Source organism: Larkinella punicea (assembly GCF_003334855.1).
Classification (GTDB): Bacteria; Bacteroidota; Bacteroidia; order Cytophagales; family Spirosomataceae; genus Larkinella; species Larkinella punicea.
The window spans coordinates 1-57671 of the sequence record NZ_QOWE01000004.1 but is presented as its reverse complement, the minus strand read 5'-3'; the positions used below and the strand labels follow the sequence as shown (position 1 = coordinate 57671).

The 57671-nt window shown below is 53.0% G+C and carries 41 protein-coding genes (1 of these 41 running past the window's edge); 22 read left to right on the top strand and 19 right to left on the bottom strand.

Going from position 1 to position 57671, the window contains the following annotated elements:
• A protein-coding gene (locus tag DUE52_RS05505; protein WP_114404982.1) for an SPFH domain-containing protein crosses the window boundary here: on the bottom strand, positions 1-735 show its 5' portion. It extends 183 nt beyond the left edge of the window; only the first 735 of its 918 coding nucleotides appear in the window; it begins with the start codon at positions 733-735; its stop codon lies off the left edge, out of view.
• Positions 736-1021: 286 nt separating this feature from the next.
• Here DUE52_RS05505 and DUE52_RS05500 point away from each other — a divergent pair, with 286 nt between their 5' ends.
• The 3 genes from DUE52_RS05500 to DUE52_RS05490 all read left to right on the top strand — a co-directional run bounded on the left by DUE52_RS05500 (position 1022) and on the right by DUE52_RS05490 (position 3849).
• Complete coding sequence (locus DUE52_RS05500; RefSeq protein WP_165840868.1) at positions 1022-1888, top strand: LytR/AlgR family response regulator transcription factor; 867 nt, start codon at positions 1022-1024, stop codon at positions 1886-1888.
• 146 nt (positions 1889-2034) lie between these two features.
• The gene (locus DUE52_RS05495) at positions 2035-2616 is read left to right on the top strand and encodes a hypothetical protein (RefSeq protein WP_114404980.1); all 582 of its coding nucleotides are present in this window, start codon (positions 2035-2037) and stop codon (positions 2614-2616) included.
• Positions 2617-2706: 90 nt separating this feature from the next.
• A complete protein-coding gene (locus DUE52_RS05490) occupies positions 2707-3849 on the top strand; it encodes a serine hydrolase domain-containing protein (RefSeq protein WP_114404979.1) in 1143 nt (380 codons plus the stop codon).
• 27 nt (positions 3850-3876) lie between these two features.
• On the opposite strand, the gene DUE52_RS05485 is transcribed toward DUE52_RS05490, so the two are convergent.
• On the bottom strand, positions 3877-5031 hold the full coding sequence (locus tag DUE52_RS05485) for an acyl-CoA dehydrogenase family protein (RefSeq protein WP_114404978.1): 1155 nt from the start codon (positions 5029-5031) through the stop codon (positions 3877-3879).
• A 316-nt stretch (positions 5032-5347) separates the two neighbouring features.
• Here DUE52_RS05485 and DUE52_RS05480 point away from each other — a divergent pair, with 316 nt between their 5' ends.
• The 4 genes from DUE52_RS05480 (at position 5348) to DUE52_RS05465 (ending at position 12368) form a co-directional block, all read left to right on the top strand.
• A complete protein-coding gene (locus tag DUE52_RS05480) occupies positions 5348-6679 on the top strand; it encodes a UDP-glucose dehydrogenase family protein (protein ID WP_114404977.1) in 1332 nt (443 codons plus the stop codon).
• 34 nt (positions 6680-6713) lie between these two features.
• On the top strand, positions 6714-7694 hold the full coding sequence (locus tag DUE52_RS05475; RefSeq protein ID WP_114404976.1) for a UDP-glucuronic acid decarboxylase family protein: 981 nt from the start codon (positions 6714-6716) through the stop codon (positions 7692-7694).
• Positions 7695-7914: 220 nt separating this feature from the next.
• Positions 7915-10776 (top strand): SusC/RagA family TonB-linked outer membrane protein, encoded by a 2862-nt coding sequence (locus tag DUE52_RS05470; protein ID WP_114404975.1) that lies wholly within the window; start codon positions 7915-7917, stop codon positions 10774-10776.
• A gap of 92 nt (positions 10777-10868) precedes the next feature.
• The gene (locus DUE52_RS05465) at positions 10869-12368 is read left to right on the top strand and encodes a RagB/SusD family nutrient uptake outer membrane protein (RefSeq protein ID WP_114404974.1); all 1500 of its coding nucleotides are present in this window, start codon (positions 10869-10871) and stop codon (positions 12366-12368) included.
• Positions 12369-12521: 153 nt separating this feature from the next.
• Here DUE52_RS05465 and DUE52_RS05460 read toward each other — a convergent pair whose 3' ends face one another.
• Complete coding sequence (locus DUE52_RS05460; RefSeq protein WP_114404973.1) at positions 12522-15326, bottom strand: glycoside hydrolase family 78 protein; 2805 nt, start codon at positions 15324-15326, stop codon at positions 12522-12524.
• Positions 15327-15588: 262 nt separating this feature from the next.
• On the opposite strand from DUE52_RS05460, the gene DUE52_RS05455 reads away from it, so the two are divergent.
• Complete coding sequence (locus DUE52_RS05455) at positions 15589-17292, top strand: glycoside hydrolase family 26 protein (RefSeq protein ID WP_133299770.1); 1704 nt, start codon at positions 15589-15591, stop codon at positions 17290-17292.
• Here the strand turns inward: DUE52_RS05455 and DUE52_RS05450 are convergent.
• A complete protein-coding gene (locus tag DUE52_RS05450) occupies positions 17259-21095 on the bottom strand; it encodes a glycosyltransferase (RefSeq protein WP_114404971.1) in 3837 nt (1278 codons plus the stop codon). The genes DUE52_RS05455 and DUE52_RS05450 overlap by 34 nt on opposite strands.
• On the bottom strand, positions 21092-22423 hold the full coding sequence (locus DUE52_RS05445; RefSeq protein WP_229312074.1) for a glycoside hydrolase family 2 TIM barrel-domain containing protein: 1332 nt from the start codon (positions 22421-22423) through the stop codon (positions 21092-21094). The genes DUE52_RS05450 and DUE52_RS05445 overlap by 4 nt, the downstream gene beginning before the upstream one ends.
• Positions 22424-22455: 32 nt before the next feature.
• On the opposite strand from DUE52_RS05445, the gene DUE52_RS05440 reads away from it, so the two are divergent.
• The 5 genes from DUE52_RS05440 (at position 22456) to DUE52_RS05420 (ending at position 34136) form a co-directional block, all read left to right on the top strand.
• Positions 22456-22638, top strand: a complete 183-nt coding sequence (locus DUE52_RS05440; RefSeq protein WP_133299769.1) for a hypothetical protein — start codon at positions 22456-22458, stop codon at positions 22636-22638.
• 276 nt (positions 22639-22914) lie between these two features.
• A complete protein-coding gene (locus DUE52_RS05435; RefSeq protein ID WP_114404968.1) occupies positions 22915-24492 on the top strand; it encodes a lytic transglycosylase domain-containing protein in 1578 nt (525 codons plus the stop codon).
• Between the two features lie 160 nt (positions 24493-24652).
• Positions 24653-25246, top strand: a complete 594-nt coding sequence (ruvA, locus tag DUE52_RS05430) for a Holliday junction branch migration protein RuvA (RefSeq protein WP_114404967.1) — start codon at positions 24653-24655, stop codon at positions 25244-25246.
• A 239-nt stretch (positions 25247-25485) separates the two neighbouring features.
• Positions 25486-32901, top strand: coding sequence for a T9SS outer membrane translocon Sov/SprA (gene sov, locus DUE52_RS05425; protein WP_114405231.1), 7416 nt, complete (start codon positions 25486-25488; stop codon positions 32899-32901).
• A gap of 83 nt (positions 32902-32984) precedes the next feature.
• A complete protein-coding gene (locus DUE52_RS05420) occupies positions 32985-34136 on the top strand; it encodes a BamA/TamA family outer membrane protein (RefSeq protein WP_229312073.1) in 1152 nt (383 codons plus the stop codon).
• Here DUE52_RS05420 and DUE52_RS05415 read toward each other — a convergent pair whose 3' ends face one another.
• From DUE52_RS05415 to DUE52_RS05395, 5 genes are all read right to left on the bottom strand, one after another.
• Positions 34137-34463, bottom strand: a complete 327-nt coding sequence (locus DUE52_RS05415) for a DUF2752 domain-containing protein (RefSeq protein WP_114404966.1) — start codon at positions 34461-34463, stop codon at positions 34137-34139.
• Positions 34464-34503: 40 nt separating this feature from the next.
• Positions 34504-35040, bottom strand: coding sequence for a CD225/dispanin family protein (locus DUE52_RS05410; protein WP_114404965.1), 537 nt, complete (start codon positions 35038-35040; stop codon positions 34504-34506).
• A gap of 101 nt (positions 35041-35141) precedes the next feature.
• Entirely contained in the window at positions 35142-35834 is a 693-nt protein-coding gene (locus DUE52_RS05405) for a uracil-DNA glycosylase family protein (protein ID WP_114404964.1), read from the bottom strand.
• A 1-nt stretch (position 35835) separates the two neighbouring features.
• Complete coding sequence (locus tag DUE52_RS05400) at positions 35836-36681, bottom strand: serine hydrolase (protein ID WP_114404963.1); 846 nt, start codon at positions 36679-36681, stop codon at positions 35836-35838.
• A 16-nt stretch (positions 36682-36697) separates the two neighbouring features.
• Complete coding sequence (locus DUE52_RS05395) at positions 36698-37654, bottom strand: 2-hydroxyacid dehydrogenase (protein ID WP_114404962.1); 957 nt, start codon at positions 37652-37654, stop codon at positions 36698-36700.
• Positions 37655-37811: 157 nt separating this feature from the next.
• Between DUE52_RS05395 and pdxA the strand changes: the two genes are divergently transcribed.
• Positions 37812-38972, top strand: coding sequence for a 4-hydroxythreonine-4-phosphate dehydrogenase PdxA (pdxA, locus tag DUE52_RS05390; protein WP_114404961.1), 1161 nt, complete (start codon positions 37812-37814; stop codon positions 38970-38972).
• Between the two features lie 6 nt (positions 38973-38978).
• Positions 38979-39869: a YicC/YloC family endoribonuclease gene (locus DUE52_RS05385; RefSeq protein ID WP_114404960.1), complete on the top strand. Its 891-nt coding sequence runs from the start codon at positions 38979-38981 to the stop codon at positions 39867-39869.
• A 67-nt stretch (positions 39870-39936) separates the two neighbouring features.
• Here DUE52_RS05385 and DUE52_RS05380 read toward each other — a convergent pair whose 3' ends face one another.
• Positions 39937-40989 (bottom strand): saccharopine dehydrogenase family protein, encoded by a 1053-nt coding sequence (locus tag DUE52_RS05380; protein WP_114404959.1) that lies wholly within the window; start codon positions 40987-40989, stop codon positions 39937-39939.
• A complete protein-coding gene (locus tag DUE52_RS05375) occupies positions 40986-41189 on the bottom strand; it encodes a hypothetical protein (RefSeq protein WP_114404958.1) in 204 nt (67 codons plus the stop codon). Before DUE52_RS05375 ends, DUE52_RS05380 begins: the two co-directional genes overlap by 4 nt.
• Positions 41190-41420: 231 nt before the next feature.
• Here DUE52_RS05375 and DUE52_RS05370 point away from each other — a divergent pair, with 231 nt between their 5' ends.
• From DUE52_RS05370 to DUE52_RS05360, 3 genes are all read left to right on the top strand, one after another.
• A complete protein-coding gene (locus tag DUE52_RS05370; protein WP_114404957.1) occupies positions 41421-42011 on the top strand; it encodes a DNA-3-methyladenine glycosylase in 591 nt (196 codons plus the stop codon).
• 231 nt (positions 42012-42242) lie between these two features.
• Positions 42243-44543 carry a TonB-dependent receptor gene (locus DUE52_RS05365; protein ID WP_229312072.1) on the top strand — a complete coding sequence of 767 codons (2301 nt, stop codon included), beginning with the start codon at positions 42243-42245 and terminating at the stop codon, positions 44541-44543.
• Positions 44544-44555: 12 nt separating this feature from the next.
• Positions 44556-45716, top strand: coding sequence for a PepSY-associated TM helix domain-containing protein (locus DUE52_RS05360; protein ID WP_114404955.1), 1161 nt, complete (start codon positions 44556-44558; stop codon positions 45714-45716).
• A 122-nt stretch (positions 45717-45838) separates the two neighbouring features.
• Here the strand turns inward: DUE52_RS05360 and DUE52_RS05355 are convergent, their stop codons facing one another.
• The gene (locus DUE52_RS05355) at positions 45839-47458 is read right to left on the bottom strand and encodes a hypothetical protein (protein ID WP_133299768.1); all 1620 of its coding nucleotides are present in this window, start codon (positions 47456-47458) and stop codon (positions 45839-45841) included.
• Positions 47459-47562: 104 nt separating this feature from the next.
• Positions 47563-48222, bottom strand: coding sequence for a hypothetical protein (locus tag DUE52_RS05350; RefSeq protein ID WP_114404953.1), 660 nt, complete (start codon positions 48220-48222; stop codon positions 47563-47565).
• 263 nt (positions 48223-48485) lie between these two features.
• Between DUE52_RS05350 and amaB the strand changes: the two genes are divergently transcribed.
• Positions 48486-50018: an L-piperidine-6-carboxylate dehydrogenase gene (gene amaB, locus DUE52_RS05345; RefSeq protein ID WP_114404952.1), complete on the top strand. Its 1533-nt coding sequence runs from the start codon at positions 48486-48488 to the stop codon at positions 50016-50018.
• 74 nt (positions 50019-50092) lie between these two features.
• Here amaB and DUE52_RS05340 read toward each other — a convergent pair whose 3' ends face one another.
• The gene (locus tag DUE52_RS05340) at positions 50093-51058 is read right to left on the bottom strand and encodes an aldose 1-epimerase (protein WP_114404951.1); all 966 of its coding nucleotides are present in this window, start codon (positions 51056-51058) and stop codon (positions 50093-50095) included.
• A 268-nt stretch (positions 51059-51326) separates the two neighbouring features.
• On the opposite strand from DUE52_RS05340, the gene DUE52_RS05335 reads away from it, so the two are divergent.
• Together DUE52_RS05335 and DUE52_RS05330 are read left to right on the top strand one after the other, a co-directional pair.
• The gene (locus DUE52_RS05335; protein WP_114404950.1) at positions 51327-52427 is read left to right on the top strand and encodes an acyloxyacyl hydrolase; all 1101 of its coding nucleotides are present in this window, start codon (positions 51327-51329) and stop codon (positions 52425-52427) included.
• A 164-nt stretch (positions 52428-52591) separates the two neighbouring features.
• A complete protein-coding gene (locus tag DUE52_RS05330; RefSeq protein ID WP_133299767.1) occupies positions 52592-53425 on the top strand; it encodes a hypothetical protein in 834 nt (277 codons plus the stop codon).
• A gap of 12 nt (positions 53426-53437) precedes the next feature.
• Here DUE52_RS05330 and DUE52_RS05325 read toward each other — a convergent pair whose 3' ends face one another.
• The 4 genes from DUE52_RS05325 to DUE52_RS05310 all read right to left on the bottom strand — a co-directional run bounded on the left by DUE52_RS05325 (position 53438) and on the right by DUE52_RS05310 (position 56608).
• Positions 53438-54235, bottom strand: coding sequence for a TIGR02757 family protein (locus tag DUE52_RS05325; protein ID WP_114404948.1), 798 nt, complete (start codon positions 54233-54235; stop codon positions 53438-53440).
• Positions 54236-54318: 83 nt separating this feature from the next.
• Positions 54319-54540 carry a hypothetical protein gene (locus DUE52_RS05320; RefSeq protein ID WP_114404947.1) on the bottom strand — a complete coding sequence of 74 codons (222 nt, stop codon included), beginning with the start codon at positions 54538-54540 and terminating at the stop codon, positions 54319-54321.
• Positions 54541-54680: 140 nt separating this feature from the next.
• Positions 54681-55748 carry a LysM peptidoglycan-binding domain-containing protein gene (locus tag DUE52_RS05315; RefSeq protein ID WP_229312071.1) on the bottom strand — a complete coding sequence of 356 codons (1068 nt, stop codon included), beginning with the start codon at positions 55746-55748 and terminating at the stop codon, positions 54681-54683.
• Entirely contained in the window at positions 55745-56608 is an 864-nt protein-coding gene (locus tag DUE52_RS05310; RefSeq protein ID WP_114404946.1) for a hypothetical protein, read from the bottom strand. The genes DUE52_RS05315 and DUE52_RS05310 overlap by 4 nt, the downstream gene beginning before the upstream one ends.
• A gap of 94 nt (positions 56609-56702) precedes the next feature.
• Between DUE52_RS05310 and kdsB the strand changes: the two genes are divergently transcribed.
• A complete protein-coding gene (gene kdsB, locus DUE52_RS05305) occupies positions 56703-57431 on the top strand; it encodes a 3-deoxy-manno-octulosonate cytidylyltransferase (protein WP_114404945.1) in 729 nt (242 codons plus the stop codon).
• Positions 57432-57671: the final 240 nt, after the last annotated feature.

Here is a 57671-nt window from a genome sequence, read left to right as displayed (position 1 = left end):
AGCCGCCACTTTCCGGATGCTTTCGGCGGTGGCATCGGCGATGGATTTGATGGCTTCCGCTTCGCCCGACGCTTCGTTGATTTGCCGAAGCCGCACCCCTTCCGATTCGAGCACAACCTTCTGTTTTTGCCCCTCGGCAATGTTGATGGCCGATTGCTTTTCGCCCTCCGATTGCAGAATCACCGCCCGTTTTTCGCGTTCGGCCTGCATCTGCTTCTCCATCGCGTTCAAAACGGACTGGGGGGGCGTAATGTTCTTGATTTCGTAGCGCAACACTTTGACACCCCAGCCAATGGCGGCTTCGTCGATGGCCCGAACCACCGCCTGATTCAGCGTCGTCCGTTCTTCAAACGTCTTGTCCAGCTCGATTTTGCCCATTTCACTCCGCATCGTGGTCTGCGACAACTGAATGACGGCAAACCGGTAATCGGCAATTCCGTACGACGCTTTCTGCGGATCGACAATCTGAATAAAAATGACGCCATCGACGCGCACCTGCACGTTGTCGCGGGTGATACAGATTTGTTCGGGAATATCGAGGGCGGTTTCTTTTAAACTGTGCTTGTAAGCAACCCGGTCGAAAAAAGGAATGATAAACGTAATGCCCGGCTGCAGAACCGCCAGAAATTTACCCAGTCGTTCCACCACATAGGCGGTTTGTTGCGGCACGACCTTCACCGTCATGAAAACCACTAAAAGGGCCAGAACAACAAGGGTTAAAAAAACATATCCCATAAGAGAGTTAAGGTTAAGTGAATAAAAGAGGATAGAAGTGAGACGTAAGACAAGAGATACAAGACAGGAGTGGCTCTATTCTCTGGTCTCACGTCTTTTGTCTTGACTAAATCTCGGAAAAATAGACGCATATCTCCAAGCACTGTGATGATAGGCAGAAAAAACCGTAAATGAAAGGTTGTGGGGCTGGATGGAAAAATTAGATTAATTTGCGGTAGTAATCAGCCGCTGGATGGGCGCGGTTCCGTTGGCAACGGGAAGTCTGTCAAGTCCACCTGTAATCCAAATGTCTGTTATTCACTACCCCGACCGCTGGGTTCGCCTGATCGGCATTCCGATCTGGGCGGTGCTGTTCCGGTTCATCGGCGATCCGGCTCCCCTCGGCGATTTGTTCCTGAATCCGCTTTTTTACCTTGATGTGGCCGTCATCATGGGGGTGAATGTCATTCTCTGGGAGTTCAACCGCTGGCTGATCCGAAAAATGGATGTACGGTATTCCTGGGCGACCCAACCGCTGCAACGGCTGGTGACTCAGGGCGGTCTGGCGTTGGCTTCGACGGGTTTTATCATCGCCGTTTTTAGCCTGATCTACAATAAGTTTATCCTGAAAAGGCCCCCGCCGTTCGACCTGTCGATCACCATTTCCAACGATGTTCCGATTGGACTCCTTTTCATCGTCATTCTGCACATGGCCTACACCATGTACTGGATGCGGACCTACCACCGCCAGACCGTTGCCGAATTGCGCCAGCAACTCGCCGGTGTACGGACCGAACCGGCACTCCAGCCCGAACCCGCAGAAAACCGCAATCCAGCCCTGAAAACCTTGTTGGTGAACCAGGGGAAAGGGTTCGTTCCGGTTTCAATGGAGCAGATTGCCTACATTTTTATTACCAACGAAACCAGCATCGTCAAAACCGTCGATAGCCAGTCGTTCACCGTCGATGCCACGCTGGAACAACTCAGTGAGCGGTTGCCCGTCGATGTTTTTTTTCGGCTCAACCGCCAGTTCATTACCCACCGAAGCGCCATCCGGAAGGTCGAAAATGACGGTTCCGGGCGGTTGGTGCTGCATCTTCACCCCAGTCACTCCGAAGAGGTGGCCGTCAGCCGTCGGCGTGTGTCCGAATTTCGGCAGTGGATGGGATCGTAACCCCAAAATCTCCGCGCTTTTATCCACCATTCGCGTTTTCATTTCGGCCATTCAGCCCGGAACAACGACCGGTGGGCGGTCAAAAACCGCCTTGGCATCATTTTTAGGGCCAATTTTGCAGTCAACAACAACTGCTGAACAATGCCATGAAAACAGTACAAGTCTACCTGGTCATGCTGCTGCTGGCCGTCACGACGGTGAAGGCGCAGAAGCCAACCGCAACCCGAAACGGTTTTCCAATTACCCTCAGTCTTTTCTCGGAATCCATTAGTTTGCCAACCTTGAAACACATTCAGACGGGTGGTATTGGAATCAAAATCGGAACCGAGCTATATTACCGCAACCGCCCCGGTTCGCAACTCATCCAGACCCTGAACATAGGCTATTACCGCCATCCGCGGGTGCAAACCGGTTTGTTTGTCAACTCAGAATTCGGTTTCCGGAAGTACTTCGGGGGGCTCTATGCCGATGCATTTCTGGGGGGAGGAGCCTTGCTGGTGCGACCGGTTTCACCTTCCTACACACAGGATTCGAACACGGGTGAGTACCGCAAAGCCCCGGCGACGCAACTCAAATTCATGCCAACGGTGAACGCCGGTCTGGGGTATCGTTTCCACCACCGAACGACGGTATTTGCCCGCTACGAACTCTTTGGCGAAATGCCGTTCCGTGAAATTTTACTACCCCACCAGGCCCTGCATCTGGGCACAAGGTTTCTGTTCAACTAGAAAAAAGACGATAGAAGTGAGAGAAGAGACCTAAAAAAATCAGTCTCACTTCTCTTGTCTCACCTCTTACTTCTCACTAAACAACAACTAATGAAAAAGCAATTGATTTTCAGTGCATTCGCGGCACTGCTGCTCCTGGCGTGCGAAACCGAACCCGTTCTCAAACCGACTACTGAACCCGGTTCGACAGACGAATATGCCAATCATCCTAAAAACCAGCTTTACCGGAAAGAACTGGCGGATTTTCGCCGGAAGTGGAACATCCCCGGTTCCCTCATGTTGCTGAAACGTGCCGACGAGCCCGTTTGGATTGGTGCCGTTGGTAAATCCAATCTGGAACACCAGACCGACCTTCGCATCACCGATCAATTCCGAACCGGCAGCATCACCAAAGCGTTGGTGGCGACGGTGGTCATGAAAATGAAGGAAGAAGGGCAACTGCGTCTGGAAGACAACCTGGCTGCGCTGTTGCCCGAGGTGAACGGCAACATTCCGGATGCGGAGCACATCACGGTTCAGCACCTGATGGCCCACACCAGCGGTTTGGTTGATCCGACGAACGACGACCTTCAGTATCAGCTCGATCTGTTGAACAATCCGCACCGTCGGGTTCAGCAATCGACCGACGAAATTCTGCAACGGTATGTTTATGGCCGGGTACTGGTTTTTCAGCCGGGCGATCGTTTTCAGTATTCGAATACCAATTTCTGGTTATTGGGTAAAGTGATCGAAAAAATCCGGGGAAAGAGCCTGCAGGCGGTTTTGGAGGAGGTGATTTTGACGCCTTTTGGTCTCACCCACACCTACCTCGACCGGCGCGACGACCGCAACGTGATCCGGGGCTACAACGATTTTTATGCCAACGGAAAACTCATGGATGTGACGGCCATCGACCGCGCCGATGCCGACGGTCAGGCCAACGGCGGTCTGATTTCAACCGCCGGCGATTTGCTGAAATTCAGCGACGCGTTCTTTGCCGGGAAAATCATCCGTCCGGCGTCGGTGCAGGAAATGATGACGGTTCAGCCCGTCCGCAAGGGTACGAATGAATACGGTTTGGGCCTGGAATCGTATTCTTCGGCCGAGCTGGGTACGGGTTGGGGGCACAACGGGACGCTGCTGGGTGTTGACGCCAACTGGTTTTATTTTCCCGATAAAAAGGGCCTGTATGTCATTTTTAACAACAACGGCGGAGGTTCGGATAAATCGTTTGTGGAGAAATTCCTGAAATAGAAAGGGCGGGAAGCGTTCCCGCCCTTTCTATTTCAGGATCAGTCGTGAAATGACCAGCCGCTGAATTTCGCTGGTTCCTTCGCCGATGGTGCAAAGCTTGGCGTCGCGGTAGTATTTCTCGACCGGAAAATCTTTCGTATAGCCGTAGCCGCCAAAAATCTGCACGGCTTCGTCGGCGGCTTTCACGGCCACTTCCGACGCGTAGAGTTTGGCCATCGCCGATTCCTTCGTGACCGGCTTTCCGGCGTCCTTCAAATCGGCGGCCTGGTAGGTGAGGAGTTTGGCGGCTTCGATGGTGGTGGCTAAATCGGCGAGTTTGAACGCAATGGCCTGAAACCGGGCAATCGCCTGGCCAAACTGTTCCCGTTCCTGGGCGTATTTCAGGGCGTGTTCGTAGGCACCCAGCGCAATGCCGAGGCTCAGGGCCGCAATCGAAATCCGCCCGCCGTCCAGAATTTTCAGCGATTGCACAAAACCGTCGCCCACCGCACCGAGCCGCTGGCTGTCAGGAATGCGGCAATCCTGAAACAGCATTTCCGCCGTTTCGGATGCCCGCATGCCGAGCTTGTCTTCTTTTTTACCACCCGAAAAACCGGGTGTGCCGCGTTCCACCACAAAAGCCGTGGCATTGTGGGCGGTATTGGGCTCACCCGTTCGGGCAATGACTACGGCCACATTCCCGCTTTTTCCGTGCGTGATGAAATTTTTGGAGCCATTCAGCACCCAGTCGTCCCCGTCGCGAACGGCCACAGTTCGCATGTTACCGGCATCGGAACCGGTGTTGGGTTCCGTTAGCCCCCAGGCACCAATCCACTCGCCGGTGGCCAGTTTGGGTAAATACAACTGCTTTTGCGCCGGACTGCCAAAGAGCAGAATGTGGTTCGTACAGAGGGAGTTATGTGCCGCCATCGACAGGCCGATGGCCCCGTCTACTTTGGCTAATTCAACAATCGCACCGACGTATTCCCGGTAACCCAGTCCGGAGCCGCCGTATTCTTCCGGGACCAGAATGCCCAGAAGCCCCAATTCGCCCAACTGGCGCATGGTTTCGACCGGAAAATGCTGCGACTCATCCCATTCCCGAACATATGGCAGGATCTGGCGGGTGGCAAAATCGCGGACGGTTTGGGCAATCAGTTGCGAACTGTCGTCTACTTGGTTTTCTACAATTTCTGAAGTCATGAACGAGCTATGCTGTGTGGCACTTTTACGATGATTTTAATAATAATTTACAAAAAAATATCGACAGACCCAAGCCGGTTGGCAAATCCGTCCGCAATGGATTTAGCAATTTACCGTGCGGTCTGAACGAAGGGCTAACTGACATTAAGCCAGTGCAATACCCGGAGATTATCGACCTCTGAATCACAAATTCCGGCAGGAACAGTCAGAATTGAGTAAAAAAATCTATTTTTGTGTCCTGCAAACAAGGTATACAAAAAGTACAAATCAGTTGACTTCTATCAACCTATCTTAACATAAATACAATCACTCCTCTATGAAATTAGCCGTTATTGGAACCGGGTATGTCGGACTCGTTACGGGGACTTGTTTTGCCGAAACCGGAAACCAGGTCGTCTGCGTCGACATCGACGAGCGTAAAGTTGAAAAACTGAACAACGGAATCATTCCGATTTACGAACCGGGTCTGGATGTTTTATTCAACCGGAATACGGCCGAAGGTCGTCTGAAATTTACGACCAACCTGGCCGAAGGGATTGAAGGAGCGGAAGTTATTTTCCTGGCATTGCCCACACCGCCGGGTGAAGACGGTTCGGCCGATTTGAAATATATTCTGAAAGTATCGGATGATCTGGGTCCGTTGCTGAAGCAATACGCGGTTATTGTCGACAAAAGTACCGTGCCGGTGGGAACCGCCGAAAAGGTGTGGCTTCACATTTCGCGGGGCGCGAAAATCGACTTCGACGTGGTATCGAACCCCGAATTTTTGCGGGAAGGCGTTGCCGTCGATGATTTCATGAAACCGGATCGCGTTGTGATCGGAACCAAGTCGGACAAAGCCAAAGCCGTTCTGAACAAGCTGTATGCCCCGCTCGTTCGGCAGGGAAACCCGGTGATTTTTATGGATGAGCGTTCGGCCGAAATGACCAAATATGCCGCCAACGCGTTCCTGGCCGTTAAAATCTCGTTCATGAACGAGATTGCCAACCTGTGCGAGAAAGCCGGTGCCAACGTCGACGACATTCGCCGGGGCATCGGAACCGACAGCCGGATCGGCAAGCGGTTTTTGTTCGCCGGGATTGGCTACGGCGGTAGCTGCTTTCCGAAAGACGTGCAGGCACTGGCGAAAACCGCCCAGGAATACGACTACGATTTCAAGATTCTGAAGTCGGTGATGGACGTGAACACCAAGCAGAAAAGCAAGCTGTTGCCGATCATCAAAAATCATTTCGACGGCGATCTGAAAGGAAAAACCATCGCCGTCTGGGGGCTGGCGTTCAAACCGTATACCGACGACATTCGGGAAGCACCGGCCCTGGAAAACATCCGGGCGTTGTTGAAGGAAGGTGCCAAAGTGACGGTTTACGACCCCGAAGCAATGGACAATGTGCGGAATGTTCTGGGCAATCAGATCAACTACGCCCATACGTCGTATGCTGCGCTGGACGATGCCGACGCCCTGGTGATTATGACCGAGTGGCCGTTGTTCCGCACGCCGGACTTTGGAAAAATGAACCTGCTGCTGAAAAACAAGCTGATTTTCGACGGCCGGAATGTCTACGAACTCGACCAGATGAAGGAAGTCGGGTATACCTATTACAGCATCGGGCGCGAAACCGTAACGCCGGAAGTCACGCAAAATGCGTAAACGGATCAACTAAAAAATCTGAAACTCTCACTTTATGAAACGCGTACTCATTACAGGCGGGGCTGGTTTCCTGGGGTCGCACCTCTGCGATCGGTTTATCAAAGAGGGCTACCACGTCATTGCGATGGACAACCTCATTACGGGCGACATTCGCAACATCGAACACCTGTTCCACCTGCCCAACTTCGAGTTCTATCACCACGACGTCTCGAAATTCATCCACGTTTCGGGCGATCTGGACTATATTCTCCATTTCGCATCACCCGCCAGCCCGATCGATTACCTGAAAATCCCGATCCAGACGCTGAAAGTTGGGTCGCTGGGCATTCACAATTGCCTCGGACTGGCGCGGGTTAAAAACGCCCGGGTGCTGATTGCTTCCACCTCGGAAGTATACGGTGATCCGGCGGTTCACCCGCAAAACGAGGATTACTGGGGCAATGTGAACCCCGTTGGTCCGCGTGGGGTATACGACGAAGCCAAGCGTTTTCAGGAAGCGATCACGATGGCCTATCATACCTACCACGGTCTGGAAACGCGGATTGTGCGGATTTTCAATACCTACGGACCCCGGATGCGACTCAACGATGGCCGGGTTTTGCCCGCCTTCATCGGCCAGGCCCTGCGCGGTGAAGACCTCACGGTTTTCGGCGACGGCAGCCAAACCCGTTCGTTCTGTTACGTCGATGACCTGGTTGAAGGCATCTACCGGTTGTTGCTGAGCGACTACGCCTACCCGGTCAACATCGGCAACCCCGGCGAGATCACCATCCGGGAATTTGGCGAGGAAATCATCAAGCTGACGGGAACCAAGCAGAAGCTGATCGTTAAACCGCTGCCTACCGACGACCCGAAACAACGCCGTCCGGACATTACGCGGGCGCAGCAGATTCTGGGGTGGGAACCCAAGGTTTCGCGGGAAGAGGGCTTACGGATTACGTATGATTATTTCCGCAGCCTGCCGGAAGAAGAATTGTACAAAGCCGCCTACCACCGGGAGTTTGCAAAAAAATAAACAGACAGATGTTTTTACCGTGACAACGAACTTTAGTCCGTAATAGTCAGTCCGTTTCGGATAGCCCATTTCCCTGAAAAGGGCAAAAAGTTGGTCGGTAGAAGGAGCCTGCGTAGTCGTAAAGATTACGCAGGCTTTTTTATTTTTTGGATTGGTATTATTCTTGATACGGAAGAGTTAATTAACTTTCGACATTACCTCTTCTAACCCGTTCAGGTATATGATACACCCACCGACTATCCGGTGTTTCTCAACAATATGGATAAAGATCAATTCGTTCATTATCACGCCTTTTGTCCTCACTTTAACGCTTCAGTTACCCGCCCTCGCCACCGTAGTTTTCCCATTCGATGATTCGCTTTCGACCCGAAATGGGCGTCTGACTGCCTTTCGGCACACCAGCTCGACGGATACGGTTTCGGCCAAAAACCTCCGCCGGATCGTGACCGCAAATTCCCTGCAAGCTTTGCAGGGGCAGGTGGCCGGCCTGCTGGTTCGGGCCAATTCCGGCGAACCGGGCGGGGCGGCAACGCTGCAGATTCACGGGCCGGGGCGGTTTGGCGATACCACGCCCCTCGTGGTGGTCGATGGGATGATTATCGGACAAACGGATAACCTGAACTGGCTGGCACCAAACGCCATCGAAACCGTCGAAGTCCTGAAAGACGCTACCTCGATGGGGCTGTATGGCATGAGGGGTTCCAACGGTGTTATTCTGATTACCACCAAAAAAGGCGAAACCGGCCAGCCCCGCGTCACCGTCGATTTGTACACCGGCGTTCAGCAAACGACCCGGCAACCCCAACTTCTCAACACCCGCCAGTACATCAGTTACATCAACGACAGCCGCTCGAACGGCGGCTTGATTCCGGCGTTTAAACTGACCAACCAGGTGTCGCTCGATACGCTGCTGGGCACCAGTACCGACTGGCTTGGCGCGTTGTTTCGGCCGGCACCGGTTCGGAGTGCCTATGTGTCGGTAGCGGGAGGCAAGGAGTCGGCGCGGTACCTGATCGCTGCGGATTATTTCAAACAGGACGGCGTTATTCTCGGCTCCGATTTTGAGCGGTTATCGATGCGGCTCAACACCGATTTCGATTTGACCGACAATCTGAAAGTGGGGCAGAACCTGACCCTCAGCCAGTCGGTTCGGCACGCCAACGACGGAACCGGGGGCCGCACGCCCATTGAACAGGCGCTGAAAAGTGCGCCCTATCTGTCGATTACCAACCCGCGACGAGTTGGCGGCTACGAAGGTACCACGTATCTGGACGCCAGCAACGACGCCCTGAATCCCATCGGCTTGTCGGTTTTGACCAACGACCGGCACACGTCCCTGAATCTGATCGGTGATTTGTTCGGTGAATGGACGTTGTTCGACGGCCTGACCTACCGCGCGACGCTTGGCTTCGATCTGCGTAATTTCGACCGCGCCTATTCCATGCCCGCGTTCAACATGGGTGAGTACAACATCAACCTGACGGCTTCGCTGGCCCGGGCCAAACAGACGAATTACAACACCTTACTGCATCATCAACTGAGTTATTCGCACACGCTGGATGCCCATTCGCTGACGGTTTTGCTGGCGGGAAGTCGCCAGACCTACCGAAATGACGACATCCTGGCCTATGCGGATGATTTGCCCGGTAACGACATTCGGTCGCTGACGGCGGGTCAATCGTCGCGTAACCGGACGGTGGGCGGCACCTACGCGTTCTACCGGGTGGTGAGTATGATGGGTCAGTTGTCGTACGATTTTCAGAAAAAATACTGGTTAACGGCGGTTTTACGGCGCGATGGCTCGTCGCGTTTCGGGCCGGGTCATCGCTTTGGCGCGTTTCCGTCGTTGGGCGCGGCCTGGTACCTCAACAAAGAGCGGTTTCTGGAATCGGTGCCGTATTTGAATACCGTCAAACTGCGGGTCGGGTGGGGGAAAAGCGGCAACGACAACGTCGGGGATTTTCAATATGCGTCGCTGATTGCGCAAAACTACAATTATCCGTTCGGCCCCACCAACTCGTTTCTGGGCGTTGGGGCGTTTCCGAGCACCTTGCCCAATACCGGCATTCGCTGGGAAACGACCACGACCAGCAACGTTGGGCTGGATGTCAGTGCGCTGGAAAACAGTGTCAAACTGCGGGTCGACTATTTCCGGAAACAAACCAAGAATTTGCTGGTGGAGGTGCCATTGCCGGCATCGGTGGGGGCTGCGGCTCCGCTCACCAACGCCGGGGTGGTCGATAATTCCGGGATTGATCTGAGTCTGACGGGCGAACGCAGCAACGACTGGATCAGCTTCAGCCTGACCGGTTTTGCCAGTTGGCAGAAAAACAAGGTGGTTTCGCTGGGCGACCGGCCCGATCCGGTTTTGGGTGGATTGGTGCATGATGAAACGGTAACGGCCACGGCGGTGGGGCAGCCCGTGGGAAGTTACTACGGTTTTCAGCGGGTCGGTATTTTCCAGAACCGCGACGAAATCATCAAAAACCCCAGCCTGACCGGCACCGAACCCGGTGACATTCGCTACGCGGATCTGAACCAGGACGGCAAAATTACGGACGCGGACAAAACCTTCCTCGGCAGCCCGATTCCAACGGTTTATTACGGTTTTTCCGCGTCGGTGAGCGGGGCTGGTTTTGACCTGTCGGTCTTGCTGCAAGGGGCGTCGGGCAATCAGCTTTACAACGCCACGGCCTACTGGCTGAACGGGTATCTGGGTCGGTACAACGCCGGAACGGAAGTCCTCAGCCGCTGGACGCGCGAAAAACCGTCGACCACGCAGCCCCGCGCGGATGCGTCCGGAACCCGGAATTTTCGCCCGTCCGACCGCTTTGTGGAAGATGGCGGATATTTTCGGCTAAAGTCCCTGCAACTGGGCTACACCTTGCCTGAATCCCTGACCTCGACCTTTGGCGCCAGTCGGTTGCGGGTCTATGTGGGGGCACAAAATCTGTTTACGAAAACCAAGTATTCCGGTTTCGATCCTGAATTTGCCGGCAACCAGGCCCTGAGCGAAGGCATCGATGTCGCCCGGCAACCGCAGTCAAGAATGTTTCTGGGGGGATTACAGCTTAATTTTTAATTTGTGAATGAGCGATTGAGTGATGGAGCGGTAAAACAATACGAACGTCACAGTCACTCAATCGCTCATTCACACAATCACGCAATGCGTTTATGAAAAAGATAAGCACGCTTTTGCTGGTGGCCGGGTTGGTGGCTGGCTGCAGCGACAAGGCGCTGGACGTTCAGAATGTGAATGTGCTGACGACGGATAATTATTACAAAACGGAGGAAGATGCGCTCAAGGCCGTCAATGCGGCTTATGCGACCTTGGCGTCGCCGGATCTGTATTCCCAGATTATGCATTTGACCCAGGAACTGATGTCGGACGAAACCGAGGCCACGGTGTCGACCAGTCCGAGTCTGGTGTTGATGCGCGAAGCCGAAGCTGATGCCAGCACGGAAGTATACAATTTCCTTTGGACGGGTTGTTACCAGGGTATTTACCGGGCTAATCTGGCCATTACCCGCATTCCGGGCGTTCCGATGAACGAGGCTAAGAAGAGCCGTTTGCTGGGCGAAGCGTATTTTCTGCGGGCGATGTATTACTTCACGCTGGTGACGAATTTCGGCGATGTGCCGCTGATTCTGAAAGTGGTCGATGTGAGCAAACCCGAAGAGAAGCAACCGACCCGGATTGCGGTTTCGCAGGTGTACGCGGCCATTCTGAAAGATTTTGAGGAAGCCGAAAAACGCTTGCCCGTTTTGTATGAAGGCGACGAAATTGGCCGGGCCACGCGCGGAGCCGCCAAAGGATTCCGGGCCAAAGCCTTGCTGTACCGCGCCAACCTGACCAACAGCCAGACCGATTACGCGGCCGCTGCCCGGCTGTTCAAAGAAATCATCGATTCGAATGTTTATGATCTGGTGCCGAATTATCGGGATAACCACACGAATATAAACGAGAACAACAAAGAATCGCTCTTTGAAGTCCAGTTTTCGGCAACGGTCAATCCCGGCGCGTTCTGTGATGAATGTGGAACGGGCGGTTTGCGGCCCCTTGAAATGGGCGTTCGGGGCCGGGCCTACAACAACGTGATTCCGTCGGAGTGGTACGTCAAGCAGTTTGAAGTGGGCGACACGCGGCTACTGGCTTCGGTTTTTGGGCCACAGGGGAGCAAATTCGACGGACTGGATTATTACAAAGTGCTGGAATACACGTCCTGGTTCGACGTTTTACCGGCGGATTTTGCCGTCCGGAAATACCAGAAAGATGGCGGGAACGAGTTCGACTGGACGACGGGTTCGGACGTCAACATCCGGCTGCTGCGTTTTGCCGACGTTTTGCTGATGTTTGCCGAAGCGACCAACTCCGCGTCCGGGCCGACCGCCGAGGCCTATGCCGCCGTCAACCGCGTGCGGAAACGGGCCGGTTTGCAGGAACTCGACCCCGGTTTGTCGAAAACCGCTTTCATGGAGTGGATTGCCCACGAACGGGTGGTGGAGCTTGGGCTGGAAGGTCACCGCTGGCGGGATCTGGTTCGCTGGAAAAAAGCCTATCTGGAACTGACCTCCAAAGGCCGTCCGTTCGATGAAAAGAAGCATTACCTGTTTCCCATTCCCGCCAAAGAACGCCAGCTCAATCCGAATCTGACGCAGAATCCGGGGTGGTAAATGAACGTAAGACTTTCGCTTTTGCCCCTAAATCCCCTAAAGGACGGTCGGCCGCTGCCGGACTTTTTGCATCCGGAAGGGTAGCGTCCAAGTCCGGCAGCGGCCGACCGTCCTTTAGGGGATTTAGGGGCAAAAAGCGAAAGTCATAGTTATTTAAAGATTATTGATTTTAAACACATAACTGCCCGAGCCAATAGTCACGACGGTTTGGGTGCTTTCCGTCCGCAGCACCTTGATATCTTTCTGCTGATCAAGGGCTTTGTCGCTTTCCAGAATCGGGCTGCCGTTGGCGGTGGGGAGATACACCGTGGCGGTGGTATTGGCCGGAATGCTCACCATCAGTTCCAGTTGGGTACCATTTTTTTTCCATTCACTCCGGATCGGGCCGTAAGGCGAATGATACCGGACGCGGGTGTGGGTGATGTCTCCCACGACCTCGGGTTTGATGACGATGGCTTTGAAACCCGGCACGTTTTCGTCCTGCTGAATACCACCCAGGCCGCCGTAAAGCCATTCCATGAGGTGCCCGAGCATGAAGTGGTTGTTGGAGACAAACCGCAGGGCGGGCCAGGATTCCGTCAGGGCGGTGGCGCCATGAGCCAGTTGGTAGCCGTAGCCCGGCACATCAGCGCGGTTGTTCATGGCGTAAATGGCATCCGAAGCGCCGACCTGACCCAGGGCCAGCAGCAAATACCGGAAGCCGATATCACCCGCGGTCAGGCTGTAGTTATTGTCCCTGAGATTTTTCAATAAACTGGCTATCACGGCGGCTTGGTTGTCGGGCGTCACCAGATTCATGTAAATCGGCATCGCGTTCGATGTCTGGCTTCCCGATCCATACTGGCCTTTTTGGGCGTCGTAATACGTTTCGTTGAACGCCTTTTTGACGGCCTGAGCCAATTGCTGAAACTGATCGGCGTCGGCGGTTTTGCCCAGCAAACGGGCGGTTTTTTCCAGAATGGTCAGGTCGTAAAAGTAGGTGGCTGTGGCCGTAATGCCTTTGGGCGTCAACTGCGATTCGCCCGGTGGTTTGGGCCCCAGATCGCACCAGTCGCCCAAACCGTGGGTCAGAATGTGATTATTGGCTTTGGTGCCTAAATACGCTACGTACTTTTTCATCATGTCGTAACTCTCCACCAGAATGCGTTTATCGCCGTACCACTGGTAGGTGTACCACGGCAGAATGACCCCGGCGCTGCCCCATTCGGGCGAGTCACGAAAACCGCTGGCGAAGGCAGTATACTCGGGGGCAATGTCGGGAATGAGGCCGTTGGCCAACTGCGCCGTCTGCATATCCCGAATGATTTTTGGCAGCAGCGTCGCCAGATTGTAAGTATACCGGGCCGAGCCACTCATGAGGTGCGTCTCTTCCAGCCAGCCCAGTTTTTCGCGGTGCGGGCAATCGGTCAGGGTGCTCACCATGTTGCTTTTGATGGCCCAGTCGATGAGTCGGTCGATGCGGTTAAACAGTTCATTCGAACACGAAAAGGTTCCGACGGTTTCGGCTGAACCCCGAATGTGCAGTCCTTTGACGGCTTTCAAAACCGGAATATCGGCCGAGGGCATCGCGATCGTGCTCAGCAGGCCCTGGGCAGGAACGGCACCTTCGATTTGTAGATACCGGAAACCGTAGTAGGTGAAGCGCGGATGCCAGGTTTCGGTACCGATTCCTTTGAGGGTATACCGGTAAAAATGCGGTTGTCCGCTCGATTGCTGCGTCACCAGGCTGTCGTCGCCCAACAGCTCACCGGGCGTTATTTTGACGACGGAACCGGTTTTCCCCGTTACCGAAATCTGTGGAATACCAGACATATTCTGCCCCAGATCGATCACATAAATACCGGCTTTGGGCTGCGTGATCCGGACCGGTTTGAAGGTTTCCATGATTTTGACCGGCGGAGCGGTTTGCGACCGCAGTTGGGGCGATCCCTGTACCACGAGCGGAGTTTGCCAGCACGTGTCATCAAAACCGGCCTCCATCCAGCCCGAAATGTCTTTGGTGGCGTCCCAGTCTTCACCGCCGTAAATACTCGAATAGGTGATCGGACTTTGGGTTACTTTCCACGATTGATCGGTAACTACCTCCTGATGTGTCCCGTCTTCGTACGCCAGTTGCAGTTTGCAGATCAGTTTCGGATAGCCAAACGAGCCCACAATTTTCCGGTAGCGTTCAACGGGAATGTTATAAAAACCGTTGCCGAGAAGCACACTCATCACGTTTGCGCCTTTTCGGAGCGTGGTCGTTACGTCGTAAGTTGCATACAGGGCGTAGTGATCGTAGTTCGTCCAGCCGGGATCGATAAAATGGTCTTTTACGCGTCGCCCGTTGAGGCTCAGTTCGTAATGGCCCAGGCCGGAGATGAAAACCGTGGCCCGCTTCAGCGGTTTTTCCAGCCGGAATTCTCTCCGGAACTGGGGCAGCGAATTCTGGGCCGATTTCCGGTCTCCCAACGGTTTGGCCCCATTGGGGTCGTGGACAAACGGAACAATCCGCTGCGACGCCGACAGTTCTTCCAGCGCAATCCACTGCGCCTTGCCCCAATCGGCTTGGGTCAGCAAACCCATTTGCCAGGTGGCGGGGGTGCTCCAGCCCGACGGCTGACCGTCTTTGTCCCAAATCTGCACTTTCCAGTAGTACAACTGGCTCGCCAGGAGCAGTTTTCCTTCGTACGGCACCTGAATCGACTGATCGGAAACGCGTTTGCCCGAATCCCAGAAATTGCCCTGACCAGCCGCCAACGTCTGCGGATTGTCGGACACCAGAATCCGGTAAGCGGTTTGCTTTTGCCCCCGAACCGCCGACACCAACTGCCAGCTCAACCGGGGCTGACGGCTTTCGACACCGAGCGGATGATCCCGGGAATCGCACCGAAGCCGGGTGAGCGGAACCGGTTCGGCGGTCCAGGCATTGAAATTGATCAGGCAAAAAAAGAGGAACGGATAAAAGGGCAGTCTCATAACGCGTTCGGGGGCTTTCGCAGGCTGGAAAAGTCAGGCGACAATCGCCCGTCCATTGCCCTCAAAAGCGCTGCGGTTCAGGAAGTCTACCCACTGGTATAAAAGTTTAACCTACGGTTTTCGAAATGCGGGTCAAGACCGGGCGGCCGGCGCCGTTGCAATCCGCCGTAAAAGCCCGGTACAGATTTTGCCTGCTTTCAATAAACGGACATCGGCGAAAGCGTGTCCTGTACATCCAACGTTATTCATCGATGACCATCAAATGAGAAGAATTGTTCTTTATACACTGGGTGGAGGGCTGGCGATCGCTTTCCTGTTTTTTCTCTTCAAAACGTATTTTCCGTTTCAAAACGAAAGCCCTCCGGTGACCCTGATTAATCACGACTTTGAAGAGAGCGTGGTTGGTATATTCGATCGGAAAAATCAGCTAAAAAAGGGGCCGGTAAACTCATTTCATACCCTTTCGGTGACCCTGGACCGAACCGTTCAGGAAGCCGCTCTGCAAAAACTGGCTTCAGAACTACCGGCTGATCTGCCGATTTTAATCACCGTTCAGATGGCCGGTTCGCCGGATCAGGAGAATGGCCTTGATGATATTTTAGAAGGCCGGTTTGACGACTCTATCAAAACGTTTTGTGAGGCAATAACCCAGCATAAATCGGAGATTTATCTGCGGTGGAATCCGGAAATGGAAGTGCCGGTACGGCTTTATTCTTGGCAGTACCAGTCACCGGTTGTATACATCGATGCGTTCCGGTATTTCGCAAACCGTTGTAAAGCTGTATCGTCAAAGATTAAAATGGTCTGGGGACCAGTGGGTTATCCCGGAGCCGATGAGTACTGGCCGGGAGAAGAAGCGGTCGATTTGATCAGCATTACCCTCGATGGTAAATCCGAACAACTGGCCACGGCGTATCCCCGGGTCGCGAATCCAATTATGGCCATAAAGCGGAAAATACACCGGATGCGGTTTATGGATAAGCCCCTGCTTATTCTGGCATCCCGGAAGGAAAAGGCCGATCCATCGCTTTCGAAAACGATACAGGAAGCGATTACGGAGATCAAAAAAGAAGCACACGGTATATATGCGAATCTGCCTAAAAGACCGGCTATTGAGAATGCGGTTACGCAGGAAATGTCGAAACCGGAAATTGGCGTTTATGATCCGAAACAGTTTCTGGTTAAATCAAAATCCGTACAGGCAGAACATCTTTTTATTGATTTGGAGGCTATTCAGGACGGAAGTTTTGCCAAAGAATTTAAAGCCGTTGTGGCGCGAAATCATGATGCGATTATTAGCATGGAACCGTGGAAAGACCGGATCGTTCGAAAAGATACCAACGTGTTATTGAATACGATTTCGGGCGTTTATGATGACGAATTCAGGGCGGTTTATCAAGTCATTTCAGCGACTACGCAAACCGTTTATTTGCGATTTGCGCACGAAATGGAAATTCCCATTCAGCGATATGCGTGGCAAAGTCAGGACCCGGTTTTATACAGCAAAGCGTTCCGGTATTTCATGAATTTTGACGGAAAAAGAGCGAAAAATATCCGGCGCGTGTGGGGACCCGCCGGTGACCGGGGCTCCCTGGAATGGTGGCCCGGCGACGATGTGGTCGACTACATCAGCGTGGCGATTTATGGTCTTCCCGACAAAAACATCACCGATCCGGCCCGCCAGGAGTCATTTCAGACCATTTACAGCCGTAAACAGCATCGGATGCGATTGGTAAACAAGCCGATTTTTGTGACCGAATTTGGAGTGAAAGGCCCGGAAGATTTCCAGAAGAAATGGCTGGAAGAGGCTGCCAACGTGCTGAACGCGCACCCGGAAGTCGTTGGCGTTTGTTACTTTAATCTGGCCGATAATCCGAAAGTCTGGGGCACGATACCCGCCCCGGACTGGAGCATCAGCAAGCCGACTTTCGATCATTTTGTCCGGACTTTAGCCGACCACCGCTGAGAAAGGCTGTCCATAGGCCGGGTATGGGCCGTGACCGGAAGCGGGGTATTGAGTGTCGAGCGGACGATGTCCAGAACCGTATTTCCTTTCAGCACGTACAGATAAAGCTGGTAGCTCGACGGGTTTTCCGGGATGGTGAGCAATAAACGGGGCCCTTCGCCCACATTTTTTACCGAAGTGGGGTTTTCGAAGCGATCCATTTTTACCAATTTCCATTCCAGGCGAAAAGCAAGCGGTACTGCCTGGGACAGCGTCCATTGATCGGTGTTGCGGATGAGTGTATGGTAGGGAAGTTGCGCCCCCGGAAAAGTGCCCAGGGCGGGTTTCAGAATTTTAATGGGAGGAGGCAACGCGGGCAGGGGCGTCCCTTTCCAGGCATGGCGCAATTGCAAGAGAGACCGTTTCGTACGACCCTCATGGTCTTTTAACCCGTTGAAACTAACCCAGTCGGTCGTTTGCTCATCCTGCCAGTTTTCAATAAATAAACCGGCTGTTGTTTTTGGAAGTTTGGCGTATTCGGAAACGCTAATTTCACTGAAAAAATACGGAACCTGTAATTTAAAAAGCTGCGAATCGGCTCGCGATGGGTTCTTCAGAACCAGCCCGAAAGCGTCGATAGCCGGAATGAAATGGTGAAACCGGTTCGTAAGCTGTACCAGATTTTTCGATGCGTCCAGCTCAACGGTGACGGGTTTATCGGGATCAATCTGTTTCAGCTCGTTTACGACCGATTTGAGCCACGACAGGTATGCATGTTCCTGATAAAGCAGGTCCGGTTTGTAATAATAACGGGAAAGTTTCTGAAATGAGGTATTACCCATATTCCAGGAGACAATTTCGGGATGGCCTTTCAGGTTGTGGACAGCATCCAGAATGGTAGCGCGTAAATCATACAGCTTATCCTGATCGGTTATAAAGTTAATGTTGTCTGGTATCCAGAAACTGTAGTGAATTTTCAGACCGGTTTTTTCGGCCATATTCAGCAGGTTGTAGTCATAAACACTGGGACCACTGTATTTGATGGTTGTGATGCCCAGTTCTTTCATTTCGTTAAAATCGGCCTGAAAATCTTTTTTGGTAAAAACCGACCGACTCTTCATCCAATTCTGCCCCTTGGTGTAATTAATGCCTTTGGTGCCGATAAAAAAGTTTCTGTCGGCCAGTTGGGTTTGGGCGCGGGCGGAGGTTTCGGTCTCTTCTGCCAATACCGGGATTTCTTTTTTAGCCGCGGAAACGCCTGGTTTTCGTTTTGGGTCCTGGTCCCATAAAAACCACAATGAATCCGGCGACTGAATCCGCCAATCCCGCGCATTGTTGTTTAACCCACCATTGACCAAAACGAGTCCCTTTATTTCAGGAAAGGTTCGTTGTGCCGATTGAATGGCCTCTTTTAACCAGTCGGCTGAGCGCAAAGCTCCTGATTCAGTGAGCAGAACCGGTAGGCCGGAACGAAAAATGGGGTTTTGGTGAAAGGGATTGTAGAGGTCTTCCAGAGAACGGTTTTTTTTGCCTTCCTTGAGAAAACCGCCATTCAAGGCCGTGACGCCGATCCAGTCGACGTAGTCTTTACCGGGGAAATAAGCATTGATGGCGTCGGCACTACCGGGGTTCCAAACCCAGATTACCGTGTAGACGCCCCGTTTTGAAAAATAGGTATGGACGTATTTCCAGGCTTCTTTAAAGTCATCAGGTGCGTTTTTAGTTGGTTTTGGCCCCTGATAAACCGGATTGTCGGCTTCCGGAGCGAAGCGAAGAAAGACGGGACGATGCAACGATTTTAGTTGTTCTGAAAACCTAAGGAGATACGAATCGTAGTGGCCATCGACGAGCCGACGAAAAAAAATGGCGTTTGCATCAGCATCATTTTTTGTCTGGTAGTTTGCAAAAGGAACCGGCCGTGGTCCCCAGCTAATTAGGGGAATAGAGCCATTTCGGTAGACGGAATCGATCGATTGGAGTGGCAAATAGCTCTCCGGTTTATTCCCCCAGGGTATGTAAAACGAGATGAGGTCGATATGAATCTGACCGGCCGTCTGGTAGGATTCTATTGTACGCACGGAAGAAGTTCCACCGGGCTTGTCCGGCGAATACATCCCATACAGAAAAAGATGGTCTTTGTGGGTGAACAGCAACTCGGCCGTCTCGGTTTTAGACTGAAATTTTGCAAAAAACAGAATGGAAAACGCCAGAATGCCGGTGATCCATAGAGCGGTGTGGCGCAGGCCGGTATACAACCACCGTCGCAAAATCCAGAAATACCCTTTCCCTTTTTGGATGACTTTGATGAGGTTGTTCAGGAGAGGATAACGCTCTTTAACCGCTCTGAACTGCTGCTGTCGACTGGCCGCGATGGTAAAAATCATGAACAGGCTATTCAGGCCGGCAAAACCCGCCATGATCAGATTATACGGGTTCCAGTCCGAATATAAACCGTAAGTGATCGCCAGAATAGACAAAGCCAGAATCAACAGGTTTGGGATGTTCAGGGGCCAGTTATTTGCTTCGTTTCCATCTTTTGGCGTGGGTACATAGGGTACTTTTTTCCTGAAAATTGTATAGATGAAGCCCAGAATAAAGATCCACCAGGTTCCGATCATGAGCAGCCCTCCCACGATGTGAAAACCGCGTTCTTCGTCCTCCATCACCCACCATTGTACGAAGTGCCGGATCAGCACAATGGATGCGGTAAACGGCAGGCCGATGGAAACGAATTCGGCCAGATCGATGTGCATGGGGCTCACGCCAAAGAACAGGGCAAGGATAGGAATTAAAAAGTTGATCAGATACAAAACGCCGGACAAATAATGGAGTGGAATGACACCGTAATGCAGTTTTTGCCGCCATGTAAATTGCGTAAAAAGCCGGGGATAGGTCGTGAAAAGCAGCTCAAAAACCCCGCGTGACCATTTCAGTTGCTGTTTGTAATAGGCTGACAGCGTGGACGGAACGAGACCGCGCGCCAAAACCGCCGGAACATACACCGACTTCCATCCTTTGGCGTGCAACTGCATGGAGGTGTGCATGTCTTCGGCTAACCCGGCCGCATGACCGCCGATGGATTCGAGGGCGGTGCGCCGGAAGGTGCAGTTCGCCCCAATCGCCAGAACAGTTCCGTACCGGTTCATGGTCATCATCATCGGGCCGTAAAACTGGTACGTTTGCTGGGCTGCCCCTTTGGCAATCAGGCCCTCATCGTAGTTTTTATAGGCCTGGACAATCTGCACATACCCAACCGCCGGGTTGTTGAAATGCGTGACGATGGGGTCCAGAAAATGCGGAAAAGGAACATGATCCGGATCCAGAATGACGCACAATTCGCCGGACGAATGGGCCAGGGCGTTGTTGATATTCCCTGCTTTGGCGTCTTTTTTATCGGTGCGGGTGATGTGATGGACGCCCAGTTTTTGGCACACCTCCCGCAGATAAGGATCGTCGGCTTCATCGCAGAGGTAAGTGGTGTGCGGATGGGTGATCGCCTGAATGGCCGTCAGCGTTTCGATGATCATTTCGTACGGTTCTCCGGCACAAAATGTGGTAAAAATATCGACGGTATACGGTTTGATGGCGGGCGGTGTTTCAGGAACGGTTATGTAAAAATAATGGTACCATTCATGCAGAATTTTAAGACACGTAAATCCAAACGCAACCATCAGCATCCAGTACAGAGGCAAATAGCCTCTGACCGACGCTTTCAGCATGTTTTCCATGAAAAAGACCAGGGACGCCAACCCTAAAAAGATCATCAGGCGAAGCGTGAAGCGTTCGCGTTTCGATGGCGGTTTTACGGGCGGAATGGATTTCATGGGTCACTTACCACGTAAAAAGGGGTATTACAGGTGGCGAAATTCCCATTTTGGAGGTAAATGGTTGCAAACACACGATAAGGGCCTTCCTGATCGGGCGCTGCAAAGGTCGCTTTTAGATTCTGATTTTTTTGGAATAAACCCTCAATCGGTTTGAGTTTTTTGGTGCTGTTCTGGTTGTTTTCCCGGTACCAGTCTTCCGGCAAAATTTGCCATTTAACGGTTTTGATTCGGTTATCAGCTTTATACAGGAATACCTCCGCCGTTGACAAACTTCCCGGATTTAGCAGGATATTATCGCGGGCTCCTTTTTGATTAACCAGCATGTATTGGAGTTCAGGAAACGGTTCGGGCGACGGTTTGCCGGTCCAGATATATTTCATGATGGCCACCGGTTCAGCGTGTGCCCCGGCTTCGTCAAACAGGCTGAACCAGGTGGGCGTGGTTTCCTGTTTATTCCCCCAGAAAAAAACAAAAGAGCCTAAAAACCGGGGATCTTCCCGGGGGACATCCTGCTGATACCGCTTTAAATAAAAGTCGGCTTTTTTCTTGCTGGTATCTTCAATGTAAGCTCCCCAGGCGGTTTGTTCCGTTCCTTCCCAGGGACCGTCGATTCCCCATTCGGTCAGCAGATAAGGCCCATTCCAAAACCAGGAAAAATCCGCCAGGTCTTTCCGCAGGGATTTGATGTTGCTGTAGATGTTAAACGAGAGCAGATCAACATCGCAGCGGGTGGTGATGTTGAAAATATATTTGGTATTAAAATTCAGAACCACGGTGGTAACGGGATGGTCAGGATCATCCCGGTGAATCATATCCGTAATCGCATTAAACGTGGTATAAAACCGGTAATACGAAAAACCGAACGGGAAGTCGAGTTCGTTGCCCAGGCTCCACATCAAAACTGCCGGATTGTGCTTGAATCGGTTGACAACGACTTGTAAGGCTTTGAGGTGCGCGGCCACTTTGACAGGGTCGTTGTAAAAAGACATATCGTCGTTCATGGGAAGCGGCAGGCCCACAACAACGGCCAGGTGGTTCGCCTGTGCACTGTCCAGGAGGCTGGCAAGCCGGGTAGTATCCCAGGTTCTGAGCGTATTTCCGCCCGATTCCCTCAGCGTATGGAAGTGCGAATAGCCCGCAGCTCCCTTGATTTCAAAAGGCCGCCCGTTTCGGTGTAGGATGAATTTGCCGTTTTTTTCCTCAATCGATACGGTTCGCCGGCGGGGTTGGTCGTTTGGATTGTGGCACTGCGATAGCCCGGTCAATAGCACGATACTGCCCAGGAAAAGGATTGTCAGAGCCGGAAAATACGCTGGTAACCTCACCGTTTAACGTTCGGAATAAAATAAATAACGAGATGGATCAGGAAAATAAAATTCTTCATCCTGAATCTAAGCAGAAAATGCTGCAAACATCATTCCAATTGCCGTTTAGATTACCAGGCAAAGAACTTAAAAAAAACGGTGATACGCCCGCAAACCCGGCATTAGTGCCCTTCCAAACCCGCAATAAAACCGACCTCTTCGAAAGAAAACCGTGACGCATCCGGACTGAAATCGTCTCAAAACAAAAACGGTGACAAAGTATATGGAACCCTGCTTGGTCACCGTTTTTAATGATACACTGCCTGAGTCGCATCACGGGTTTAAACGGCTTAGTGCCAAAACCTTGAACCGACTCTGCCGGGCAACTCAGGAGATTTATCGACCTAATTTGCCAAAAAGTTTGACGAAAACTATTTTTTGTCCTATTTTTATCGACCAGACCGTTCTTGCCTTGATAATTACTTAACCAACATGTAACCCAAAACCTGCTCATGTCGAACCTGAAGACGACCCTTCACGGCCTCCGATTGGCTTGTACTGTATTGCTTTTAGTAAGCGTTGCTCCCCGCAGTTGGGGCGCTTTTTTTCAGGCCGACACCAATGGTGTCAGAGCCGACACGGCACAGGAAACCATTGAAGTGGTCGATGTGCCGGAGGTCTTGTCCATCCCGGAACCCGTTCTGCGTGACCGACTTGCCAAACTGGAACAGACCATTCCCCTGAACTACAACAAAACCGTCCACGGTTTTATCGACTACTTCACCTTCCGCCGGCCGAGTTACACCAAAAAGGTGATGGAGCGGATGCCGATGTTCTTCCCCCTGTATGAGCGGTTGCTGGCCCAGCACGACATCCCCGACGAGCTGAAATACCTCTCGATCGTTGAATCGTCGCTGGATCCCAAGGCGGTTTCGCGCGTTGGCGCAGGCGGTTTGTGGCAATTCATGCCCTACACCGGTGCGGATTTTAAACTCTATCAGGATGAGTACATCGATGAGCGGATGGACCCGGTCAAGTCGACCGATGCGGCCTGTCGCTATCTGAAAGATTTATACCGGGTTTTCGGTGACTGGCACCTCGCGCTGGCGGCCTACAACAGCGGTCCGGGGACGGTGAAACGCGCCATGCGCCGGTCCGGGGGCGATTCGTTCTGGACGATTTATAATTTCCTGCCGAAAGAAACCCGCGCGTATGTCCCGCAATTCATTGCGTTGACCTACATGATGAACTTCGCCAACGACCACGGCATTTACGCCGAACAGCCCGAATATCCCATTCCCTGCGATACGATTCACGTCAACGGCTACCTGTCGATCGAGCGGTTTTGCAAATACAGTGGCGTGCCGCTGGCCGAAATTCAGAAAATGAATCCGTCGATCATGACGGGTGTGCTGTCCGATCAAACCCGCAGTTTTGTGCTTCGGGTACCGAAAGCCCATTTCGATTATTTTGCGTCCAATCGGCGGGCTATTCTGGATTCAGCCGGTCGGAACCCGACGATTGCGACCAATATGTTGCTGGCATCGACCGAAAGCGTCGACTACCGTTCCGACTCCGCGCGAAAACGGGACTATTTTCCTTTTACCGATGCCAATGAGGAGCAGGCCCGGGAGTCGCAGCCGGTGATCGCTGCCAATGCCATTGCTTCCGATGAGGATGACGTTGAGGAGGTGGTTCGCCGAAAACCGAAAAAAACCGTGTACGTCGTGAAGCGGGGTGAGGTGCTGTCGCGCATTGCGGAGAAGTATGACGTGGACGTGTATGACCTCAAAAAGTGGAACCACCTGCGTTCAACCCGCATTCAGAAAGGCCAGAAGCTGGTCATTTTCCGGGAACAGGCGCTGCCGGAAACGTCGTCCCGGGTGGCCAAAGCAACCAAAAGTCAGGGGAAGTCAGAAGTGGCCAAACGGACCAAGACCTACAAACCAAAGTACCACCGGGTTCAGGATGGCGACACGCTCTGGAATATTTCGAAGCGGTATAGCGACCTGAGCGTCGATGAACTGAAAAAACTGAATAAAATCAAGGGAAATTCACTCAAACCCGGTCAGCGTCTGATTGTAGGTTAGAAAAGAATGAAGAGTTAAGAATGAAGAGTTAAGAGTTAAAGAGAAGAATAAATAGAGGCATGTTTAACCGCCGGGCGGCCCCGTCTTCATTCTTAACTCTTAACTCTTTCGTATCTTTGACTTTTTAAGACCAGCTTGGACTGGTTGAAAAAAGCTATCTATGATTGCTTACATTAGCGGAAAAGTTACCCACAAAGACCCGACCCTTGTGATTCTGGAAGCCAACGGAGTCGGCTACGAAATCCATGTTTCCCTGTACACGTCTACGGTTTTGCCAAAGCTGGGCGAACCCTCGAAATTGTATACGTATCAACACATTCGTGAAGATGCCCAGACGCTGTACGGTTTTGGCGATCTCGACGAAAAAAACCTTTTTCTGGATTTGATCGGGGTGTCGGGCATCGGTCCCAATACCGCACTTACCATGCTCTCGACCCTGACGCCGGTTGAACTCCGTCAGGCCATTCTGATGGAAAACGTTGGGGCGGTTCAGAAGATCAAAGGCATTGGCAGTAAAACCGCGCAACGGGTTATTCTGGAATTGCGTGACAAAATGAAAAAAGCGGGGATCGTGGCCCAGGCCGGTACACCAAACTACCGGATGACCGTCAACCCCGTTCGGGATGAAGCCCTGGCGGCACTCGTTACGCTGGGTATTCCGAAGGCTGCGGCCGAAAAAAGCCTCGATACCATTCTGAAACGCGAAGGCGACGAACTCAACGTTGAACAGCTTATACGTTTGGCTCTCAAGTAATTATGGGTTGTGAGTTATGAATTATGAGTTGGCTAACGCAAGCGTCATAACTCATAACTCATAACTCATAATTCATAACTAAAATATTGGCAAGGTTTTCGCCGTTTGGTGATAGAGATGTATCTGAATAAACTAACTACCTATTCCACCGAATCAAATTATACGTGCCTCTCTTGGAATGTGTTGAGTCCCACCGATTGACCCGGTTGCGGTTGTTAAATGGCCGGATTGAGCCCTGGATGGTTGTGTTGTGTGCGTTACTGGTTGGATCGGCCTGGATGCCGGTAACAGCCCAGACACCCGCGCGTCGCCGTACGGTTTCGCCGGCCGATTCTCTGGCCCGCGTCCGCCAGGATAGCATCCGGGCCACCCGCTCGGCCGAGCGCCGACCCATCATTCGCTGGCGCGACCGGTATGTAAGTCCTTTTTCCGTTACCATTCCCAAGTCTCCTTTTTTGCTGCGTGATCCACGGGCGGTTTCAACCGAGGTTCAGCTCAATGGGCCGGGGCAAATTTCCGTGTTGGAGCGCATCGGTAGCCAACCGGAAACTTCGCGTCCGACGTCCGGATCGACCACTACTCCCGCTGCCACAACTGGAAATTCCGCCATCGGAGCCATCCCGGTTGCCCCCCCGCCGACAAGGCCAGCGCCTGGGTTGCCCTATCGACCGGCCGAAACCATGTCGTATGAAGACTATAACCGCTTACAGAACCAGCGTGTTCAAAAAAGTTTGTGGCGCGAATACGCGGCCCGGAACGATGGACAGAGTGCGGTGAGTGGGCGGGGGCTGGTTCCGAAGCTGGAACTGCCGCCGGTCTTCGACCGACTCTTTGGCGGCTCATTGGTGGATTTCAAGCCGAACGGGTTCGTGATGCTTGATTTCGGGTATCTCTACCAGTTTATCGACAACCCGATAATTCCGGTTTTGCAGCGTCGAAATGGCAACTTTGTCTTCAATCAGCAGATCAACATCAGCTTTAATGGAAAGATCGGAGAACGGCTGGGAATCACCGCCAACTACGACACCAAATCCAGTTTTAATTTTGAAAATGTCCTGAAGCTGAATTACCGTCCGCCGGTTCCGAACTTGCCCAGTGCCAACGGGTTGCCCGGGTTGCCCGGTTTACCCAGTCCCGGCGGTTTGCCAGGCAGTCTGCCCAGTTTGGGAAGCATGACGCCTTCGGCCATTCCCCAGTTTCAGCCCCAGGACCCCAGCATCATTCAGGGGCTGGAAGCGGGGAACATCAGTTGGCCGCTCAGCAGCCAGTTGATTCCGGGGGTGCAAAACCTGTTCGGGGTGAAAACCCAGCTTCGTTTCGGAAAACTATACGCCACCGTGGTGGCATCGCAGCAGCGATCGAAGCAGGAAGAAATTACGATCAAAGGCGGATCGATGCAGAAAAATTACGAAATCCGGGTCGATACCTACGACGAAAACCGTCACTTCTTCCTGTCGCAATTTTTCCGGAACAACTATGAACGGTCGCTGAAAAGCCTTCCCCAGATTATATCGGGTGTAACCATTACGCGTTTAGAGGTATACGTAACCAACCGGACCAACACCACCACGACCCTGCGGAACGTTGTCGGTTTTGCGGATCTGGGCGAACCCCGACCGTTCAACACCGCCAATCCGAACCTCCAGCCCATCAATCCGGATGCCAGCAGCGCGGCCGACAACACCGCCGGAAACGGGTTGTTTGCCCGATTGAGAGCGAACACCGGTATCCGACAGGTGGATCAGGTGAATTTTTTACTGGACGGCACCTTCGGTTTTGCCAAGGGCGTCGACTACGAACTGCTGCGGGGAGCCAAACGCCTGACCGAAACCGAGTACAAGTTTCAGCCGGAACTGGGGTACATTTCGCTGGTGACACCCCTGCGCAACGACGAAGTACTGGCGGTTTCCTACGAATATACCTACCGGGGTCGGAAATACCAGGTGGGGGAATTAACCGAAGATTACCAGAACCGTCAGGATAATGAAGTGCTGATTCTGAAGCTCTTGAAGTCATCGACGATCCGCAACAACACCCAGTTGCCGATGTGGAACCTGATGATGAAAAACATTTATTCGCTCAACACCTCGCAGATCAACAAGCAGAATTTCCAGTTGCGGATTATCTACAAAGATGACCTGACCGGGATCGACAATCCTAATTTGCAGGAGGGGCCGGGAACCATCAAGGATATCCCGCTGGTTCAGGTCTTCAACATGGACCAGGTGAACGCCCAACTCGATCCGCAGCGGGATGGTAATTTTGACTTCGTAGAAGGCGTCACGGTCGACAGCCGGTATGGCCGGGTAATCTTTCCGGTGCTGGAACCCTTTGGGTCGTATCTGGCCAACAAATTCGGAACCGACGATGCCCTGAAAGCCAAGTACGTTTACAACGAACTGTACCGAACCACGCTGGTGGATGCGCAGCAGGTGGCGGGTAAAAACAAATTTTTCCTGAAAGGAAGTTACCAGTCCTCGACGGGCGGGGAAGTGACCTTGCCCTATGGTGTCGATGAGAAATCGGTGCAGGTGACGGCGGGTGGGGTTCCGTTGTCGCCCGGTTCGGATTTTGTGGTAGAGTCGCAGATTGGCCGGGTGCGGTTTCTGAACGAAAGTCTGATGAACTCGGGTCAGGAAATCAAGGTGCGGTATGAGCGCCCCGACCTGTTCCAGAACCAGATCCGGCGGCTGATTGGAACGCGGCTCGATTACAAGCTGAGTCCGGAAGTGAACATCGGGATGACGGCCATGAACATGCGCGAAACCCCCGCCGGTTTTCTGACGCGCGTGGCCATCGGAAACGAGCCGGTGAACAACACCATTCTGGGGTTCGACGCCATGATTCGGAAAGACTCGCGGTTTTTGACCCGGATGCTGGATGGACTGCCGCTGATTCAGACCAAAGAACTGTCGAATATTGCTTTCCAGGGCGAAGTGGCCCAGTTGTTTCCGGGCGTGGCTCCGCGTGTGAACAACAACGCGTTCATCGATGATTTTGAGGCCGCCCGCACGCTCTACGACCTCACCCGCCAACCCACGCGCTGGCGACTGGGATCGACGCCAACGACGCCGGAGCGGGCTTTTCCGCAGGGCACGTTTGCCGACCCCCTGGCCTATGCCTATAACCGCGCCCGAATTTCGGTCTATACCGTCGACAACACTTTCAGCACCGCCAACACGGTGGGAGGGGGGCGCGCGCCCCAGAGTAACCTGACCGAGAACGACTTAAGAAATGTTTACGAACAGTTTTTCCTTTCCAACGAACTGTTTCCGGGTCGCTCGGTGCGTTTGGTCAACCTGCCGGAGAACATTCTGGACGTGGCCTATTTCCCCCGGGAACGCGGGATGTACAACTTTAACCCAAACCTGGCTCCCGACGGACGCCTGGCCGGTGACCCCAAAAAGAATTTTGGCTCGGTGATGCGGGCCATCACGTCCGATGCCGACTTTGATAACGCTAACATCGAAAACATCGATTTCTGGCTGATGGACCCCTTTGTGGGCGCTACGGATTCGACCTTCGCCACGGTTCACGACGGTTTTGAGAACAAAGCCAACCGCACCGGTGGAAAACTGGTTTTCAACCTGGGCGATGTGGCGGAAGACGTGATCAAGGATGGTCGGTATAATTTTGAAAACGGGCTGGCGGTTCCCAATGGTTTGTCGCCCGATTCAACGGACTGGGGGCGGGTGACGCGCTCGCAGTTTGTGACCCAGGCTTTCGATAACGTCACGCGCTCGCAGCAGGACATCGGTCTCGACGGGTTGAGTAACCAGGACGAGAATACGTATTTTAAAAGTTACATCGATCAGGTTTCGCCCCGGCTCAATGCCGCTGCCCGTGAACGGCTGTTGAGCGATCCCGCCAACGATGACTTTATTTTTTATTACGGCCAACGCGCCGATTCGGTCCGGCATATTGTCAGTCGGTACAAACAGTATATGGGCATGGAGAACAACTCGCCCGAATCGCAGGACCGCAACCAGTTGGTGACGCCCGCATCGACCACGCTCCCCGACATCGAAGATTTGAATACCGACAACACCATCAACGACAATGAAGCCTATTACGAATACGAAATTGACCTGAAACCGGGGCAGCTTGCGGTGGGCCGGGGCTACATTGTCGATAAAGTGGAAGTGCAGACGAAGGCCGGCCGACCGGTGACCTGGTATCTGTTCCGGATTCCGGTGCGTGATAATCCCAAAAAAGTCGGGAACATCAATGGGTTTAAATCCGTACGGTTTGCGCGGATGTATCTGACGGAGTTTGAAGAACCGGTGGTCTTGCGGTTTGCGCAGTTGCAGATGACGTCCAACCAATACCGGAAGTATACGGGCGACCTGTCGGCGCGGGGCTTGCAGGAGGTGCCGGAGCCCTACGACGCGCAGTTCAAAGTGAGCGCAGTGAACGTGGAAGAGAACAGCGCCCCCGGACAAAACAAGTACATTTACCGCGTGCCCCCCGGTTTTCAGCGCGACCGCGATTTTACGCAGATCAACCAGGTGGAACTCAACGAGCAGTCGATGAGCCTGAGCGTGACCAACCTGCGGGATGGTGACTCCCGGGCGGCTTTCAAAAATACGAATCTCGACCTGTTGTTCCGGGAGCGGCTGAAGATGTTCATTCACATGCACAATGAGGAGAACGAAAATGGCCAGGTGTCGGCCTTCGTTCGGCTCGGAACCGATTTTACGGACAACTACTACGAAATTGAGATTCCGAATCTGGTCTCCACGCCCGATGGTCCCCGGACGGATGATGTGGTGTGGCCTACTGCCAACGACCTCGATATTTCCATCGATGAACTGATTAACCTCAAGGCGGAGAAAAACCGCCAGTTTACGCGAACATCGGCCCAGCCATTTACGATGAACAGCCTCGACGGACGGTATAAACTGACCGTGGTCGGAAACCCGGATTTGAGCGCGGTGCAGATCATAATGATTGGCGTTCGCAATCCGAAGTCGGCCGACGAGCAGGCGAAAAGTTTTACCATTTGGGTGAATGAACTACGCGCCAACGGCTTCGACCAGACGGCCGGCCGGGCTGCCGTTGGGGTGCTCAATGCCAAACTGGCCGATGTGGCCACCGTTACGGCCTCGGGGAAAATAACGACGTTTGGGTTTGGTGGTGTCCAGCAGCGGATTTCGGAACGGTCGCGGGAAACCTCCACTGAATACGGGGTTCAGTCGCAGATTGCGGTCGATAAACTGTTGCCCGAAAAATGGGGCTTGCGGATTCCGCTCTACGTCAATTACGACCAGCGGCTGATTCAGCCGCATTTCGATCCGCTCGACCCCGATACGCCACTGGAAACCACATTATCGACGCTGAATGAAAATGACCGGGACCGATACCGCAGGCTGGTCGAAGACCGTTCCGTCCGGCGCGGGATCAACCTGTCGAACTTTCGGAAGGTGAAAACCAATCCGAATGCCAAAAGTCATTTCTATGATGTTGAAAACCTGTCGTTTACGTATGCGTTCAACGAAGCGACCCGGACGAATATTCTGACCGAACAATTTATTCAAAAACAAACGCGCGGGGGCATTGCCTACGTCTACAGTGCCCAGCCGAAACCGTTCGAACCGTTTAAACGGTTTCAGTCGCTGGAACGCCCGTATCTGCGCTGGCTGCGTGATTTTAACCTGACCTTGCTACCGACGCAGGTGGCCGTGCGGGGCGAGGTGGACCGGAGTTTTATCAAAACCCAGCTCCGCAATTCCGAACTCACGACCGAGGGCATGGTACCGCAGTTTGAAAAGTATTTCTGGTTCAACCGGTACTACGATTTGCAGTGGAACCTGACCAAAAATTTGATTTTAACCTACAACGCCCGTTCCAACGCCATCATCGACGAACCCGCCGGGGATCTGAATACGCAGGCCAAAGTCGACTCGGTCTGGGCCAACGCCCGGCGGTTTGGCCGGACGAAAAATTATGAGCAGAACATCCGGGCTACGTACCGCATGCCGCTGGACAAGCTGCCGTTGCTCGACTGGATTGCCGCCGACCTGACCTACAACGTGGGGTACCAGTTTCAGGCCAACTCGTTTGGCATTACCGATACGCTGAATGTGCCGTTTGGGAATACCATCCGAAACAACCGGGAGTGGGGCATTCAGGGGCGGGTGGATTTTATCCGGTTATACAACAAAATCAAGTCGCTGCGGTTTGCCAATACGCCCTCGGCTCCCCGCAAAAACTTCACCCGAAACCCCGGTGATATCGAGGACATTCAGCGCACGGAAAGCCGGGTGTTGAAGAGTTTTGTCCGGACGTTGCTAACGATTCGGGGCATCAATTTCAACTACACGGTGCAGGAATCGACGCTGCTGCCGGGCTTCCTGCCAACGCCCCGGTTCTTCGGTCTTTCGCGCGAAAATGCCCCCGGATTGCCGTTCGTGCTGGGAAGTCAGGATCGGAACATTCACCGGAAATCCGCCGAGCGGGGCTGGTTATCCAAAAGTACGGTTCTCAATCAGCCGTTTACGCAGACGCTTGGCAAGAAGTTCGACGCCCGCACGACGCTGGAACCCTTCAAGGATTTTCGCATTACGGTCGAAGCCCGGCTGACCCGCCAGGATAGCTACCAGGAAGTCTACCGGGTCGATACGACTGGCGGTTCCTTTACGAGCCTGAGCCCGTATCGCAACGGGCAGTTTAGCATGTCGTTTCTGTCGTTCAAAACGGCGTTTACCAAGCTCAACAGCGACAATTCCTCGCCAATCTTCGACCGGTTTGCCGAATACCGAAAGATCATTCTGAACCGGTTGATGCTGAACCGGCCCGTGGGAAGTGTAGGTGAATACAACCTGACGTCGCAGGATGTGCTGATTCCGGCCTTCTTCGCGGCATACAGCGGGAAAGATCCCAATACGGTGAAAATCAATCCGTTCCTGCGGTTTCCGCTGCCCAACTGGCGGGTCGATTACAATGGTTTATCGCAACTGAAACCGTTCCGTAAACTGTTCAGTGCCTTCACCTTAACGCACAGTTACAACTCGACCTACAGCGTCGGTAACTTTACCTCCTCGCTCGACTACGAAGCGGCTTACGTGAATCTGGCCGTGATGAACTACCCGCTGGCAACGCTGTTCAACGAGCAAAACCAGTTCGTTCCGATTTTTGTGATGAGTACCATCACCATGACCGAACGGTTTTCGCCCTTGCTGGGCGTGACTTTCCGGACGCAGAGCAAAATCAGCGGGGGGCTGGAATACAACCAGGATCGGAGCGTTGCCCTCAACCTGTCCAATGCGCAGGTCGCCGAACTCAGCAACAAAGACATCACGTTCCGGTTTGGATTCACGAAGACGAATTTCCGGATTCCCTTTAAAATCAACGGGGCCTACCAGCGGCTGAAAAATGATCTGACCTTCAACTGCAACCTGACCTTCCGCGACACGCGGACGGTGCAGCGTAAATTTGACGACACCGCTCTGAATGAAAATGGCGTTGGCGAGCAAATTATTACCGCCGGAAACGTCAACTTCCAGTTGCGGCCACAGGTGAGCTACGTCGTCAACCGCCGGTTGAACGTACAGGTTTATTTCGATCGAACGTTCAATGATCCGCTGGTTTCCAACTCGTTCCGCCGGGCCACCACGGCGGGTGGTGTTCAGATTCGCTTCAATCTGGCGGAATAAAATCAACGGGTTCGTTCCGGTCAACCGGTTTTCGGCTGAAACTGCTCAATCATTCTGGCGGTTTTTCCAGTTATAAGAGGTGAATGCAAAAACGAACGATGGGAATCCACCTGAAAAGTAGTTTACTGGTATTGTTTTTTGGTTTAACGGTTTCATCCGCCAGGGCGCAGGGTTCGCTCGTTCGGTATGTAAAACGGGTCCTGAACGATACGTCTTCGGCCGCTACGTCAAAATTACTGATTTTCCCCACCGCCGGTTTTGCGCCTGAAACGAGTGTGGAGATTGGAATTCGCACGTTTTCATTGTTCTACGCCAAAAAAGACACTGTCGTCAACCGGCTCAGCGAGATCGTTCTATATACCTTCGTGACGTTCCGGGGACAGTTCGGCGCTTTGCTCGAAAATGCGGCATATACCAACAAAAACCGGTATTTTTTTCTGGGAAAGGCGCGCTACCAACAGTTTCCGCTGCTCTATTACGGCATTGGGCCGTCCACCTCGTCGGGTAATCCGGTGCTGGTCAATTCCAATTATGTCCAGATTCGCCAGCGTATTCTTCGGCAGGTCAAAAACAACTGGTATGCCGGTGTCGAAGCCGATTTTCAGAACATCGGAAGCGTCTCGTTCGAAACCGAAAACAAGCCCAACTTTGACTTGCCACTGGGACATGAAGGCTCCACCACGATGGGACTGGGCGCGGCCGTGGTGTATGACGATCGGAAAAATGTCCTGAATGTTCGGAAAGGAGGCTTTCTGGAAACCGGTATTCTGTGGTACCGACCCGGTTTCGGCAGCGATTTCAAATACCGCAGTGTGGTGCTCGACAGCCGCCTGTTCCGGCCACTGGGACGCCCCAACCGGGTGCTGGCCCTGCAACTGGCCGGTACGTTCATGACCGGCGACATCCCCTTCAACAACCTGGGGTTGATCGGTGGAGAATCGCTCATGCGCGGCTATTACCTGGGGCGTTACCGCGACAAGAATGTGCTGGCGGGGCAGGCCGAGGTGCGATGGCTTCCGTTCGGCTTCAGCAGACGCTGGGGCGCAACGGTATTTGCCGGTTTAGGCACGGTTTCGCCCACCGTTCGGTCGTTTCAGGTCGATCAGGTCCGGTGGGCTGCGGGCGGGGGCGTCCGGTTTTTGTTCTTCCAGAAAAAAGACGTTTTCCTGCGGGCCGATCTGGGCCTCACCCGCGAAGGCACCGGCTTTTACATCTCGCTGGGAGAAGCGTTTTAGTCAGACCAGATTTCTTCCGATCCAGTAAATTAGCACGATTCCAAGCACAATCAGGCTGGCGGTTTTGCCGTAGAACCGCTGGTGAAAACCGGCCTGACTTTTCCGCAAAGGTGTGTATTCCAGCACCAGTCCCGTTAGAACATAGGGGAGTGATGCAACCAGCAACGGATTGTGGTGATAAGCCTGCCGAAGGTTGCCGTGCATCAACTTATGGAGACAGCGCTGCGAACCGCATCCCGGACAGTCTAGACCCGTCAGAAACCGGAAGGGGCAGGGCGGGAAAAACGACACCCGGGCCGGATCGAACCAGAAGTAAAGCCCCGCCATGCCAATTAGCAAAAACAGGAGAGCAACCTGTCCAGATCGGTTAAAAAAACGAGTTAGAGACCCCACTGAGAATACCGATGAAGATGGCGGCCAAATACAGCACCCAAAAACCTATGGATACAAAAAAGCTTACTTTGGTCCACTTGGCAGCTTCGTCGGACGCGCGTTGCGCCCCGGCAAAATCACCGTTGCTGTAGCGGGTTTCAACATTGGAGGCATTGACGATGCCGGCGATGCCGAAGGGCAGACAGCAGAAAAGCGTGACCAGAATGGACTCCACCAGCCAGGTTTTGGGTCGGTTGCCCAGACCGGCCGACAGCGGTTGGTTCGGCGTGTAGGACTCCTGAAAAGGCTGGTAGGTCGGTGGGTTTGGCGTTGGGGGCTGAACCGGGTAAACCGGTGGTGCCTGTGGGCGGGAAAGCCATTCGTTAATTTCGGGAACGGTTTGGGCCGCAACCCAGTCGGGCAAGCCCTGCGTCCAGACTTTGGTGTCCGGTTTGAGGGGCTTCGACCGCAATTCTTCCAGGGTAAACGGGCCGAGTTGCTGGTTGCCCTCCAGGTAGTAGTATTGCTTCATGTAGAAAAAGGAAGGAATGGTTGGGGATTGATACTCAAAAAACTAGCCGTTTGAAAGATAGAAAAAGATGTCCATTGATGCGTATTCAGGCCCTCCTTTTTTTATGAAAGACAATCGGCCAGCGTGCGTACGTACCGATCGACATACAATTCAATATCCCGGCTGCGGTATTGCAGAATATAGCGTGGGTGATCGAGGGTTACGATTCGGTCGAAAAACCGGTGCTCTTTGTTAAGTTTTTGAAAGAACGCTTCATTTTTTCGCCCCAGACAAACCGCCACCCGCCGGTTTTTCTCCAGACCGGATTGGTCGAATAAAAGTTGCGTTTGGATGGTATCGGCAATAGCGGGCCAGAGGGTGGCAGTCGTCGCTTTATCGTCGTAAAAATTGTAGTTCTTCCCATCTTTCACCAAGGCCAGTGGGTAAAGCGACGTCAGGAAAAACTGCCCGTAAAATGCTTTCGCACCGCCGAAGGCTTCGACAATCTGGTAAATAAACCGACTCGAAAGTTCTGGTGAAGGCGGCAGATCGTTGTCGATTCCGCAGTATTTTTGGAGATTTTGGGGTGTGGTAAACGAGATACCCGTTACCCCCGCGCCAAAGCGACCGGGGTTGATACCCAGGATATACACCCGGGGCGCGTTATCCGAAAAATAGGTGGTAAAAAACTGGTTGACAATGGTTTGTACTTCCGGTTGACGGTACGGATTGAGCGCACTAACTCCGGACGGGAGGTTTTCCGGCTCCTTCAAACCCAGGTAGTAGGCAATCGCACGGTCGGCAAAGGTTTCCATCTTACTGATACTGGTTGTAGCAAATGGCCGCGATTTCGCCAATGATTTTCTCGGCTTCCGGGGTGGTGGTTCCCTGCACAAAAATCGAGAGCAGAAAGGGCTTGGTGACGTAAAAAATGCCGGCATCCCCCCGGACGTAGGTAAGTTCCCCGGTTTTGTGGGCAATGACGGCCGACTTGGGCAAGAATAGCCGGAACGTGGTCTGGTCCGCGTTGCGCTTCAAGATGTCGATCATCTGGGCGCAGAGGGCCGGTGTCGCTACTTCGTTGCGATAAATTTTCTTCAGTAGCAGGTTCATTTCCCGGGCGGTTACCCGGTTTTCCCGACCCTGTTTGGCGGCAAGCGTGTCCATCATCACCCGGTTTAACCGGCTCTGCGTAAGACCCAGGGTTTGCATTCGGCGGTTGATGTTATCCATACCCAGTTCACGGATCAGAATGTTGGTGGCAGAATTATCGCTGCGGGTCATCATCAGCGTCAGGACCTCCAGGTTGGTGATCTTGCTTTCGTCGGGATAGGTTTGCAACACTCCCGAACCGCCGGTTTTCTCCGACGCCAGCAACACATGGATTTTGTCGAGATCGAATTTTCCGGCCTTTACCTGTTCCATCGTTTCGATCATGATTGGAATTTTGATGACACTGGCCGAGGGAGCCAGTTCGTCGGGCCGATGAACGAATTGGGTGCCGTCTACCAACGATTCAAAGGCTACGTTCACCTGGGCCTGGGCGGATAGTTTTTGGAGATAACCGGTTAATTTTTCGGGCAGAAGCTGGGCTGTTGCCAAAATGGGAGCCAGAAAGAGTGAAAGAACTAGAAAGTGGGTGGGGCGAAAAACGAGGGTCATTACCGGGATTGAACGTTTAAGTCAGGTTTGTTGGGAGTAAAGCTTTCAATTGGGTCACCAGCACTTCATTGATGCGAACGTAACTTTCGTGGGTCCAACCCGCCACGTGGGGCGTCAGCAAAACCCGGTCCGAATTTCGCAGGTAATCGAATGCCGTCTGTTGATCGGGCGTCAGTTTGGCAAGTTTTTCATTTTCCAGTACATCCAGACAGGCCCCCCGGACTTTTCCGCTTTCCAGACCCCGCACCAGGGCGGGCAGGGACACGATTTCACCCCGGGCAATATTGATCAGAAAAAACGGCTTCTCAACGCGTTCGATAAACGCATCGCCAATCATCATCCGGGTTTCGTCGGTGAGTGGAACGTGGAGGCTCAGGACGTCGGCTTCTTCCAGGATCTGCTCCATTTCGGCTTCCTGGGCGTAGGCTCCGGCATACTGCGTCAGGTATTTGTCGTAACACAACACCCGGCATCCAAAACCGCTGAGCCGACGCGCCGTGGCCCGGCCGTTGTTGCCAAACCCGACGATGCCGACCGTCAGGCTGCCCAGTTCGTAGCCCCGGTTTCCTTCCCGGTCCCAAACGCCCCGGCGCACTTCCCGGTCGCCTTTGGCAATGTTGGCCAGCAAGCCGAGCAACATGCCCACGGTATGTTCGGCCACGGCATCGCGGTTGCCTTCCCCCGCGTGGAAAACGTGAATGTTTCGCTGGCGGGCCAGTTCAAGATCGATCAGATCGAGTCCGGCTCCGGCCCGGCCGATAAAAAGGAGCCGTTGGGCCGCTTCCAGTATTTCGGCATCGACCGGCGTTTTGCTCCGGATCACCAACCCTTCGTAATCGGCAATCTGCTCGATGAGCGCACTTCGCGAGATTTTAGGTTCATACCGAAAGGCAAACCCCGCCTGTTCGAGCATGGGAAACAGCGAGGGGTGCATTTCGTCGGCAATCAGGATTATGGGCTGAATCTGGGACATCCGTATGGTTTTTGTAACTTGCAAAAAAATGAACCATGAACAATGACGCATGAACACGATCTGAGAACGCTTACAAAGGGCTTCGGGCAGAAAACCCGCTGTTCAGCAGGCGTTGTTCATTGTTCAATCGAACACAAGGGCGAAACTAATAACTTAAATGGAACCGCGCCAATCGGAGAAAAATAACGAACGCCAACCGGAATCCCAAACCCGTCGGCCAGTCATCGGAATCACCCTCGGGGATTACAACGGGATTGGGCCGGAAGTCATCCTGAAAGCCTTGCAACACAACCGCTTGCAAAAAATCTGCACCCCGGTTATCTATGGTTCGATGCGCGTTTTGAACCGCTATCGGAATATGTTGCAGCAAAGTGGCCTGTCGTTGAAAGACTGGAATCTGAACGGGATTCAGCAGGTTGGGCAGGCCAATCCGAAGTTTACCAACGTCATCACCTGCTGGAACGACCAGGGCGGCAATCCGGGGGGGGATCGGCAGGGGCAGGAAGTTCAGCCGGGCAAAGTGACGCCCGAAGCCGGGCAGGCCGCGCTGGCGTGTTTGCAACGGGCTACGGAAGACCTCAAGGCGGGTCATCTGGATGCCATCGTGACGGCTCCGATTAATAAAAATAACATCCAGACCGAAACCTTCCAATTTCCGGGACATACCGAATATTTTGCCGAAGCGTTCGAGGTGAAAGAAAACCTGATGTTTCTGGTAAGCGACGTGTTGCGGGTTGGTGTTGTAACGGGCCACATTCCGCTGGGTCGGATCCGGTCGAACATCACGAAAGAGAAAGTGTTGCAGAAACTACAGTTGATGTACCAATCCTTGCGGGGCGACTTTGGCATTCGAAAACCGCGCATTGCGGTGCTGGGGCTCAACCCACACGCGGGCGAAGAGGGGTTGCTGGGCAACGAGGAGCAGGAAATCCTGAAACCGCTGATTCAGGAATTGCGCAACAAAGGGCAGTTGATTTATGGCCCTTTTGCGTCGGACGGTTTTTTCGGGACCCGGGCGTATCGCAAGTACGATGCCGTGCTGGCCATGTACCACGATCAGGGGTTGATTCCCTTCAAGACCATTGCGTTCGACGAGGGCGTCAATTTTACCGCCGGTATGCCGGTGGTTCGCACCTCGCCCGACCACGGCACGGCGTATGACATTGCCGGGAAAAACCTGGCCGACGAAACCTCGATGATTCAGGCGATTTACGTGGCTTGCGATGTGTCGAAATACCGCAAAGAAATGGCGGAAATTGAACGGAATGCATTGAATAAGAAAACGCCAAGTGGTAAAATAAGTGAGCAGTCTGCTTAAAAAATTATGCTAAAATCGATGACCGGGTTCGGCAGTGCGACCCAGGAAGCCAACGGGCTGACGGTAACTGCTGAAGTAAAAACGTTGAATTCTAAGTTTCTGGATATTTATTGCCGGTTACCGAGGGTGTTCTCCGATAAAGAAGTTGAATTGCGAAATCTGCTTACGCAGAAACTGGAGCGCGGCAAAGTGGAGCTGTCGCTGAATGTGACCCGCCTGTCGGATGTTCGGCCGGGGGTGACCGTCAACCGCCCGCTGATCGAAGCCTATCTGAAGGACCTCCGCGAAACCTCACAGGGATTTTTGCTGGATGTGTCGGATGGCGATCTGTTCAAACTGGCTTTGCAACAGCCCAACGCCTTCAATTCGGAAGCCTCCAGTGCGTCGGACACGGCCGCCAGCGACTGGGAACTGATTCAGTTGACCGCCCTGGAAGCCGTGCGGAAATGTGACGAATTCCGGCAGCAGGAGGGCAATGGCCTGGAAATCAAGTTCAGAGAATATATCCAGATCATTACCGACCGCCTGACGCTGATCGAGGTGCAGGATGTAAAGCGCATTCCGGCGGTTCGCGAACGGGTGCGCAGCATGGTGGTCGAATTGATGGGCAGTGACGAATTTGACCAGAACCGGTTTGAGCAGGAGCTGATTTATTACATCGAGAAATTCGACATTTCCGAAGAAAAAGTTCGGTTGAAAAACCACTTGAGTTATTTCATGGAAGTGCTCGCGGCTGAGGAGGCCAATGGTAAAAAACTTAATTTCATTGCGCAGGAGATTGGCCGGGAAATCAACACCATCGGTTCCAAAGCCAACGATGCCGCCATTCAGCGGCTGGTGGTGCAGATGAAGGACGAACTGGAGAAAATCAAGGAGCAGACGCTGAATGTGATCTAAACCCTGACAGGCCCTGACAGGCCCTGACAGGGTCTTCGACCGTATCGACGGCCCGGCGCTGTCAGGGCTATTTAAAAAACGCTCCGTTATGGGTTCCCAGCAGGCGTTCAAACGGAATTTCTTCCTGTTTGATGAAGCCTTTTTGGGGCAGTAAACCGTCGGCCACCAGTTCAACGACGGCGGCTACCGATCCGGCGGTGGTCCAGGAGATGGCCCGCCAGGGTTTTCCGTCGATTTCGCGGGGGTGATAGGCCCGGTAAAACTCTTCGCGTTCGAGAACGGCTCCTTTCCAGCCTTCGACCACGGCATACACATAGACCACATCGGCCTGCACGGGCGGTTTGGCTTCGGTCAGAATCTGCTCGACCAGCACGCGTTTGTCTTTCAGAATCAGTTCATACAACAAAAACCGCATCAGCTTGGCGTGACCGGGGTAGCGAATGGTCTTGTAATTCAGCGTATCGACCTGGCCCGCGTAGGTTTCGCACATGGTTCCCAAACCGCCGGAGGTGCTGAATGCTTCAAATTCCTGCCCTTCGATGTTGATGACTTCGATGCCGTCGAGGGCCGGGACGGTTTTGAAAACGCCGTTTGAAATCACTTCGCAATCGTTCAGGTATTCATTGATCACCCCGGCGGGCGACCACGTAAACGAATAGCCCAGCAAGCCGTTCGGGTAGCGCGGCAGAGCGCCCACGCGCAGTTCGATATCCCGGAGTTTGGTGAACCGTTTGGCGAGGTCGGCGCCCACGATGCCGATCAGGCCGGGCGCCAGCCCGCACTGCGGAGCCATGACGGCTTTGGCGGTTTCGGCCATCCGACGAATGGCGGTGGTGGTCGGAACATCTTCCGTCAGGTCGAAATAATGCAGGCCCAACTCCCAGGCGGTGGTGGCAATCGGCAGGTTCAGGTTGTAGGGCAGGCAGGAGACCACGGCGTCGAAACCGGCCAGCGTTTGCAGGAGGGTGGTTTCGTCGGTAACATCACCCGAAATGACCGGGAAGGGGAGGTCGTAGGCCGGTGGTAATTTGTCGAAACCCGTTACGGAAAAGCGTTTGTTGAGGAGAATGCCAACCAGCGAGCCGACTTTCCCCATGCCAACCACAAGAATTTTTTTCATGCTATTTTCATCTCATTCTTCACCTCTTCAACAAACTCAACCGATACGTCCACCAAACGGGCGATGTCTTCAACGCTGAATTTGTTTTCTGCCAGCAGGGCTTTGGTAAAAGACCGGTCCTTTTCCAATGCCTTCTTTTCAAGTCCCCGAATGAAGAGCGGGTCTCTTTCTTCCTTAAAAAAGTCTGAAACACGTACCATAATTTTTGAGAGTTCAAATTCTAAGCTCCGTAATTGGGCTAATATACGCAATTGGATCTCATTTACAGAAAATCATAAATACTTTGCAACGGGATAGGAACACGGATTAAACGTATAGAACAGATTTCCGCAGATCAAAATAAAAATCAGTTTTTGATCCGTTTCATCCGCCCGATCCGTGTTCCTATCCAAAATCTTAAACAGCTTTCTTATTTAGCCGTTACCATAGTGATGAGTAAACTACTCCCCGAATTTTACGAAAATCACGATACCCTTACGCTTGCCCGGCGTTTGCTGGGCTGTGAACTGGTTCACGAAAGCCCGGAAGGAACCACGGCGGGCATCATCGTGGAAACCGAAGCCTACCTGACCGGCGACCCGGCCTGCCACGCCTACCGACGCAAAACCGCCCGGAATGCCGCCATGTTTGGCCCGGCGGGAACGCTGTACGTATACTTGATTTACGGTTTTTACCATTGCCTGAACGTCGTTACGGGGCCGGAAGATGTGGGGGAGGCTGTTCTGATTCGGGCGCTCGAACCCACCGAAGGCATCGACCTGATGGGCGAACGGCGGAACCTCGATCCCGCTACCAAAGCCGGTTTGCGCGGCCTGACCAGCGGCCCCGGCAAACTGGTGATTGCTATGGGCATTTCGCGGGATCACAACTTCCTGTCACTCACCGAATCCGGCATTTACATTCGCCCCAGCCAACTGAATAACTTCGACATGGTGACGACAACGCGCATCGGCATCACGCAGGGCGCAGAGTTGCCCTACCGGTTTTATGTGAAAGGTAACCGGTTTGTGAGTAAGCCGTAAATTCTTAATACGATAAAAGGCGCTTTTCACAGGCTAGAGCCGGTTTTTGCCAAATTCGACTAAAATTTTGATGAAAATATTGGGACGCAGCCCGTTCGGATATACCTTTGCAATCAATAATTAGTCTAAATAACATTTGTGAATACAATCGAAATGAACAAATCTACGCTAACGAACCGTCTCTTTATACCCCTGTCTGTGCTCTGTATGAGTCTGTTTTGCTTTACGGTAATGGCTCAAAATACCGGTTCGATTACCGGAAAAACCCGCACTGCCGACGCCCGGCCACTGGCGCAGGTCAACGTTCGCGTGGCGGGAACCCGCCTGGGAACCATTACCAATGAGTCCGGCGAATACCTTATTCCGAATGTACCGGCTGGTCAGCAGGTGCTGGTCATTAGCCGCGTGGGCCACGCCCGCCTTCGCCAGGCTGTCACCGTCACAGCCGGTGAAACCACCCAAGTGCCTGATCTGACCGTGCTCGAAAATGCCGAACAACTCGAGGAAGTGGTGGTTGAAGGGAAAAATACGTACAAAACCGACATTCCTTCGTCGAGCCTGCGACTGAAAACGCCCTTGCTGGAAGTGCCGCAAAACATTCAGGTGGTAAACCGGCAATTGCTTGCTGATCAGCAGATTTTCGACATGCTTGAAGGCGTTTCCCGGAACGTCAGTGGCGTTACCCGGCAGGAACATTGGGACAATTACGCCCGGCTGAACATGCGTGGATCGCGCGTGGCTCCCTTCCGCAACGGGATGAACGTGCAATCGACCTGGGGGCCGCTGGCGGAAGATCTGTCGATGGTGGAACGGATCGAGTTTGTGAAAGGCCCGGCCGGGTTTATGATGGCCAACGGCGAACCCAGCGGTTTTTACAACGTTGTGACCAAAAAGCCGACCGGTGTGACCCGCGGAGAAGCCACCTTCGCGGTCGGAAGTTTCGATACCTACCGCGCCACCCTCGATCTGGACGGGAAACTGAGCCAGGACAACCGCCTGTTGTATCGGCTGAACGTGATGGGGCAGTCGAAAGGCTCGCACCGCGATTTCGAGTTCAATAACCGGTATACGATTGCGCCGGTGGTGAAGTACAAAATCAACGAGCAGACGTCGATTACGGCCGAATACACCTACCAGTATTCCCAGATGTCGGCGATTGGTTCCGCGTACGTATTCGACGCCAATGGCCTGGCCAAACAGCCCCGCAATGCGACCAACTCCTTTGCCAACCTCGATCCTACGGTTATTCATGACCACAGTGCTTTCCTGATTTTTGAGCACCAGATCAGTGACAACTGGAAACTGACGGGTCAACTGGCGTATTTCAATTTCAACCAGGTCGGCAGTTCGCTCTGGGCCGATTCGGCGAAAACCGACGGGCGGATTTACAGCTATAACGGGATCTGGGATGCCGCCAACGAAAGCAAGTTCGGGCAAATTTTTGTCAATGGCGAAGTGACGACCGGCCCGGTCGTCCACCGGATTTTGGGTGGGCTGGATTTGGGAAACAAGAAATACATGGCCGACTGGGGGCAGAGTTTTCCGTTGTATGACAGCACCTTCGTGTTCAACTCCAATGCCCCGAATTATTATCTGCCTGCACACCTGATTCCGAAATTCGACCGTTCGACCAGCCTGAGGGCCCGTGCCGGCGTCAACGTCATGAGCCAGTCATTCACCGGTTTATACGTGCAGGATGAACTACGGTTCTGGCAGGATCGGATTCGGTTGACGCTGGCGGGTCGGCTAACATCGGTGAAAGACAGCCAGTATGGGGCCGGAACGGATGAAACGAAGTTCACCCCCCGCGTCGGGATCAGCGGTTCGATCAATAAACAGACTTCGATATACGCCTTATACGATCAGGCTTTTGTTCCACAATCGGGTGCCGACCGGCAGGGCAAAGCCTTCGATCCGATTACGGGCAATAACCTCGAAGCCGGTTTGAAGAAAGACTGGGCCGACGGTCGCTGGAACTCGACGGTTTCGGTGTATCAGATCACGAAAAACAACGTGCTGACGACTGATCCAACCAATCCGAACTATTCGATTCAACTGGGCGAGACCCAGACCAAAGGCGTTGAAGTGGACATTCGGGGCGAACTGCTGCCCGGTATGAACCTGGTGATCAATTACGCCTACACCGATGGCAAAATCACGAAAGATACGAAGTCGGAAAACGTGGGACTGCCGGTTCCCGGTTTTAGCAAACACGTGACCAATGCCTGGTTGTCGTATCGCTTGCGGAAGGGCGCCTTGCAGGGATTGGGCGCTTCGTTGGGTTACCAATGGCAACTCGACCGCTACGGCTGGTTTTCGGATGCCGTCGATGACAAGCCGACGATGCCCAACACCTTCCGGCTGGATGGCGCTATTTCCTGGCAGAATAACCGCATGAGTGTCGCGCTGAATGTGAACAATATTCTGGACGCGTATCTGTATTCGGGGGCTTATTATGCCTGGAGCCGGGCCTATTACTGGCAGGCTGAGGCACCCCGTAATTTCCGGCTGAGTTTAGGGTATAAATTTTGATAAGTGGATCGAATGACGGTAAAAAAGTTGGTTGGAAAACTACACCTCTGGCTCGGACTGGCGTCCGGGCTTTTGGTGTTTGTGGTGGCGATCACGGGCTGTATTCTGGCCTTTGAGCAGGAAATCAAAAGCATCGTTCGCCCGTTTCAGTATGTTGAGCCGGTAGCCGGGGGCATGATTCTGCCGCCTTCCCGATTACAGGCTATTGCGGAGAAGCAGGTTCCGGGCAAACCGGCGAAAGGCGTCAATTACGGGGCGTTGGGTCACAGCGTCAACGTGCCGTTTTACGGCGCAAATCCCGATTATTATTTTCAGGTGTATCTGAATCCGTATACCGGCGAGGTGTTGAAGGTGGTGGATGAAGAAACGGATTTCTTTCATTTCATTCTCCACGGGCATTACTATTTGTGGTTACCGGAAGAAATCGGGCAGCCGGTGGTGGCGTATGGCACGCTGGTTTTTACGATGATGCTGATTACCGGAATGGTGCTGTGGTGGCCGAAAAAATGGAGTCGGTCCAATCGGGATAAGAGCTTCAAAGTCAAGTGGAAAGCCCAATGGCGACGGGTCAATTACGACCTTCACAATGTGCCTGGTTTTTACGCCCTGTTCATTTCGCTGGTTTTGGCCATAACCGGCATGATTTTCGGGATTCAGTGGCTGTCCAAATCGATTTACTGGACCACCTCGGGCGGGAAAAACATGCCTGACTACCAGCTTCCTTTGTCGGACTCGACCCAAACCCGGCGGTATGCAAACCCCACCGACCGGCTTTGGCAGCAGTTTTACAAAAACAAAACCGAAACCGCCAGCCTGTATATTTCCTGCCCCGAACGGGCGTCGGAATCCATTTCGGTTTCGATCAACCACCGACCCGGTACGTATTACAAAACGGATTATTACACCTTCGATCAATACACGCTCAAGGCTTTAACCGGCGAAGGGCCCTATTTTGGTGAATATGAAACCGCCGGTTTTGGCGATAAACTCCGGCGGATGAATTACGATATTCACGTGGGTGCCATTCTGAGTTTACCCGGCAAAATTCTGGCCTTCTGTGCCAGTGTGATCTGCGCCAGTTTGCCCGTGACTGGTTTCATCATCTGGTGGGGACGCCGGAAGAAAAAGGTCCTCAAATCGCAACGGCGCGTAGCGAAAACCCAGGCGGTTTAAGCGGGTTGACAGGATAAAAGAGAATGATAAATGTAAAATGCTGAATGTAAAAGTGCGTTTCAGAGCGCCTGACTACTTTTACATTCAGCATTCATCATTTTACATTTATCATTCCACTTCCTTTACGGATTGCAATACTGTTTACTTTCTTCCGTCGTGAAGTTAATGGGCCAGCTTGTGCTGGTGACGGTGTAATTGTTGATTTCAATGTCCAGACGATCCGGAATGGAACCGGCTCGCAAGTCATACGCCTTGTTGAGCTGAATCATCACTTTCGCACTGAGCGAAGGAAATGCCAGCGTGGGCAGGTCCTGCCAGTCGTCCTGGCTTCCGGCAGCCCGGTATTGCGCATACAAAACTTTAAAAGGCAATTTGTCCGGGTTCACACCGTTGGGGCCGCACTTGAAGTTGAAGAAAATGGTCACTTCCCGGCGGCTGTCGGGCGCTGTGGGCGGCAGTGGGGTGTAGGGAACCGCTTTCAGATCGAATGAGACCTCGCTGTTGGCACAGGCGTCGATTTCGGGCGAAACGTAGGCTTTGCTGGCATTGTCGTACAACCGGAGCCGGATTCGCAACCCTTTTTTCAGGTTGGTCAGCCGAACCGAACTGCCATTGTTGATGGCCGTGGAAAAGGTAAGCGGATTTCCGGCGCGTACCACGATGTTGCCGTCCTGGTCGATGGCTTCCACACGGTAGGCCGGGCTGCGGTCGGGATAGTTACTGACAAATTTGAACGTCGGGCCATCGGCGCAAACCTCTTCGGTGAAAGCCGCCACCCAGAGTGAAAGGTGGCTGATATCGGCCACGTATTCCAGGCTGCCATTGGTCGCCCGCTGCACCTTGCCGGGTTCTTCCCGCGTCCATTTATTGGCAACTTCATCGAAGCTGAACAACGGAATGACGTCACCCGGCTGAATGTTTCGGCCCAGCGTCGGGTTCATCATCTGCGAACTGAGGGCAAAGGAAATCCGGATCGGTTTCGAAAACGTTTTTGCCAGTTGATAGTCATCGTTATAAACCGTTATGTGGGCACCACCGGCGACCGACAGAACCTGCTGATTGCCCAGAAAACCACCGGCGGGTGTCGATGCGTTGATGATGCCGTTGCCCGGTAATTCCGAAACCGCCTTTGTCGTGGAGCTGTTGTTGATGGGATCGGCCGTTACGGTCAGGTCGCCACCCACCGGCTGGCCGGCCACGTCTTTCACCTCACTGCCCTGCGGCACCGTGACGGTTGCCTGGGTCACGTTGGGTTCGGCTTTCGTCTGCACCGTGGCCGCCGTTTGCACCGTCCCGTTGTCGCTGCTCTTGAACGACTCCTGGGCCGGTTCGGCGTTGTTTTTGTTACTCAGCAACGGAATGGTCAGGTTGCGGGGCGTTGTGTTTTCGAGCTTGATTTCCTGAATGTTATCGACCAACTCATCGGCCAGGGTCACAATGTTGAACCGAATCGGAGCGGTAGAGGATGCCGTTGTGGAGGGCGACAAACACAGAAACAATTTGCCGTCAGAAGTCAGTTTGAATTTTTTGGTATTGAGCGTCGTAACAATTTTTTCGGCGTCCGGCCCCGCAATTTTGACGGTGAGTTTATCGGGCGTCAACCCGGCTGGAATCGTATATTTGACCTGAACGGCCACCGCCAGCGGGTCTTTAAATTTAAGTTCAACATTTTCGACCGGATTCTGGCATGCATCGAGCAACCCTACCACCAGCACACATACCATTGATAACAAGCGTTTCATAACGAGATGATTTTGTTGAGTAAAGAGGAGAGACAAGAGAAGAAAGACGAAGCTTGGCTTGTAGATACACCATGGCTATGGGTCTCATTTCTTTCATCTATACTCTATTTTCTGTTGAATAAACCGTAGGTCAATAAAAATTGAAGAGAGGGGAGAAAGCGATAACTTTTTAGATTTTGCTGAATAACCGGTATTTGTTCGTCGATGGTAGTCGTTTCCAGAAAACCGGTGTATTGCAGATCGACTTTGGGTGAACCGAGGTAATAAGCGCCTAACTCCACCGCAAAACCCAACCGGCGGACGGGCGTCGAACGGCCGTAGCCGAAACCGGCGTATCCCAGAACGCTGTTCCACTTCAGTGAAGCGTTGACAACGCCGAGGTTTTCTTCCGAAATCTCGATCCCGCCAAATTTCACCTTGCCCTCGGCGATCACATTGGCCTTCACATCGGGCCGCCACGTATAGCCTGCCCCACCGGTTACGAATAGCTGGTTCCGCTTGAACGGGTGCCACTTGACGGACGCCAGCGCAATGCCCATCACCAGATCGGGCGTGATGTTCAGCTTGCCGTCTCCGGCTTTTACCCGGAAGACACCGTCGTAAGCAAAGTAACTGACGCCGACACGACCCACGAGCCGGGCGTCGGGGCGGAGGTTTTTGGCGAGCTGAATTCCCAAACCGGTTGAGCCCACCTGCAAACCAATGGCGTACGGAGCGGGTTGTAATCGGATGGAATCACGAACCGATTGAGCGGCTAAACGCATCGCGCTGGTGGTGATTAAAAAGCATATTAAAAAAGCTGTAACTGGTTTATTCATACGCACTTATTAGTTAGTAAACAGATTTATTATCGGAAGTTAAGCAATTATCAGACAACAAAATTGAAATGGATATGAAATATTAGTAATTGGTCGGGGTTGGGAAATAATTATCACATTAGCGGGTTCCTTTATCATAATTTTGTTCTCAAATTAGCTGCGGCATCTTTTCGGGTGCCAAACTGATGGCTTTTGAATAATTTACCGGTATGCAACAATTCCTTCAAAAACTAAAAACACAGCCACTGATGTCGGGCACCAGCACCGGCCAGGCCTTTTGGCACTCGTCAGCGGAAGAACACCTGCTGGATTCGTATTCACCCGTCGACGGCCAATTGATGGCCCGCGTTTTTCCCACCATTTACGAAGACTATGACCAGGTGGTGGGAACTGCCCGGGCGGCATTCCTGGAATGGCGGAGCGTTCCGGCCCCAAAACGGGGTGAGATTGTCAGACAGATGGGTGAGCAGTTTCGGCAGTACAAAAAAGAACTCGGCACGCTCGTCAGCTACGAAATGGGAAAATCCCTGCAGGAGGGAATGGGCGAGGTGCAGGAAATTATCGACATCTGCGATTTTGCCGTGGGTCAGTCGCGACAACTCTACGGCCAAACCATGCACAGCGAGCGCCCCGACCACCGGATGTACGAACAGTGGCATCCGCTGGGGGTGGTCGGAATTATTTCGGCCTTTAATTTTCCGGTGGCGGTTTGGTCGTGGAACGCGATGCTGGCCTGGGTCTGTGGCAACGTCTGCATCTGGAAACCGTCGGAAAAAACACCCCTCACGGCGTTGGCGTGTCAGCAGATTATCAAAGATGTGCTGGAGCAAAACGAGGTTCCGGAAGGCGTTTCGTGTCTGATAACGGGAGGGCGTGAGGTGGGCGCATGGCTGGCGGAAGACCCGCGGATTGCGCTGGTGTCGGCCACCGGTTCCACGCGCATGGGCAAGGCGGTGGCACAAACCGTTGCCGGGCGGCTGGGTCGGTATTTGCTCGAACTGGGCGGCAACAACGCCATTATTATTTCACAACATGCCGATCTGAACGTCGCCATTCCCGCTATTGTCTTTGGGGCGGTGGGGACAGCCGGCCAACGGTGTACGTCCACGCGACGGCTGATTATTCAGGAGTCGGTTTATGAGGATGTCAAGCAGCGTCTGGTAAAGGCCTATGGACAGCTCCATATTGGAAATCCGCTGGAGGAACAAAACCACGTGGGGCCGCTGATCGACCGGTCGGCTGTGTCGGCTTATCAATCGGCCTTGTTCCAGATCAAGGAGCAGGGGGGGCGGTTGCTGATTGATGGTGAAGTGCTGGAAGGCCCCGCTTTCGAATCGGGTTGTTATGTCCGGCCCGCCATTGCCGAGATGCCCGCGCAGACCAAAATTGTTCAGCACGAGACGTTTGCGCCGATCCTGTATTTGCTGAAATACCAGACATTGGAAGAAGCTATTGCCCTGCAAAACGGCGTTCCGCAGGGCTTGTCATCGGCGGTTTTTACGCTCAATTTGCGCGAAGCCGAGCGGTTTCTTTCAGTTGCCGGGTCGGATTGCGGCATTGCGAACGTGAACATCGGGACGTCGGGGGCCGAGATCGGCGGGGCCTTCGGGGGCGAAAAAGAAACCGGGGGCGGTCGCGAATCCGGCTCCGATTCCTGGAAAGCCTACATGCGCCGTCAAACCAACACCATCAATTACGGAACGACACTGCCGCTGGCGCAGGGAATCAAATTTGAATTATGAATGATGGATGATGAACGATGAATGGCTAAATAACACGTTCCATTCATCGTTCATCATCCATCATTCATCATTTTTTAACTCAAGCTAACCCGAATAGTACCTTTGGCCACTTCGTTGGGTTCCAGAACGATGAGGCCCTGGCCGTTGTTGAGGGCGTTGACGTTGCTGGTGAGCGACTCGATGGCGATGTTGTCACGTCCAACGGGGGTATACACCACCAGGTAGTTGAATTTTTTCGGGCCGGTTTCCTGCCAGACGTTCAGTTGAAGCCCTTGTTGGGCCGACCGCAAAACCGTCGTGACGCCCGCTCCGTTGTTTTCTTCAACGATAAAAACTGCATCCAGCACCCGATCGCGGAGCGTCAGTTCACCTTGCTGTTCAAAAATCGCTTCGCCAACCGGCAGCAGATGGTCATCCAGCAAAACCTGTTTGGCGGCTGGCAATTCGATGGTCAGTTGATCGACGGGTTCTTCGTTCAGGGTAAAGTAGGGGTGCCAGCCAAAACTGACGGGGGCGGTTCTATTGCCGGTATTTTGGGCTTCGTAGGCCACCGTCAGGCCGGCTGACGACAAGGTATACCGGATTCGGAATTCAAACGGAAAGGGGTAGCCGGGGTAGGAGCCGTCGTGGAGGTAGCGGAGCGTCATCGAGGCTTCTAATTCGCTGATTTCCTGCCCAAACAGTTCAAACGCTTTGCCAAAGACGAAACCGTGAATGGCGTTATCGTGGTGGGCTTCATTCATCGGGAGGGTAAACATTTCACCCTCAAAAGCGTAAATACCGTGCCGGATGCGGCTGGGAAACGGGAAAAGCAGGGCACTGGCGTGGGTTTCGTCGGCCAGCACCGCCTGCTGTGATTGGGGAGCCCGGATGAGTGAAACCAGTTTGGATTCCTGAGTTGAGCTCTGGTGACGCAGCACCAGTTGCCGGACCATGGCACCGTGGGCGGGCAACAGACTGACAAATTCGCCGGTTTCGATGTTGTGAATGGAATATTCGGTAAATGCGCCAAAAGGCTGATGGTGGATTTCAAAAGGCATTTTTCGATTCGATTAAGATGTCAACTGGGGATAGTCGGGTATGCTTCGTGTGTTAAACCGGAAACACGAAGATAGACACTTTTTATTTTTTGTGCGGATTCAGCCCGGGACAGGTACCTGAAAAGGACTTTTTTTGGATTAAAGCCATCACAAATTGTACGAAATAGTAAAGTAATCGTCTTGAATAAAATAACTTTTAAAAGATTCAAAATGGCATGTAACTTGTTGAAAAATAGCAATTAAAAAACTATTTGTAAGACAAGGATTTATGCGGAATTTTTACACGCTTCTCGTGCTTTTACCGGTTTTTATGTCGTCGGCGTTCGGACAGGTAGGTACAGATACTTTAACAGCTCAGCGGCAATTTGGTTTAACCTGGCAGCAGGGAATCTCAAAATCCAATCAAGTTGTTCCGGCTTCCCGGCAAACGCCAATCGGCGTTGAACTAGCTTATAGTCAGGTAAGTTTGCGTCGGCGGGCGTGGGAAAACTGCCAGTGTTTTGCGCAGGTGGGCGGTTATATCAACTACATTACGTTCCGCAATCCCGATCCGCTGGGACGCACGATGGGCGCCGGTCTGTTTTTTGAACCCCTGATCAACTACCGCAGCCGGTTGTATTTTTCGGTTCGGGGCCTGGCCGGACTCACGTACCTGACCCGCGTTTACGACCCTGTTGACAATCCGACCAATGACCACTTCAGTATGCCCGTCAGTGCCTTGATTGCCGCTAGTTTTACGGGCCACTACCGGCTGACGAAGCAGTGGGATCTTACGCTCGGTGCTACCTACAACCATATTTCCAACGCCGGCACGCGATTGCCCAACCAGGGTATGAATGTTCCGACCATCGCCCTGGGAGCGCAATACCAACTGCATCCGGCGGTTTTTCCCGACACCCGCCTGTGGGTTCCGGCCCCCTTAACCCGGCGGTGGATGAGCCGGGTTTTGATGATGGGTTCGGTGCGGGTGTTGCCTGAAACGGATACAAAGCCGGAAATGGCGTTGCCGGTATTTGGGGTGAATGTGGTGGGAGGATACCGGGTGACGCGAAATCACGCCTTTTCGGCGGGCTTCGAACTGGTGGACGACCGGTATTTTAAGGAACAGGTCATGACCTGGACAAGAGGCCGCGTTACCGATGCCCGCCAGGGTACCATTCTGGCGGGTTACGAATTCTGGCAGGGGCGTTTCATCTTTGCGGCTCATCACGGCTGGAACATCATTCGGCCCCAATGGTATAAACCGGCCTCCTATCAGCGTTATAACCTGCTCTATCGGCTACGCAATGGAATCACGGCCGGGATGAGCGTAAAAGCCTACGGCGAAAATACGAAAGGCTTTAGCGTCATGGCAGGCTACAGCCTGTAGACCATCGCCGGGATGCCTGCCGTTGCAGCACCGGCACAGAACCAGGGTATAAAAATAATTATTTAATGAAATGGAAAGAGAAAATGTGACTTTTGAGGTTTTTCATCGTATAGTATTTAGTGAGCAATACCATACTATGTAACTACCTAAATTTGTCGTTCGCCGTGTTTGCATCCGAAGAAGTGCTTTCCCCCGATGAAATATACAAAGCGCATAACGAAATCAGTCAGCTCAAACAGGCCCTGGAACGGGAGGCTGTGTTTGGAGAAGGACGATTACCGAAAGAGGTAGTAGACTATAAGGAAAGGAGGCATAACTTACTCTACTACCAATTATCGCTCACCGCCCGTACACTCCCGATTTATGACTTCATTGGACGTCCGGCTTATCGGCCATCCCATGAATTGTCGGATAGTCAGGTGAGTCGGGAAGTCGATCGGCTTCTGCTGTTGCTGGCCCACAACGGAATTGAAATTGCCATATCGGACCCACACAGCAACGCGGACGATCGGAAACTCTACTCGTTCCTGACCGATTTGGTTTTTAAGCGGGAAGTGAAGGACATTCGTCTGCCGGGCATCAGCTACAGCATCGACTACAATTATTATTGTCCGGATTATACGCACTCCTGTATTTTCGTTGCCGACGAGTTACTCACCGGTTTATTCGAGCATGATTATGAACGATTGGAAAGCTGCCTGTCTCCTCATTTCTACATCAACAATAATCCACTGGAGGACTTGTATCAGCATGTGATTGTAAAATTCGATACGTACCGGGCCTATCTGGGCAAGTATTTGCTTGTCGGCTGGACAATCGAAGGTATCGATCTAAACGAAAACCAACGGAAGGGAACTGTTCACCTGGCCCTTCATTATGGACGGGAGAAAAACAGAAAACCGTTGTTTACCAACAAGGGAAAATTGGTTTGTTACGGAAATGAGAACAACTGGTGGTTTATTCACCAGATCGACCTTCCCGGATTAAAACTGGAGTAACCCAAACCGGGCTTACATTTCGCCTTCCACACCCAGCCCAAACAGGGCAAAATCGTATTTTACCGGATCGGCCGGATCAAATTGTTTCAGGGTTTCGGTTAACGCAACGGCGGCTTTCCAGTCGGTTTGAGGACGATCCAGGAGCCCCAGTTTTCGGGCCACGCGTTCCACATGCACGTCGATGGGAATGATGAGTTGTTCCGGCCGGATGCGGTTCCAGAGGCCGAAGTCGACGCCCTGTTCATCGCGCCGAACCATCCAGCGCAGAAACATATTCAGCCGTTTGCAGGATGAATTGCGGGAGGGCGTAGCGATGTGCTTGCGGGTTCGATCCGGAAAAAAAGGATCGTCGCAAAACCGGTTGTGAAACGTTTCCAGGAAGATTCCTACCGGGTGCCGGTTGCTCTCATCCGGCCCTTGTTCGAGGTTACGGGCGGGTACGAAGGCATCCTCCAGGGTTTCGTGGTGCTGGTAAAACTGGCGAAAGAAATGCAGGAAGTACAAGGTGTCCGTTGCGTTGAACGTACGGTGTTTGAAGTCTAGAAACCGCTTCAGATCAGTGTCCTGGTGGTTCAGCACAAAATCGTAGGGTGCGCCGTCCATCAGGCCAATCAGGTCGCTGGCTTTTTTGAGAATGACCGGACGTTGTCCCCAGGCCAGCACGGCCGCCCAAAATCCCATGATTTCGATGTCCTGCCGCCGGCTGAACCGGTGTGGAATACTGATAGGATCTTTTTCGATAAACGAATGCTGGTTATACTGCCCGACTTTTCGGTCGAGTAATTCTTTTACAAATACGGAATCGTACATGAGGACGGTTTGAACCACAAAGGCAGAAGGCAGGCATTCCAATCGATTGTTGAATGCGCCGGAAATTTCAGTTGGGCAGGCAATTATTTACTTTTTCCGCCACTCAACACGTAAACCACGCCTTGTGAGATCTTGGAAAAAAACGAAACAACGACGGAAAACAAGGCCGTAAACAGGGCAATGATTGGGTAGGAAAGGGTGAAGACGGTACTCCAGACTTTGTAGCCCGTGGTTGCCTTCATCTTCTCTTCCCGTTCTTTGTGCCGGCGGGCAATGCGTTCGGCTTTTTGTTCTGGTGTAAGCATAAATCAGAGTAACGTCGAATAAAACTGGAGGATGGTTAAATGGCTGTATGGTTTGAATGGTTTAATTGTTAAAAATGATTGACGGCTTTGTAATTGGATGCCAAGACAGCCATCCAACCATTAAAACCATTTTTAACCATTCAAGGCATTAAGTAACTGACCTCAGCACGAAAACGCCGATCGGCGGGAGAAAGTTTCTCGAAGGCCCGTGCCGAAACTTTCACGATCACTTTGTCATTGACGCTGGTGTCGGGCAGGCGGCCGATAATTTTCACCCAGATCGACTGTTGGTTCATGTCGTTTCGTACCAGAACCAGCGTGCCGATGGGGGCGGAGCGGTGCAAGGCCAGGTATTTGTTCGAGTTGCCGGAGTTTTCGATGATTTCGGCCATCCCGATTTCGGAAATGCGACGCGTATTGCCACCGGGGTTTGGAAGCGGGCCTGAATCGCCGGGGCGAATGATGCGGGGTTCTGAGGGAGCCGAGCTGGTGGGTTCGGCGGCTGGTCGCTCGCTTTCCACGGGTCGGCTGGGTTCTTCCCGGGGGGGCGTTGGAACCGTGCGTGGAGGAGCCGCCGGTCGCTCGGTTTTGGGCGAGTCGTTGCGGGATGTTCGTGCGACTTCGGTCGAGGAGTCAGAGCGGTGCGTGGGGGCCACGGCGACGGGTTTGGCCAGCGGTTCGCGTACACGCCACGCCTTTTCCGACACGATCAGCGCCTGACCACTCACGATGTGGTCGGACGAAAGGTTGTTCCATTTGCGGACCTCATCCATCGAAACTCCGTAGCGTGACGCCAGACTATACAGGGTTTGCCCCGGTTCTACCTGGTGAATACCGCTGTTGGCTTCCCGAACGGTTTCCTGTTTCACTTGACGCTCCTCGCGTTTCAGCGACTCTTTTTCCTCCTTTTTGATGGCCTTTGTCACGGCTTTCTCTTCTTTCCGCGACAAATTGCTGGCCGGAACCCGGACTACCTGATCGTAGCGGACGCCATCGGCAAGGCCCGGATTCGCGTCTTTGATGGCCTGAACGGTGGTATTGTATTTCCGAACGAGCGAATACAGTGTTTGCCCCTGTTCGACCCGGTGCAGGACGTACAGTTTGCCGTCTTTCTTCTCCATTCCGAGCGAATCCGGCAGAACAGGGTGGGCTTGCGTAACGATACTGGTCAGCCAGCCAGCTAGTAACAGCGGCATCAGTCGCTTCATGGCATTGATTTCAAAAAATAACTCGTAAGACAAGTTGAAGTGGTTTGAATGATGATCTGGTTTTGCCAGACACAGAAAGAGCCGTTTCCGACCAACGGCTGGACGTTCGAGTCGGAGAGCGGCCGGGCGGTTTCGGGGTGCTGGCCGGTTTTCTGGTGCAACCAGGTCGTTCGTAGACGGTCGGTGATCAACACGGATGCGTGTAGCTGATCGTTTGTTTCACGATAATAATACGAAAAAATAAGTTTATCGCCAATTTCCAAATACTCGACCGGGCCAATCGGCTGCTGCTGCGTCTGTTTTTTTATATACCGGTCGACAACCGGCCACCAAGTGCTGGCCGTCGTATAAGAAACGGGAAAAGACAAGCGTGAATTGTTAAAAACCGGTGGATTTTCAGCGGTTTCAACCGGTTCGCCATCGGCCAGCCGAAAGGCCACAACGGGGGAGGTGGCCAGGTCGGTCAGCGACGCCCGTTGCGCCCAAACCTGTTCGGCATTGGCTCCGGTCAAAACGTGTTGGGGCCATTCCCAGCGCGGCTGACCGGTTTTCAGGTCCACATTTCCCAGGGCAGTCGGAACCGGCAACCGGTTGTTGTCGAAGCGGTGGTAGAGGGCCTGGCCGTTCCAGAGGCCAATCAGGGAAGAATGAAACGGCAGCGAAGGTGTTATTTCGGAAACGGGTTTCCCATCCGGTAATGCCACGGTTGCGAAGGTCAGTGTCTGGGAGTCCCGGTTTCGCAATTCGGCAACAAACAGGCCAGGGCTCGTATCGACCTGTTCAAAAACCAGTCGCCAAACCGGGTCCGAAAACCGTAGTTGGAAAGCGATAGGCAACGAATTGGGGTTTGCGTCGGTCATTCAGAATAGAGATCGGGCCAGAATCAACACGCCATTTTTTCCCGTGTAAGCCGAGTTCCGCGTATCTTGCACCAAAAATACCGAAAATCGACGAATGAACATCCTCGGAATTATCCCGGCTCGTTATGCCTCCAGCCGTTTTCCGGCCAAAGCCCTGGCGGATATTGGTGGAAAAACCATGATTCAACGCGTGATGGAGCAGTCCCAGAAGGCGACCTCCCTCAGCCGGGTAGTGATTGCGACCGACCACGAAGCCATTGCGGGGCCGGTTCGCGCGTTTGGCGGAGAGGTCATCATGACCTCCGAGAATCACCAGAGCGGAACCGACCGGTGTTACGAAGCGATGCGGGCCGTTGGGGAAACGTTCGATTATGTAATTAATATTCAGGGTGATGAGCCTTTTATCAAACCCGAGCAGATTGATCTGCTGGCTTCGGTGCTGGATGGAAAGACGGAACTGGCCACGCTGGTGAAGCGAATCGACGATCCGGCGGTGCTGTTTAATCCGAGTACGCCGAAAGTTGTGCTGAACAGCCGGGGAGAGGCTCTGTACTTCAGTCGCCAGACGCTTCCATACTTGCGCGGCTGGCCGTCGGAAGCGTGGCTACAGCACCATTTATTTTACAAACACATCGGTATTTACGCCTACCGGGCTGATATTCTGGGCCAGATTACGGAGTTGCCGCCTTCCCTCCTGGAAAAAGCCGAAGCCCTCGAACAACTCCGCTGGCTCGAAAACGGCTACCGGATTCGCTGCGTCGTGACGGAACTGGACAGCTACGGCATCGACACACCGGAGGATCTGGAGCGGTTAGTAAAGTAGAAAGGTTACTGGAAAACGCGGTTTCCCGAAGGGATTGAACAGCGCAGCGTCGGTAGGAGATCGGTTTTTGCTAAAGACCGCGTGCCGTGAGGCACGCAACCATTGGTCCGGCAGTCGCGTACCTATGAACTGTCAAATTTTACAAGTTTGAAACCAAATTTTCTTCGGTTGGCAGGTTTAGTCGAGAATCAAACGGCTTCCCCGATTGTAAGACGGCTAAGGCCACCCGGATCCATTTAT

Excerpts from the sequence above, each read along its gene's own strand:
- DUE52_RS05495 (WP_114404980.1), top strand. The coding sequence starts at position 2,035 with ATGAAAACAGTACAAGTCTACCTGGTCATGCTGCTGCTGGCCGTCACG.
- DUE52_RS05310 (WP_114404946.1), bottom strand. The coding sequence starts at position 56,608 with ATGACCGACGCAAACCCCAATTCGTTGCCTATCGCTTTCCAACTACGG.
- pdxA (WP_114404961.1), top strand. The coding sequence starts at position 37,812 with ATGGAACCGCGCCAATCGGAGAAAAATAACGAACGCCAACCGGAATCC.
- DUE52_RS05365 (WP_229312072.1), top strand. The coding sequence starts at position 42,243 with ATGGCTCAAAATACCGGTTCGATTACCGGAAAAACCCGCACTGCCGAC.
- DUE52_RS05315 (WP_229312071.1), bottom strand. The coding sequence starts at position 55,748 with ATGAAGCGACTGATGCCGCTGTTACTAGCTGGCTGGCTGACCAGTATC.
- kdsB (WP_114404945.1), top strand. The coding sequence starts at position 56,703 with ATGAACATCCTCGGAATTATCCCGGCTCGTTATGCCTCCAGCCGTTTT.
- DUE52_RS05370 (WP_114404957.1), top strand. The coding sequence starts at position 41,421 with ATGAGTAAACTACTCCCCGAATTTTACGAAAATCACGATACCCTTACG.
- DUE52_RS05395 (WP_114404962.1), bottom strand. The coding sequence starts at position 37,654 with ATGTCCCAGATTCAGCCCATAATCCTGATTGCCGACGAAATGCACCCC.
- DUE52_RS05385 (WP_114404960.1), top strand. The coding sequence starts at position 38,979 with ATGCTAAAATCGATGACCGGGTTCGGCAGTGCGACCCAGGAAGCCAAC.
- DUE52_RS05410 (WP_114404965.1), bottom strand. The coding sequence starts at position 35,040 with ATGAAGCAATACTACTACCTGGAGGGCAACCAGCAACTCGGCCCGTTT.
- sov (WP_114405231.1), top strand. The coding sequence starts at position 25,486 with ATGGTTGTGTTGTGTGCGTTACTGGTTGGATCGGCCTGGATGCCGGTA.
- DUE52_RS05405 (WP_114404964.1), bottom strand. The coding sequence starts at position 35,834 with ATGGAAACCTTTGCCGACCGTGCGATTGCCTACTACCTGGGTTTGAAG.
- DUE52_RS05475 (WP_114404976.1), top strand. The coding sequence starts at position 6,714 with ATGAAACGCGTACTCATTACAGGCGGGGCTGGTTTCCTGGGGTCGCAC.
- ruvA (WP_114404967.1), top strand. The coding sequence starts at position 24,653 with ATGATTGCTTACATTAGCGGAAAAGTTACCCACAAAGACCCGACCCTT.
- DUE52_RS05435 (WP_114404968.1), top strand. The coding sequence starts at position 22,915 with ATGTCGAACCTGAAGACGACCCTTCACGGCCTCCGATTGGCTTGTACT.
- DUE52_RS05500 (WP_165840868.1), top strand. The coding sequence starts at position 1,022 with ATGTCTGTTATTCACTACCCCGACCGCTGGGTTCGCCTGATCGGCATT.
- DUE52_RS05400 (WP_114404963.1), bottom strand. The coding sequence starts at position 36,681 with ATGACCCTCGTTTTTCGCCCCACCCACTTTCTAGTTCTTTCACTCTTT.
- DUE52_RS05320 (WP_114404947.1), bottom strand. The coding sequence starts at position 54,540 with ATGCTTACACCAGAACAAAAAGCCGAACGCATTGCCCGCCGGCACAAA.
- DUE52_RS05465 (WP_114404974.1), top strand. The coding sequence starts at position 10,869 with ATGAAAAAGATAAGCACGCTTTTGCTGGTGGCCGGGTTGGTGGCTGGC.
- DUE52_RS05455 (WP_133299770.1), top strand. The coding sequence starts at position 15,589 with ATGAGAAGAATTGTTCTTTATACACTGGGTGGAGGGCTGGCGATCGCT.
- DUE52_RS05450 (WP_114404971.1), bottom strand. The coding sequence starts at position 21,095 with ATGAAATCCATTCCGCCCGTAAAACCGCCATCGAAACGCGAACGCTTC.
- DUE52_RS05415 (WP_114404966.1), bottom strand. The coding sequence starts at position 34,463 with ATGGCGGGGCTTTACTTCTGGTTCGATCCGGCCCGGGTGTCGTTTTTC.
- DUE52_RS05375 (WP_114404958.1), bottom strand. The coding sequence starts at position 41,189 with ATGGTACGTGTTTCAGACTTTTTTAAGGAAGAAAGAGACCCGCTCTTC.
- DUE52_RS05485 (WP_114404978.1), bottom strand. The coding sequence starts at position 5,031 with ATGACTTCAGAAATTGTAGAAAACCAAGTAGACGACAGTTCGCAACTG.
- DUE52_RS05325 (WP_114404948.1), bottom strand. The coding sequence starts at position 54,235 with ATGTACGATTCCGTATTTGTAAAAGAATTACTCGACCGAAAAGTCGGG.
- DUE52_RS05490 (WP_114404979.1), top strand. The coding sequence starts at position 2,707 with ATGAAAAAGCAATTGATTTTCAGTGCATTCGCGGCACTGCTGCTCCTG.
- DUE52_RS05340 (WP_114404951.1), bottom strand. The coding sequence starts at position 51,058 with ATGCCTTTTGAAATCCACCATCAGCCTTTTGGCGCATTTACCGAATAT.
- DUE52_RS05380 (WP_114404959.1), bottom strand. The coding sequence starts at position 40,989 with ATGAAAAAAATTCTTGTGGTTGGCATGGGGAAAGTCGGCTCGCTGGTT.
- DUE52_RS05470 (WP_114404975.1), top strand. The coding sequence starts at position 7,915 with ATGATACACCCACCGACTATCCGGTGTTTCTCAACAATATGGATAAAG.
- DUE52_RS05355 (WP_133299768.1), bottom strand. The coding sequence starts at position 47,458 with ATGAAACGCTTGTTATCAATGGTATGTGTGCTGGTGGTAGGGTTGCTC.
- DUE52_RS05350 (WP_114404953.1), bottom strand. The coding sequence starts at position 48,222 with ATGCGTTTAGCCGCTCAATCGGTTCGTGATTCCATCCGATTACAACCC.
- amaB (WP_114404952.1), top strand. The coding sequence starts at position 48,486 with ATGCAACAATTCCTTCAAAAACTAAAAACACAGCCACTGATGTCGGGC.
- DUE52_RS05335 (WP_114404950.1), top strand. The coding sequence starts at position 51,327 with ATGCGGAATTTTTACACGCTTCTCGTGCTTTTACCGGTTTTTATGTCG.
- DUE52_RS05460 (WP_114404973.1), bottom strand. The coding sequence starts at position 15,326 with ATGAGACTGCCCTTTTATCCGTTCCTCTTTTTTTGCCTGATCAATTTC.
- DUE52_RS05480 (WP_114404977.1), top strand. The coding sequence starts at position 5,348 with ATGAAATTAGCCGTTATTGGAACCGGGTATGTCGGACTCGTTACGGGG.
- DUE52_RS05420 (WP_229312073.1), top strand. The coding sequence starts at position 32,985 with ATGCAAAAACGAACGATGGGAATCCACCTGAAAAGTAGTTTACTGGTA.
- DUE52_RS05440 (WP_133299769.1), top strand. The coding sequence starts at position 22,456 with ATGGATCAGGAAAATAAAATTCTTCATCCTGAATCTAAGCAGAAAATG.
- DUE52_RS05360 (WP_114404955.1), top strand. The coding sequence starts at position 44,556 with ATGACGGTAAAAAAGTTGGTTGGAAAACTACACCTCTGGCTCGGACTG.